Source organism: Chryseobacterium sp. RU33C (assembly GCF_900156015.1).
In the GTDB taxonomy this organism is placed as follows: domain Bacteria; phylum Bacteroidota; class Bacteroidia; order Flavobacteriales; family Weeksellaceae; genus Chryseobacterium; species Chryseobacterium candidae.
Genome location: NZ_FTMT01000032.1, coordinates 1 through 41,983 on the forward strand (window position 1 = coordinate 1; position 41,983 = coordinate 41,983).

General features: G+C 35.3%; 35 protein-coding genes and 1 pseudogene. 10 read left to right on the top strand and 26 right to left on the bottom strand.

The genetic code is table 11. From position 1 onward, the window contains the following. Positions 1–172: 172 nt before the first annotated feature. From BW946_RS19700 to BW946_RS19800, 21 genes are all read right to left on the bottom strand, one after another. Positions 173–1,759 (bottom strand): hypothetical protein, encoded by a 1,587-nt coding sequence (locus tag BW946_RS19700; RefSeq protein WP_076597798.1) that lies wholly within the window; start codon positions 1,757–1,759, stop codon positions 173–175. A gap of 501 nt (positions 1,760–2,260) precedes the next feature. Next, positions 2,261–3,931, bottom strand: coding sequence for an autotransporter outer membrane beta-barrel domain-containing protein (locus tag BW946_RS19705; RefSeq protein ID WP_139326048.1), 1,671 nt, complete (start codon positions 3,929–3,931; stop codon positions 2,261–2,263). A gap of 295 nt (positions 3,932–4,226) precedes the next feature. Continuing rightward, a complete protein-coding gene (locus tag BW946_RS19710; RefSeq protein ID WP_076597800.1) occupies positions 4,227–5,729 on the bottom strand; it encodes a hypothetical protein in 1,503 nt (500 codons plus the stop codon). A 27-nt stretch (positions 5,730–5,756) separates the two neighbouring features. Further along, positions 5,757–6,110 carry an MliC family protein gene (locus tag BW946_RS19715; protein WP_170872111.1) on the bottom strand — a complete coding sequence of 118 codons (354 nt, stop codon included), beginning with the start codon at positions 6,108–6,110 and terminating at the stop codon, positions 5,757–5,759. A gap of 297 nt (positions 6,111–6,407) precedes the next feature. After that, positions 6,408–6,926, bottom strand: coding sequence for a hypothetical protein (locus BW946_RS19720; protein ID WP_139326050.1), 519 nt, complete (start codon positions 6,924–6,926; stop codon positions 6,408–6,410). 643 nt (positions 6,927–7,569) lie between these two features. Next, entirely contained in the window at positions 7,570–9,093 is a 1,524-nt protein-coding gene (locus BW946_RS19725; protein WP_076597803.1) for a helix-turn-helix transcriptional regulator, read from the bottom strand. 79 nt (positions 9,094–9,172) lie between these two features. Then, positions 9,173–9,499: a transposase gene (locus BW946_RS19730; RefSeq protein ID WP_076597804.1), complete on the bottom strand. Its 327-nt coding sequence runs from the start codon at positions 9,497–9,499 to the stop codon at positions 9,173–9,175. 275 nt (positions 9,500–9,774) lie between these two features. Beyond that, a complete protein-coding gene (locus tag BW946_RS19735; protein WP_076597805.1) occupies positions 9,775–10,191 on the bottom strand; it encodes a transposase in 417 nt (138 codons plus the stop codon). A gap of 129 nt (positions 10,192–10,320) precedes the next feature. Then, positions 10,321–11,817 carry a tetratricopeptide repeat protein gene (locus BW946_RS19740; RefSeq protein WP_076597806.1) on the bottom strand — a complete coding sequence of 499 codons (1,497 nt, stop codon included), beginning with the start codon at positions 11,815–11,817 and terminating at the stop codon, positions 10,321–10,323. Positions 11,818–11,852: 35 nt separating this feature from the next. Next, complete coding sequence (locus BW946_RS19745) at positions 11,853–12,152, bottom strand: PDDEXK nuclease domain-containing protein (protein ID WP_076597807.1); 300 nt, start codon at positions 12,150–12,152, stop codon at positions 11,853–11,855. A gap of 65 nt (positions 12,153–12,217) precedes the next feature. After that, complete coding sequence (locus BW946_RS19750) at positions 12,218–12,865, bottom strand: response regulator (protein WP_228402655.1); 648 nt, start codon at positions 12,863–12,865, stop codon at positions 12,218–12,220. Further along, positions 12,862–13,596: a sensor histidine kinase gene (locus BW946_RS19755; RefSeq protein ID WP_076597809.1), complete on the bottom strand. Its 735-nt coding sequence runs from the start codon at positions 13,594–13,596 to the stop codon at positions 12,862–12,864. The genes BW946_RS19750 and BW946_RS19755 overlap by 4 nt, the downstream gene beginning before the upstream one ends. Before the next feature lie 645 nt (positions 13,597–14,241). Beyond that, complete coding sequence (locus tag BW946_RS19760; RefSeq protein ID WP_076597810.1) at positions 14,242–15,675, bottom strand: hypothetical protein; 1,434 nt, start codon at positions 15,673–15,675, stop codon at positions 14,242–14,244. 10 nt (positions 15,676–15,685) lie between these two features. Continuing rightward, positions 15,686–18,490: a collagen binding domain-containing protein gene (locus BW946_RS19765; RefSeq protein ID WP_228402657.1), complete on the bottom strand. Its 2,805-nt coding sequence runs from the start codon at positions 18,488–18,490 to the stop codon at positions 15,686–15,688. Between the two features lie 9 nt (positions 18,491–18,499). Then, positions 18,500–19,300: a fimbrial biogenesis chaperone gene (locus BW946_RS19770; protein WP_228402659.1), complete on the bottom strand. Its 801-nt coding sequence runs from the start codon at positions 19,298–19,300 to the stop codon at positions 18,500–18,502. Between the two features lie 80 nt (positions 19,301–19,380). Then, on the bottom strand, positions 19,381–19,926 hold the full coding sequence (locus BW946_RS19775) for a peptidoglycan-binding protein LysM (RefSeq protein ID WP_076597812.1): 546 nt from the start codon (positions 19,924–19,926) through the stop codon (positions 19,381–19,383). A gap of 201 nt (positions 19,927–20,127) precedes the next feature. After that, complete coding sequence (locus BW946_RS19780; RefSeq protein ID WP_076597813.1) at positions 20,128–20,673, bottom strand: peptidoglycan-binding protein LysM; 546 nt, start codon at positions 20,671–20,673, stop codon at positions 20,128–20,130. Between the two features lie 202 nt (positions 20,674–20,875). Beyond that, complete coding sequence (locus BW946_RS19785) at positions 20,876–21,418, bottom strand: peptidoglycan-binding protein LysM (protein ID WP_076597814.1); 543 nt, start codon at positions 21,416–21,418, stop codon at positions 20,876–20,878. A gap of 297 nt (positions 21,419–21,715) precedes the next feature. Then, positions 21,716–22,042: a hypothetical protein gene (locus BW946_RS19790; protein ID WP_076597815.1), complete on the bottom strand. Its 327-nt coding sequence runs from the start codon at positions 22,040–22,042 to the stop codon at positions 21,716–21,718. Positions 22,043–22,069: 27 nt separating this feature from the next. Continuing rightward, positions 22,070–22,510 (bottom strand): transposase, encoded by a 441-nt coding sequence (locus BW946_RS19795; RefSeq protein ID WP_076597816.1) that lies wholly within the window; start codon positions 22,508–22,510, stop codon positions 22,070–22,072. A 160-nt stretch (positions 22,511–22,670) separates the two neighbouring features. Further along, on the bottom strand, positions 22,671–24,176 hold the full coding sequence (locus BW946_RS19800; RefSeq protein WP_076597817.1) for an RCC1 domain-containing protein: 1,506 nt from the start codon (positions 24,174–24,176) through the stop codon (positions 22,671–22,673). Between the two features lie 395 nt (positions 24,177–24,571). Between BW946_RS19800 and BW946_RS21100 the strand changes: the two genes are divergently transcribed. From BW946_RS21100 to BW946_RS19845, 9 genes are all read left to right on the top strand, one after another. Continuing rightward, on the top strand, positions 24,572–25,537 hold the full coding sequence (locus BW946_RS21100; RefSeq protein ID WP_170872112.1) for a helix-turn-helix domain-containing protein: 966 nt from the start codon (positions 24,572–24,574) through the stop codon (positions 25,535–25,537). Positions 25,538–25,968: 431 nt separating this feature from the next. Further along, positions 25,969–26,628, top strand: coding sequence for a TetR family transcriptional regulator C-terminal domain-containing protein (locus BW946_RS19810; RefSeq protein WP_076597818.1), 660 nt, complete (start codon positions 25,969–25,971; stop codon positions 26,626–26,628). 227 nt (positions 26,629–26,855) lie between these two features. Continuing rightward, on the top strand, positions 26,856–28,172 hold the full coding sequence (locus tag BW946_RS19815) for an ABC1 kinase family protein (protein WP_076597819.1): 1,317 nt from the start codon (positions 26,856–26,858) through the stop codon (positions 28,170–28,172). Positions 28,173–28,324: 152 nt separating this feature from the next. After that, positions 28,325–28,480, top strand: a complete 156-nt coding sequence (locus tag BW946_RS19820; protein ID WP_076597833.1) for a DUF2256 domain-containing protein — start codon at positions 28,325–28,327, stop codon at positions 28,478–28,480. Then, complete coding sequence (locus BW946_RS19825; RefSeq protein ID WP_076597820.1) at positions 28,432–29,730, top strand: DASH family cryptochrome; 1,299 nt, start codon at positions 28,432–28,434, stop codon at positions 29,728–29,730. Before BW946_RS19820 ends, BW946_RS19825 begins: the two co-directional genes overlap by 49 nt. Next, positions 29,715–31,193: a cryptochrome/photolyase family protein gene (locus BW946_RS19830; RefSeq protein ID WP_076597821.1), complete on the top strand. Its 1,479-nt coding sequence runs from the start codon at positions 29,715–29,717 to the stop codon at positions 31,191–31,193. Before BW946_RS19825 ends, BW946_RS19830 begins: the two co-directional genes overlap by 16 nt. 141 nt (positions 31,194–31,334) lie before the next feature. Beyond that, on the top strand, positions 31,335–31,616 hold the full coding sequence (locus BW946_RS19835) for a TIGR03643 family protein (protein ID WP_076597822.1): 282 nt from the start codon (positions 31,335–31,337) through the stop codon (positions 31,614–31,616). Positions 31,617–31,909: 293 nt separating this feature from the next. Next, entirely contained in the window at positions 31,910–32,608 is a 699-nt protein-coding gene (locus BW946_RS19840; protein ID WP_076597823.1) for an SDR family NAD(P)-dependent oxidoreductase, read from the top strand. 33 nt (positions 32,609–32,641) lie between these two features. Next, a complete protein-coding gene (locus tag BW946_RS19845) occupies positions 32,642–33,292 on the top strand; it encodes a MarR family winged helix-turn-helix transcriptional regulator (RefSeq protein WP_076597824.1) in 651 nt (216 codons plus the stop codon). A 222-nt stretch (positions 33,293–33,514) separates the two neighbouring features. Here the strand turns inward: BW946_RS19845 and BW946_RS19850 are convergent, their stop codons facing one another. From BW946_RS19850 to BW946_RS19860, 3 genes are all read right to left on the bottom strand, one after another. Further along, complete coding sequence (locus BW946_RS19850; protein ID WP_076597825.1) at positions 33,515–34,033, bottom strand: DUF2911 domain-containing protein; 519 nt, start codon at positions 34,031–34,033, stop codon at positions 33,515–33,517. Between the two features lie 35 nt (positions 34,034–34,068). Continuing rightward, positions 34,069–35,760 (bottom strand): sodium:solute symporter family protein, encoded by a 1,692-nt coding sequence (locus BW946_RS19855; RefSeq protein ID WP_076597826.1) that lies wholly within the window; start codon positions 35,758–35,760, stop codon positions 34,069–34,071. A gap of 100 nt (positions 35,761–35,860) precedes the next feature. Next, a complete protein-coding gene (locus BW946_RS19860; RefSeq protein ID WP_076597827.1) occupies positions 35,861–38,365 on the bottom strand; it encodes a PIG-L family deacetylase in 2,505 nt (834 codons plus the stop codon). Positions 38,366–38,939: 574 nt separating this feature from the next. Here BW946_RS19860 and BW946_RS19865 point away from each other — a divergent pair. After that, positions 38,940–40,157, top strand: a complete 1,218-nt coding sequence (locus tag BW946_RS19865) for a hypothetical protein (protein ID WP_076597828.1) — start codon at positions 38,940–38,942, stop codon at positions 40,155–40,157. Between the two features lie 388 nt (positions 40,158–40,545). Here BW946_RS19865 and BW946_RS19870 read toward each other — a convergent pair whose 3' ends face one another. Next, positions 40,546–41,097 (bottom strand): hypothetical protein, encoded by a 552-nt coding sequence (locus BW946_RS19870; RefSeq protein ID WP_076597829.1) that lies wholly within the window; start codon positions 41,095–41,097, stop codon positions 40,546–40,548. Between the two features lie 748 nt (positions 41,098–41,845). Continuing rightward, positions 41,846–41,983: pseudogene (locus BW946_RS21730) on the bottom strand (IS256 family transposase); the annotation flags it as partial.

The following is a 41,983-nucleotide window of genomic DNA, read 5'->3' on the forward strand; positions in this document are numbered from 1 at the left end:
TAATAAAAAGTTATTTCCGTAAAATTTTTTGAGCTATGAGGGCTCAAAATTTTCCAGAATAACTTTTTAACTTACACAGTTAGTGAGACACTACCTTAGCAATTTTGGATTGCAATTTAAAAGACTAATAATCTGGAAACTCTTTCTTAAATAAGTTTAAACAAGTTCTATATTATTGACCTAAATAAACAAAAACATTAACGCTTAAATAACTATTTTCAGTATCAATTGATAGTGCAGATTGTGATGCCGCATTATTTAATTCTACTGAGATAGTATGGTTATGATCTCCAGAAGCATTAGTGCCATTAAATAAATTCCCTACTGGAACAGTGCTCGTGTGTCCATAAGAACTACTGAGACCTTGACGATCAAGTGCTACTCTTGATGATGTTCCTCTTGCTAGTAATCCAGTGGCATTTTGGTTAAGACTGTGACTATGATTACCATTATTTGATGTCGTTCCTGAAAGTGTTATTTTTGGTAAATTAGCTCGTGATAACCTTACAGAGGTGCTATTACTACCATCTGTGCTTGCTAAAGTGCCTTTCATTTTTAATACTCTTTGTCTTGAATCAGGCAAGTTATTTGTAGAAAAAATGCGCCTTGCATTGGCTTGGCTAGTAGAGGGCAATGAGTTTATACTTCGTCCATTCAAGAAAAACCAACCATCATGGTCAGTTTGTTGAAAACCATATTTTACGTCTCCTATTTTATTTAAGTCATTAATAGCAACTTTTTTTGCTATCCCATCGCTGTCTAAAATCATTACTCTATCTGTAGATCCCACAGATGAGCTTTCTGGAACACTTCTAAATCTTACATTTCCATCTACGTCTAGTTTCTGAGTAGGATTATCTGTACCGATTCCAACATTACCCTCATTAGTAATTGTTACTTTGCGATCTACTGCACTTCCGTTGATTCCTGTAAATGTAGCAATAGGTTCATTTGCATTTCTATTGGTTACATTGAACGCAGAGGCTTCAAACTCTGACCCTACAGTAAATTTATCTGCACGAGCTACCCCTCTTATGTCTAATCTTTTGGTAGGTGCGTTAGTTCCGATACCTATTCTGTCATTCTGTGCATCTACAGAGAAAGTGTTGTCATCAAAATTAATAGCATTAGTACTATTTCCTCGGATAAATAATCTGTTGGCATCATTAGTAGTAATAATGGTCTGCTTTAGCAACTCTCCTCCCAATTGTACAGTAGTTCCATCTTTTATAAGCCCGTTGTTGGCAGGGTTATCTACTCCATTGCTTGCAGCAGGTAAAGTAACTGCACTAGTAACGCCATTTACAGTGCTGGTAAGTGTACTTCCTGCAATAGTAAGCAAATTGGTAGTAGAACTACTTACTTGCTTCCAAGTACCACCATTGACAGTTGAAGATTTGTTTTCATAAAACCAAAAACCTGGTTTCAATGTACCATCAGTAGCACCTACCCCTGCAACACCACCATCTTTGGTGTTATAGACAATCATCCCATCGTAAAAAGTAGGGTAATTATTTAGTATACCAAATGGCGCACCACCAAAAGTAGTAAACGTAGACAAATCTGTTCTTGGAAAAATTAAACCTTTACCTAGGTTAGGATTGCCATTTATACTGGTGTTTGAACTAGCATCTATAAAAGCAGAGCTATTTGTCGCAATACCAACGGCATCCGAATTCACTGTTCTAATTTGTGCAAATGAAGAATTGGCTGCAGTAATCGCAAGAATTGCGGTAATATATATTTTTTTATTATTCATGTTTTAAATGATTTTTGTCATCATACTCTATTCAGTATTGTGATAACTTTTTTTATAATTTATTTTTGATTTGATTTTGTATTAAAGCTTTTTAATTTTTTTTACGACACAAAAGTTTTTGCTTTTTTTAACACTTTAGTATACTTTAAAAAGTATAAGAAAATGCTATATAATCAATTTCCAATAAGATGAAAATTTTTGATTTTCAATATTGCTTTAGTGTGTTTCTTATACACAAAGTTGATAACTTAAATAGTGTAAGCTTTGAAAAATTTTTTGTAACTTTTGTGGTTAGGTTTAGACAGACTCGTTGTTACAATTCTGACATATCAGAAGCTTCATAAAAAAGAAAAATAGGCATTTACTCAAAATAATTAAGAAGAGAATAAAAGAGTTTTATGCTTCATCCACAAAACCTTTCTATTTGTAGGGAATGAGTTATTGCCAAGTTTCAATTTTAATGAAATACCTTGCTTATTAATATTTTAATAAAACTATTAATTATGGAACGGGTGAAGCATTGTCACCTCCAGTAATTGAACTTCCTAAGTTGAAAGTTTCAGATCCCAAATCAGTTATTTGATCTTTCGATATAATAAGTAATTTCACCCCCCAAATCATACTCCCAACATTTGGGCGAGCATTGGGAACATCTATATTTAATCTCCATGTAGCTCCTTCTTTAAATGGAGTTATATTAGGGATTTGAAACTGAGCAGATGAACCTGATAGAAAATTGAATCCAGCTCCAGGTGCTTTCAAATTTGTATCGAAACCAGTAACTAAAACACTATACTTACTGTGGGGAATTTTTGTATCAAAATTCGAAACCCAGTCATCTCCATCACTCTTAGTAATCAAATAATACTTATAATACATTTTAGATACGGATTGCTGGAATTCTGTTACATCAATTTTTTTTGCCTCCCCATTTGCATTTAATACCATAATTTTATCGGTAGGCAACAAGGTAGTAGTATTGGTTACTCCTCTCAGTCTTACATTTCCGTCAACATCAAGTTTTTGGGTAGGAACTATATTTCCAATTCCCATATTACCATCATCCAATACAGTGACCCTTCTTTGCGAACCAGTACCCGAGAAAGCAACAATAGGCTCCGAAGCATTTTTATTATCCACAGCTAATGCTGCTCCTTGCAAAGTAGATCCCACACTCAACTTATCACTAATAATTGCAGCTCCAGCCACATCTAATTTTTGCGCAGGTGTATTGGTACCGATCCCTATTCTATTGTTTAGTGCATCTACAGATAAGGTATTTTCATCAAAATTAATAACATTTGTACCATCTCCTCTGATAAATAATTCTTTGCCCACAGAGACGTCAATCACCGTTTGCTTTGTAAGTGGACCTCCCAATTGTATAGTAGTATCGTTTTTGCTAAGACCGTTGTTAGACGCTACAGTTGTTGCCGCAGGTAAATCACCCCAACTTGCTACACCTGCTGCATCACTGGTTAATACTTTACCAGAGCCTTGTGTACCGTCCGTAATTTTTACTTTTCCTGCAACGTCTAATCTTTGAGTAGGTGTATTGGTACCGATCCCTATTCTATTGTTTAGTGCATCTACAGAGAAGGTGTTATCATCAAAATTAATGACATTTGTACCATCTCCTCGGATAAATAATTCTTTGCCCACATCGGTACTAATAATAGTTTGCTTCATAAGTGGCCCTCCCAGCTGAATGGTATTACCATCTTTGCTGAGACCGTTGTTGGCAGGGTTATCTACTCCTGTATTAGAAATAGTAACAGAGCTTGTTACGCCATTCACTATACTGGTTAGGATATCTCCTGTATAAGATAATGTATTGGTAGTAGGAGAGCTTATTTGTTTCCAGGTTCCTCCATTCACGCTTTTAGATTTGTTGTCATAATACCAGAATCCGGGTTTCAGTTCTCCCTGTGTAGCACCTACCCCTGCAACACCACCATCTTTGGTGTTATAGACAATCATCCCATCGTAAAAAGTAGGGTAATTATTTGGTATACCAAATGGCGCACCACCAAAAGTAGTAAACGTAGACAAATCTGTTCTTGGAAAAATTAAACCTTTACCTAGGTTAGGATTACCATTTATACTGGTATTTGAACTAGCATCTATAAAAGCAGAGCTATTTGTCGAAATACCAACGGCATCCGAATTCACTGTTCTAATTTGTGCAAATGAAGAATTGGCTGCAGTAATCGCAAGAATTGAGGTAATATATATTTTTTTATTATTCATGTTTTAAATGATTTTTGTCATCATACTCTATTCAGTATTGTGATAACTTTTTTTATAATTTATTTTTGATTTGATTTTGTATTAAAGCTTTTTAATTTTTTTTACGACACAAAAGTTTTTGCTTTTTTTAACACTTTAGTATAATTTAAAAAGTATAAGAAAATGCTATATAATCAATTTCCAATAAGATGAAAATTTTCTATGATTTACTTCTTATTTAGAAACCTGAAACCTGTGCCCATTTATTACCCCCGTTAGGGCCTAAAAATACAAAAGTTACTGAAGCTCCTCCACCTATATTAGGGCTAGGAGGAGCCGCTCTCATGATTGATGAAGGTACATCTATTGCTCCAAGCCCAACATTCGTTACATAAACTGTTTTGCCAGGCGCTACGCCAGTAACAGGCAAAGTTAAAACGGCATTAGCCCCAGCATCTTTATTATATAATATAACATCCCAGTCATCAGATGCAGTGAAGGTAAAGTTACCGGTTTGCTCCGGAGAAACTTTTTTAATGGTTGCTGGTAAAGGATATAGCTTAGCCGTACCGTCTGCATCTAAGACCATCATTTTATCGTCTGCTTTTATGTTAGTACCAGTTGCCAAAGGCACTTGTCTAAAACGTACGTTACCGTCTACGTCTAGTTTTTGGGTAGGGCTGTCTATACCAACACCTACATTACCCGAACTTAATACATTAAACAAATCAGTGTCTGTATTTGGGGAAATAGCTCTTACTACTCTGGTCTGCGTAGATGAAGCTTTAACCTCTAACCTAGCCTGTGGAGTGGAGGAGCTAATCCCTAGATTTCCATTACTTAATAAGGTAAGCATTTCTAAATTACTAGAGTTATTGATTTGCAATGCTTTATCCGCAGGAAGAGCAGTTTGAGAAACTATAGTTAAACTTGCCTCGGGAATAGTAGTTCCTATCCCAATTTTTCCATTTTCACTTATTCTCATTCTCTCTAGCATCGGAAGTGAAACTCCCTCTCGGGTACTGAAAAATAGTCCTGCCCCTCCAGATTCACGAATAGCACCTATATTTGCGAACGTACCCGAAGATAGATTAAACGCATTTAAACCGATTATATTCCCTGCTGCCGCAGTACTATTTTCAAACAGTACCCTTGGGAAATCTAATGCAGAATTCGAACTTAATGTAAGCCTTGGGAAGCTTCCTGATTGATTCTGAATAAGCTGCTGTCCTACAACATGTAGACTTTGTGTGGGTGTATCGGTTCCTATTCCTACACGACCAGTACCAGTAAAACTGGTATTAAAACCCTCAGTTACAATTTTTGTATTTTTAAGTAATGTACCTCCTAGTTGCACATTGTTTGCTGTTGACATATTAAGACCATTATCTGCAGTTACACTAGCTGTACCAGAACCAGAGCCTATTCTTACCCATTCTGTGCCATCAAAATAGTAATATCCTGCACCTGTTACCTTTGTGGTTTTGCCACTATTGGGTGCTGCACTTGTAGCATAAACTAATGCCCCTGTTTGGGCTGAGGTATAAACTGCATCTTTTGCACTTAATTCAGTACCTGTTAATCTTGGTGCGATGATACCATCTACATTTGATGCTACCGCAGGCTTCCCTACGATGTCTAAAGTAGCCTGAGGTGTTGTGGTATTGATACCTACTCTGCCTTCTTGGGCATAAATGATACCTGTTGCAAGAAGTGCTACTGCTAAAAAATTTTTTTTCATTGTGTTAAATTTTAAAAAGGGTTATGTTTATTGTTTTTTTGCGATGATTGTGCTGTCTTTTTTTAGTTCCAGGGCAGTTCCTCTGCCTAGTAATTCGTAACCGCTCCCTGTATATTTTATTCCAGAAGCTGTTTTTTGGGCTTCTAATTGTACCTGATTTCCTTCAAAAAGTACAATGGCAGATTGGGTAGAATTATCGAAAATAATATCGACTCTTTTCATTTCTTTGGTAAAAAGACTGTCTATTACCAAATCGTCTGCACTACTGTATTCTGATGCTGAATTTTCTGTACCTGCGGAATTATCCGCTAATTCCTTTTTCTCTTTTTGGGTGCAAGACATCAGAAGTAGGCTTGCCAAAAGAAATACTGTTTTTTTCACTTGTGTATGTTTTTTTAGAATGTTTATTTTATTCTCCAATTTTAATAATGAGGTCATCTTGACTTTTAAAATTTCTTGCAAGAAATTTTAAAGTATATTTTTTAGCTCATTTTTTCATTTAGGAACAAAACGATTCTGCTTTCAGCATATTTATATGCTAAAAAATGAAGGTTTTGCTAAAAAATTTTGAAAGAATATTTTTCAGAAAAGAAATTGATTATCTCAATTTATTTGTTCGGAACCATTTGTTTCGAAATAGCTCCAAATTGAGTAGCACTACTATTTTTCTGATTTTTTTTAAGAAAAAACAACCGGAGGTGGCCGTACAGAAAATGCCATATAGTAATCTCCTGAAAAAGAAGGCGATAAATTATAGCTGATTAATTTTTGATAAAAAGGATAAAAACGAAGCTGTTCTTGAAAAGAAATATCGGCAGAAACCACAAACCCTGAGGTCTCGTTATTCACTACACCCGAAACCGACGGATTGTCTTGTCTATTGAATTTAGAGTCCGACGTATCACGATTGCTGTATGCATAATGTTTTTTTTGTGGTTCTACGGTTTTAGTTTTTTGTATCTTCTTTTTCCAAACAGAAGATTTATTTTTTTTAACAACAGATTTAGCAATTGATTTTTTATCAAAAATTGCAATTTTCTCTTTAGCTAAGGCTTTTTTTTCTGTTTTTACAAATACTTCATTGCAAATATAGTCACCTCCTGTAACATCAATAGAAGCCTGACTATCCGAATAAAGAGTATCGTGATTGGCGTGTACAATAGCTTCACCTGTTTGCGATACAATAGTGTCTTTCAAAACGTACAATTGCGCATTTGCGATTACGCTGCAAAGGACAAAGAAAACAAGCATCTTCTTCTTGAAGAAAGAAGAAAAAGCTATTGTTTTGTATTTCTGTACTGTTTGCAACATTAATTGTGTTTTTTTGTTCTATAAAAAAAAGTTCAATTTATTTTTTAAAAAAATTGAGGTAACCAGCAGCATTGATCTTGTATTTTTTTTAAGAAATAGTAGTATCTGCCGAACTATATAAATCATCATTTGTGTTTTGAGCGATATTTAAATAGAGTAACCTCAATTATGAAAAAACAACTATGGTCAATATGTCTGAAAATAATTCCTTTTTTTTAATGATGCAAAAGAATGACAATCTGTTTTGAGAGCAAAATCCCCACCCCCTCTCGAAACCCTCTTTATTTTAAATTTCTATTAGTCAGGGGGTTGTTGAAGATGAAAGGAAAGAGGGCAAGGTAAATTTAGCTTCAACTGAAATCTCTACATGCTTATTAGGTAAGAAAAAGCATTGTTCTTTTAGTGTAAAACAATCGAATATAGATTCAACTAACAAATGTAGAGGAAATACAAAACGTGAAAAGGAGAAGGAGACAAATTCTTCATAAGTCTCTCTCTGGATTTTAAAATCTAAAATGTATAGGATTAATTAAACATCAATATAATCTTTCAGCCATGTTTCCAAGTGGATTTCTGGAATGATGTTCACTTTTTTGCGTACATTATAACGTTTGTTTTCTATAGTTTTTAGAGATTTGAAAGTACAATTTGCAATTTCTTTTGTAGAAAATCCCAAATAAAGATAAGCACAAAATTCAAGTTCTGCAGGTTTAAAATCTGGATTTAGGGTAATTAATTTGTTTAAAAAATGAGGGTAAACTTCTTTGAACCTTGTGAAAAAGTGTGGGCTATTGTTTTTTGCCATATCTACCAATTCTCCAAAGGATTCATTAACCTGATTCTTTAAAACTTCTACTTTTTGATTTGATTCTTGCAGGTGTACTTCCAATATTTTATTTCTTTTCTTTGCTCTACGAATGATTATATACAGTAATACAACTAAAACAAGAGTAACCAGTGTAGACATCATGATGATTTTACTTTTTTTATATACAAAATCCTCATTTTGCTTGTTCATTAGTATCGCGATGGCCTTATCTACGGCTTTTTTCTGTTCTACTTTTTGGGCTTCTACTTTTTGATTGTATAGTTCTAGATATTTTTCTTGATTTTCTTTGTCCCCCATATCTGCGTATATTTGCGCAATTCTATTGAAAACGGAGTTCATATCAGAAAGATTCAGCTTTAGAGAGTCTATCTTTTTTATTACTTTAAAATAGTGAGAAAGGGATTTTTGCGGGTCTTCTTTTTCGTAAAAAACCGCCAATCCTAAATCTCCTACTCCGTAAGACTTCTTATAGTTGATAGAATCCAGAAATTTGCATTTTTGAAACATATTCAACGCAGATGTTCTGTTGTTGGCATATAAATAGTCTTGTCCTGCATTAAAATAATAATGCAATAACAAATCGCTATCATTAGTTTCTGACAAATAGGGCAGAATTTGTACGGTTAATCCATTGTATTTATCCAAAGAGTCTAATCTTTTTTCATCAAAATAGATGGTACCTAAATTTTGGTACGTTTTATACAATTCTTTCTTTGCTAAATATTCATTTTTGTGTTTTTCTAGATTATGGATTACTTTGTAGTAATTGTCTTTTGCTTGCATTGTTAAATCTAAATTGGTAAAAATATACGCTTCTAGATTGTCTAATTCTGCATACAGCAGGTAATCTTCTTTATCACAATATTTACGTGCTTCTTCTATGTATTTCAGGGCAATATTATCTAATCCCAATCCCGAAACTGCTAATGCAATATCTAAAGAACTTTTTGCAACTTCAGTTCGGTACTCTTTGGGGGTGATTTTGGACAATTTGTACGCCTTTTTGGCATATTCTAGGGAACTTAAATTATCTTGTTTGATGTATAAGGTTTTCGAAATCTCTAGATTTTTTTCGATTTGCTTTCGGGTTTCATCCTTGTCAGGAGTACACGACAAAAGACTAACACTTACCCATAAACACGTTAAATAATTCCAAAAGAAAGGATTTTTTTCATATTTTCTCATTAGAAAAAAAAGGTCATATTTCAGTGGATTCTTGTTCATTATTCCCAACTAATTTGGAGTCGTTAAATTAATATTTAATTCTGAAAACTAAAACACCAATGTATTTTTGATTCTCCTCTTATACTCTAAAGATTTTCTTCCATTTAGTCAAAGTGTTTCTACTTAGTTTGAAATGATTAGCCACTTGGATATTATTGAGCTTATTTTTTTTTTGATAATCTAATATTTTAAGAATATCACTTTTTTTATAAGATCGACATCTTTGATTGGCTAAAGATTTCTCTTTTTCTGCTGTACCAAAAATTCTTTTATTAAGTTCAAGAACATCAAGAGAAGACAATCGTTCTTTCTGTAGAATTGGTAGACATTCATTGAGTTTCTCTGGAAATTTTTTCTTTAAAATATCATTATAAATCAGCCTATAGTTAGGAATCGACTCTCTCATATATCAAATTTTAAACATTTAATCACTTTACTTTATATTTAACAGGTTCATTTTCAAAGAAGAATATTATATTAAGTCAGTCCAAAGACACATTTAATAATACAAATATCAATATAATATCATCTTAAAAATGATAACTATCTTATCTTTGAAAATACCTCAATTGTTATAAGAATAAACCAATACTTATTGTTTGAAAAGCTTTTAAAAGGTTCTTTATAAGCTTCAAATATCTAATTCTTAGACTGATAAAGATAAGATCCTACTAATCTTTATCAGGTTTTGTATTTGCTTATCCATTTATACAGAGTTGTTTTTGGAATATTGTATTGTATAATTACTTCAGCTCTGGACATTTCTCCAGAATTAATCTGCTCTAAAATAAAATCAATTATATCCTTTGTATAAATATTCTTACGAAACTGAGGAAGACTTGTAGTTATTTTATTTTTCTTATTATTGTTAGGGGGTGCATACAAAATCAAATGCTGTGTATATAATCTGAAAAAATCATACTCCAAAAGTTTACTCCATTTTAACAAAAGTTCCGTGTCTATGCTATCAGCATTAAACATGTCATTAATCTCTTTTTCAGTACAATTAAAAAAATTACAAATACGAGTCATTTGTATTGCAAGTTCTAAAACCTTTTTTTTGATTAATTCTCCAATACTGATATTTTTGAAATTCATTTTCAATTATAATTTTTGAATTGCAATAATGGACATTCAAAAAACAATCTCATAAAATAAAGAGTACCATTGAGGTATTATTTTTTAAAAAAAGGTAGTATTGACTTGTAAAATAGCTTTAGAGAACCATTAGCCTCCTAAAGTTTTAATCCACATCTCAGTGGCATCATCTACAGGAATATTCAATTTTTTTCTTAGGCTATTTTTTCTACCTTTTACAGTATGAATGGATGTAAAGGTAATAGATGCAATGTCTTTGGTTGTAAATCCAAGAAAAATGAAGGCACAAAGTGTAAGCTCAGAAACCCGTAATTTGGGATATATTCCTATGAGTTTATCAACAACTTCGGGATAGACTTCGCGAAAACGGGTAAAAAATTCTGGACTGTTGGATCTAGCAAGTTCAATTACTTCTTCAAAAGCTTCATTTAATTTTTTTTGAAGTTTCTGTCTTTCAATTTCTTTTTGGTTAATTATAGTATCAGATTTGCTTATTAGCTGCTTTCTTTTCCGTTTCACAATAATAAACACTCCTATGAATAGAAAAACGTTTATAATAGTTATTGCTATATATGTATATTTTTTGTTTTGGTCATTTTCATGCTGCAATTTTTCTTTCTCGAATTTAATAGTTTCATCGATAACAAAACTTCGCTCTTTCTCTTTTGATTTATTCTGATTATATTTTGTCTCATTAAATAAATTCCTAAAAAAAGTTGCTTTTTCTGTGTTACCTAATTGAGTATATATATATTCAAGATTGGAATAAACTTCTGATAAATGCCATTGTAAACTATTTTTCTTATTTTCATTAAGGATAGTATGATAATATCTAAGTGCTTCATTATATTTCCCTTGAACCGTATTAAGCTTTGCCAACCCCATAAAAGCATCTATAAATTCTGGAGAATTTATTTTTTTTGAAATTACTATTGACTTTTCGTAATAATACTTAGCTGAATCAACTTTTTTCTCTGATAAATAATAATCCCCAAATGCTCTAAAAAAAACAGCTTTCTCAAAATAAATATCACTATTTTCAATCTTATCAAATATCTTTTTCTCCTGAATGAGATAATAATACATTGAATCTTTTTTGCCAACTTTTGCATAAATTTCACTCAAAAATCCATTTACAGATGCTTCTGAAACAATATGATCTTTAATTCTATTGGTATTCTGAATAAGTTTTAAAGATTTTTGAAGGCTTTTAATTGCTAAAGAATAAAGTTCGAGATCTTTGTAATTACCTGCCAGCAAAGCATAATTTCGATAACCTAATTCAGGATCTTGATCAAAAAGTTTACTATATGACATCGATTTTTTAATATATCTAATACTTTCACCATATTTTTCAACATCATACAACGTAGCAGCTATATAAAAATTACCTAGTATCAATCCTCTTTCATAATTTATTTTTTCTGATTTTAAAAGAATCTTATGAGAAACAAGTAATAATTTACGGATATCATAATTCAGATAAAACTGTTCTGCTACCTTGGCTAGGGAATCTACTTCTTTCTTTATTTTATGTTCCTGAGCAAAGAAAATTCCATAAAATAAAATAGCAAAAAGAAATGAAAATTTTGTTATAAAGATATAGTATTTTGACCTATTTAGCATTTTGATTAATTTTCATAAAGTTTAAAATTGTCTATTTAATCAGCAGAAAGAATTATACCAGTAGATGGATTTTCATTCTTACCTCTTTCCAATCTGTCAAGCAAAGAAAGATAAAGGTTCATTTTACCAACGTGTTCAGCTTTAAAACGTCCAATCTTTAATTCTACAGCCAACAATAATTGTAAGCCTCTATGAAAGAAAAGTAAATCTCCAAAGTATTCTTTATTATTATATTCTAAATGGTATTGATTACCAATGAAAGAAAAGCTTTTATCTAATTCCAATTCTTTTACTAGTTCTTTAATTCCTAAAAAAACCAGTTTTTTGGGGATCAAGAATAAAATCAGGGGAAACTAAATTGACTTATTTTTAAATCACAATCGTTTTTTTGATAGAATATTTACTGATTATACAACCTGAGAATCTCCACCAGTTCAGGTATAGATCGTATCTTCAGCTTCTCAAACAACCTGTTTTTGTAAGTACTGATCGTGGATGAATGAAGATTCAGCTGATTAGAAATTTCTTTGAGGGGAAGACCTTCTGCAAGTTTATTGGCAATTTGCAATTCGCGGTCTGATAACGCTTCAAAGGGAGATTTTTTTGCCGCGCCATTTAATGATTCTAAAAAGATAGCTTCTTTTATATTGTCACTTACATATCGGCCCTTACTGAGCATCGCCGTTAAGGCAGTCTCAATAACTTCAGTGGAGCTTAGCTTGCTGAGATAGCCACCAGCACCCATTTTCAGATAACGCATCCCATACAACTCTTCATCCTGCGAAGAAAATATTAAAATTTTTAATTCAGGCTGGTGAATTTTTATGTAATCTATTGCTTCCTGAACAGTACCATTAGGCATATTAACGTCCATAATGGCCAGATCAAATTCTTCTTTCAGAATTAATTTATACAGCGATTTATAATCCTCTACTTCTGAAATAATGGCATCGGGTCTGAATCGTTTGATTGTTTGTATCAAACCCATTCGGACGATACCATGATCATCTGCCACAACAATGCGAATGTTTACTTTTAAACCCATCATTCTATAAATTTACGTAAAAAAAGGGAAACCGTAGTGCCTTTATTTTCAGCGGAAATGATTTGGATGTTTCCATTAAGCAAGGATATAAAATTTTTTACAATTTTCAAACTTAATCCAACTCCTTTCTCGCCCGCAGTTCCCAGGAATATGGGATTATCATAAGTGTAGATCGCAGATAAATACTTTTCATTCATTCCTGTCCCGAAATCAATTATGGAAATCACAATCTGATCACTTTCCGTAATTACCTGTAAATAAATATCTTGATCCGGAAAGGAGTATTTTAGCGCATTGTTAAAAATTTTATCTAAAACATATTCGAGCAACAGGCGATCGCTTGCAAGCCATACATTCTGATCACCTTTAAAATAAAATTTAATGTTTTTTTCTTTTAATTTTGCAGCGTATTTTTCTTCTAAATAGTGAAAAAGATTCATCACCATCATTTTAACGGGTTTAATCTTAAATTCACCGTATTGTGTTTTTAGCCAGGCAATGCTGTCCTGGGTAGTTTGCAGATTCTTCCGGGCATCGCGTTTTATCTGCGGCAACAACTTAAAAAAATCTTCCTCACTTAAAGTTTTTTGCTCCAGCTCTTCTATAAGCCACAGAAAAGTTCCAAACAGTTCTTTTGAGTCATGAGACAATATCGAGATCAGTCCGTTCTTGAAATTGATTTCGTTTTCCAGTCTTTCGATTTTTAATTGGAGTTCGTTGATAAAATCATTCATAAATTAAGTATCACGGTTTTAGAAGCTGTTTGAATTATTTTTTGAAAGAAGGCAGAAAGGGTTATATTGCTTCAATGCAACTAAAAACATATAGTTCAGACCTTTCTTCCAGAAGGCAGCAAGTTAAAAAAAATATCATATTAGTTTAAAAAAAATCAAATGGGATTTACCTGAAATAATACATGTCCTTTTTTATCTCACAAAAATGACTGTGTCAGATTCCATGAGAATTTTGACTCTGGCAGACTGTTTACCGGTATTATCGAAAATAGAGAAAAGGTGAAATATAGAACAGTATCAACAGATTACTGATCACAAACAGCTGAATGATGCAAGATAAAAAATGGCAGCCTGAAGTAACAATCATTGATAGCCAGACTACCAAAATACATCTACAGGTATTGAAAATATAGGGGTTTGATGAAGGAAAAATCATCAAAGTAAGACAACGTATTTATGGCGATACTTCAGGAAATCTTTTGGGCAGTTTTGTATTTTCCGACAATTACATGATGAAACCACAGCCATAAAATGCTGTCACAAAATGCATTCAGAAAACGAATTATTGGAAGGCATTCACCTTATTTATACTGATGAAGGAATTTTTCATCAGCCAATAAGAGGATTCATTTTCAAAAAGTATTGTTAGATTGCCGTAAAGCTGTAATAAACATTGATAGAGTAAGTGGTATTTTCCTTACCAACCAAACTTTGTGCACCCGCAGGTGATATGGTGTATCTTACGTTCAGTCCGCGGTCCAAAACCGGTGTTCCGTTAAAGAGGAGTTTTTGAGGCGTTTTGGATAAGGGAACATTTACAGAACTTCCATCCACGCCAATTTGTAAAATATTTGAATTAATGCTGGTCTGCAGACCGCCTTTCTTGAAATAATTTTCGTCCGATTTAACATACAGCTCAAAATTTTCATTATTAGACAACATAATTTGGTTGGGAATCATTTGTGACTGACCGTCAGTGTAATGGGCTGCAGTATTAAAATTGAAGTTTACATTGCGTCCTGAACCGGGGATGGTGATCTCCGAAAGAGGAAGCACCTTTAGCTGAACAGCTGTATTTTGCAAACTGTTAATTGAGTTATCTGTACTTCTGGCATTGAAGTTCAATTCAAATGTGTAAGTTCCGGCTTCAAAAAAAAAGTTTTTAAAATCATCCGCAGATACATAAAGCTCCGGAATGAAGTTGCTTCTGTTTCCCGCTACAACACTGAAATTAGCAGCGGAAAAATTCTGAAAATCGGCAGACAAGGCTTTGGTTGTGAGTCCGGATCCGTTACTACCCAATTTAATGCTTGCTATATTTCTGGTTCCTGGAACACCTTTAGAAGAAGTAAACTGAATGTTTGTGGAAGCAGCTTTCGCCCAAAAATTAAAATCGACCGTATGCGCGATTTCCGTATTTCCCAAATCCCATACCCGAGTGCTGGTATTGCGGTAGTCATTCAAAGAAGATATTTCTATGTATTTTGTTAACGAGTTTGTGATCCATCGCATAGATGAAGGAATGACTAAAACTGTTTTAAAATTACGTGGTGTGAAATCATTATAATTCTGAGTGATATCCATGGAGTAATTCCCGGCCCGAAAGGCATTGGCAGTAAATTGTGAGGCAGGAATTTTAAATGTAAAATTGATATTTCCCCGGTTGAATCCTCCCGCCAGACTGATCGATGGTGGTTCAAACCATTTTATAGCACTTGTACTGAATGACTGAAAACCTGGCAAATAACCTGAAAATCCAGTAGATGGCAGCTGTCCGCCCATACTTTCTAATTGCCACAGAAGAGTGGAACTGGGTAAAGTAAGTGAGGAAGAAGAGTGAGTAAAATTTGGCCCGGAAACAGAGGTAAATGTAGGAGCTATGGGAAATAATCCCAAAAAAGCATAATCCCAGTTTGTTCTGTTGGCGTTCGTCATTACCCTTATAGGCACTGAGGTAAATTCGTTCCTGTTAAAAATAGTATTGTCAGGAACCGACAGGTACACATCCTGAGCTTTCATGACTGTAGCCCCACAGAACACGGTAAAAATTCCTATTAGAAAAGTCTTCATCTTTTTCATACTTTTAAATTTAAAACTTTTTCACCTTAATGTTGGTGTCTTTCTTCTTATATTCAAAAACCACGGTTTTTGAATACCCTTCTTTTGTCACCTGAATAGTTTGGGTAGGTTGTGTATAACTGTATTTGTCATTTTCAATATAAAGGCTGTATTTTCCATCTTTCAGGAAAAACTCAAACTCATTTTTTTGGTTAACCACGGCAGTATAAATCACTCCATCTTCACTTTTTGCATACACCACTATTCCGGTTACATCCGTTTCCAAAACATCATAGGCTTGTTTAATCTCTGTTAATTTCCCACTTACCCTGATGTTTTTCACCAAGCCCACTTTGCGGTTAATATTACTATGTACCATAATAGCAGGATCCATCATCAGTCGGGCACCTGCACTTTCGTTTACCTTCAGTGTGTAAGTACCTTCGGGTACATTCTGAAAAAATACTTTTCCGTTCTTATCCGTCATCGCTACATAATTCTCCAGTTTTACAATTTCATTAACAAGTACCGATTCGCCGGATTCCAGAAGTCCATTGAAATTTTTATCTTCAAAGAACTGAAACACCACTTTATGATTTCCGAGAGCCGTAGCTGTGGTAAAATATTTTTTAATCCCCACTCTGAACTGGTAATAGCTGCCACTGCTTGCATATTCAGCCGTAGATTTATAACCTGAAAGATTAAAATAACCTGTGGTGGACCAGGAAGGCGAAATCTTATATTCCAGATTACCGGTGATATTGCTGTTTAGATTTTTATAAAGTTCCGAATAGAAAGTCCCGGCTGAAAAAGATCCGGTGAGATTATGATTAAACATCTGGAAATTATATGAGGCATAAACATTATAGTTGGCGAAATTATGGGTTACATCATAATAAGAATTTAAATCAAAGACACTGGTTGCGTTCCATTGAGCTGTTCCGTTGAGGGAGAATGATTTATATCTGTAAGATAAAGTTGTTTTCAAACTGTTGAACCAATCCGGTTTATTATTCTCTTTTGAATAAGAATATTCCGCCGTCAGGTTCAATCCGTGAGCACCTAATGTAGTACTGATATTGGCTTCCAAACGGTAAGAAAAAAGTTCCTGCGATGTGTAAAAATTAGCTGTTTTTTGCTTTTCAACCTTTGGAGACAGTAGAAAATTCCACTTTCTTAAAGAAAACTGATACCCTAACCCCAAAGCTTCTGTACTGTTGAAATAATAACGCAAATTAGCAGTATTTCCAGGCTGAACTGGCTCATTCTGGAAACTCAGGAACTCAGGTTCTATCTGCGAATTCTGATATTGTATGAAAGCGCGCTGAGAAGCAGAAAATTGGCGGCCGATCCGCTGATTTGAAAAAAAGGATCCCCGTTTAATCCCTGCATAACTTTTAGTAGCAAAGGAATTAAAAGATTGTATATCCCATTTCCCTATTTTCCCTTCGTAATTGGCTCCCATTGAAGCTCCTGCGTTTTCATCTTTGTTCAAAAGGCCTTTTTCATGGCTCACACCCACTTCCGTACGGATTGAATGTTTATCGTTAATAAAAAATGATGTTAGTGCGTTCGCTACCTGCGTATCTACGTTAAGACGCGGATCATGGTCGAAAATATAGGACACTTTCCCATTGAAAGATTTAGCATTCCCAAAAGCATATTTTGCCCCCACCATGGTAGATCCTTCTGTTTGTTGGAAATAAGTACCATACAGATTATAATTATTTTCCAGCGCGAGAATTTCAATCTGATTATTTTTACCAAATTTGGTAGAAACCTTCCCTCCTCTTCCGAAAACCGGATAATCGTAATCGCTGCTATTAACATTTCCCACCCGTAATACCGTATTTTTTCTCTCCAGTTCCAGCCAGGTATCATACAGGTTGTAACGGCCGTCTTCAAGATAGTAATCTGCGCCAATATTGAAGTGTGATTTCAAATTCTCAGTCACCCGAAATGCTGTGTTTCCCCTCAATTGAAGAAAATTAAGACGTGAACTGTTTTCATTATAGCTCATTTCTGCAAAATTGTTTCCGCTCACCGCTTCGTTTCCCCGGGCAATTTGTCTGTTATGCGATAAAACAACTAAGTAAAGTGTGTTGCTTCCCACAATTTTATTGTCAAGCAGGTCTGTAACTATTGCATTAATATTAAATTCAGGATAAAGTGTATTCTGTTTTCTTACCGCAATTTTGATCTCAACCGTTTGTTTTTCTAAACCTTCCAGCGATACTGTTTGTTGTTTTGGTAAAATTTCCAAACCATCAGGAATAGATTGTAAATCAATCTTAACGGTTCGTTTACTATAACTTTGGTTTTCTACAGTCAGCAGAATTGTGGACTGCGGCAAAGCAGGATTAATGAAATTTTCGTATGTGGCGGTATAAACTGCGATGTTTTTGTTCTCGCCTTTAGCGACGAAGAACGAGGCATTTTCAGTTCTGGTGGCCGTTGGTGTGGTGTAAGAAATCTGGAATTGAATCTCATTGGATTTCAGCTTCATAAAATCCACATTGGCGATCAGTTTCACAGGAAGATTTTTAGACTGTCCCGCACCTAAGGTAAAGTCATTTTTGGGATAGAAAAGCAATCCCGGATAGTTTTCCTTAGGTAGGATATTCTGAATAATAATCTCTTCAGAACTTTTATTCTCAATGATTAGAAAATTAGTAAAAGTAGAACCCTTCTCAACCGCTACACTGTCATTTTCAAAATGGATTTGAATATCTTTCTTTTCCTGCGCAAAGGCCAACGAAAAGTTCAGAAGAACAAATACAAAAAATAAGATTGTTCTTCTTAGGATTGATAACGATATTCCATTCTGTGGTTTCAAAACGTAATTTTAAAATTTAAAGTTTTTTTCGCCTACGCGTAAGTCATTGGATTCTGCCATTTTGATAATAACCACGCCAAGGAAGTTCCCTGAAATGTTCTCTGGTAAAGAAAACTGAACAACCTGATTGGTATCCGGAAGCATGGAGATAGCAATTGAAGGCAATTTTATTTCCTTACCACTGTCTGTGTCTGTGAGTTCAAACTCAACGGTGGCATCATTGATGGTGTTTCCATCATTATGGATACTTACTGCGACTTTTCTGTTCCCTGTACTCTCATTATCTGCCTCTGAAATATTGGTAATATCCAAACTTTTTACATGGTTTCCCGGTGGAGTATAAAAAATGTGAAGTCCCACTTCAAATAAGGTGATAATACCAATACCATTCTGAACACGTGCTTTATCTGCCTGCTGAGGAAGTTGGGTGAAAAACAACATGCTGTTTGTGACGGCAGACTGTGATGCGTTTGCAGGAATCTGCATGGTTACTACAATCTCCTTTGTACTTTTCGCAGGAACTGTTACAGCGTTTTCTAAGGTGGATACCCAGGAAGCATTCGAAGTTTTTGAACTGCCTGCTTCAAGATAAACCTTATTACCGTCTTCTTCTCTAACCCAATCTTTATAGTTCAGGTTAAAAACATAATCCTTATCCGAACTGTTTTGAAGCGTGACTGTCTTTGTTACTTTTTGTCCCGGATTACCTGTGAAAAACAAGCGTGTAGGCGACATAGAGATACTTTGTGCCAGAAGTGAAGAAAAGCCTGTGAGGATACAGAAAATGAAAAGGTGAATAAGCTTGTACATGGTGTAAATAGTTTAATACAAAAGATTTCCAAAACTACTGAAAACATAGCAAAAGGAACCTTTACCAACTATAAATTTTATTATAAAGCAGTCGCGGTATAGATTACTGTTTGCGTATAAGTTCCGGCTGGTTTTCCTAAAATATCAGAAGATGAGGATTTTGCCGCTGGAATGGTGTAGTCCAGATTCAATGTTAAGGCACTTCCAAGAGGAGCATTGGCTACCAAGGTTCTTTCTCCTGGAGATAAAACCACATCGTTTTTTGTTCCGCCCATTGTTCCAGGAGCTGCTGCAGCTTTGATTGTCAAAACATCTACAGGGATTGATTTTAAACCATTAACGAAATTCGGACCACCTGCTTTTACCTTTACATTAAAGACTTTTGTTGAAGTGATTTTCAAAGCGGAGGCCTGGGCAACTGTTTTGTCCGAATTATAGTCCGCTGCAGTAACATAGTTAAAGGCAATTGCACCACCAATTGCTGTACTTCCTGCATCGATAGAGATTACATCTTTCAGGGTAATGTTTACAGTTGTGACTGCGGTTGTATTCTGAGCTTGAACATTCTTGGTTCCTAATATCATTACTCCAATAGTGAAGGCTGTGATTACAATTTGCTTTGTCATGGTAGTATTATTTAATTGTTATTCTTATTTAATTGTTCTCTTTTGAACATTACAAATCTACAGCGGTGATAAAAGTTTCTTTGTAGTGGAAAAAGGAAGTTAACGTAGTAAAATAACTACAGGATTACTCATTGGGTTTAAACAGAAAAACCCTCAATACTTAGAAAATACTGAGGGCATATATATTGATGTGTTTTTTTATTATAAAGCAGTCGCGGTATAAGTTACCGTTTGTGTATAAGTTCCGGCTGGCTTACCTAAAATATCAGAAGATGAGGATTTTGCTGCTGGAATGGTGTAGTCCAGATTCAATGTTAAGGCACTTCCAAGAGGAGCATTGGATACTAAGGTTTGATCCGTTGCAGATAAAACTACAGCACTTTTTGTTCCGCCCATTGTTCCGGCAGCTGTAGCTGCTTTGATAGTTAAAACATTGACAGGGATTAAGTTGGTTCCATTCATAAAATTAGCACCTCCTGCTTTTACTTTAACATTAAAGTTCTTCGTGGAAGTAACTTTTAAAGAGTTGGCTTTAGTAATTGTCTGATCAGAGTTATAGTCTGCTGCAGTAACATAGTTAAAATCAACCGTATTACCAATTGCTGTACTTCCTGCATCGATAGAGATTACATCATTCAGGGTAATGTTTACAGTTGTGGTTGCGGTTGTATTCTGAGCTTGAACATGGTTAGTTCCTAATATCATTGCTCCAATAGTGAAGGCAGTGATTACGATTTGTTTTGTCATGGTAATACTATTTAATTGTTATTCTTATTTAATTGTTCTCTTTTGAACATTACAAATCTACAGCGGTGATAAAAGTTTCTTTGTAGTTGAAAAAGGAAGTTCATGTAGTAAAATAACTACACGGTTTATTCATATGATAAATATGAAAGGCCTCAATACTTTTGTAGTATTGAGGCCTTTTTATTTAAAATTTGTTATTTGCTTACAATGCAGTGGCAGTATAAGTTATTTTTTGTGTGTAAGTTCCCTGTGGTTTTCCGAGAAGTACCCTAGATGCATTTTCCGCCGAAATGGAGTAGGCAATATTTAAAGACTGTTTGGTACCTAAACTTGCATTACTCACCAGCACCTGATCATGTGCAGATAAAGTAACCTCATTCAGAGTTCCCACCAAACTTCCGCCCGGTATTGCTTTTACCTGTATTATATCTACAGGAATTACGTTTGCACCACTTACAAAGTGTGTACCCTCAGATTTTACTTTTACATCAAAATTTTTGGAGGAAATAATGACTAAACTATTGGGAACGGTCACATTTTTTGCTGAATTATAGTCATTTGTATTCCCATAATTAAAATCTACAGCGCCTTCAGAAGCAACAGAACCAATGTCCACTGCAATAATGTCCGATAAAATAATATTTACTGATGTACTTACCTGCTCTGAATTTTGTGCCATAGCCTGTTGATTTCCTAAGGCTATTGCTACCAGAGACAGTGCAATGATAAAGATTTGTTTTTTCATGATTAATAAATTTAGAGAGGTGTATAAAATATTGTCATTCAGAACTAATTATAAATCTAATAACATTATCTAACATTACCAAAGCCTTTTTCATCATTGACTACATATTGTCATCATAAAGTATAAGGATATTTTGATCTGGGGTTAACTCTTATTATGATCTTTTACCGTTATCAGTACGATAGGTCCGAAAACTGATGTCATTATTCATGGATAAAAATTTTAAACTTTACATCATACATTCAAGTCATTTTTGTAGCTGGACCTATTGATATTTTACATGGTAATCATAAAATATTATTTTCGGAACAATCTTTTCCATTTCGTTATACTATTCCTACTTATATTAAAATGTTGTGCAGTCTGAGTGTTATTCAAACCATATACTTTCTGATAATTTAAAATTCTAAGGATAGCTTCCTTATTATATGACCGGTATTTTTGACTGGTCTGCTTACCGGATCTGTCTTCTTCACCAAACAACATTTTATTAACCTTTATTACACTGAGAATATCCAGGTTATTTTTTAATAAAGGCTTAAATTCTTCACTTCTTTGCGGAAACTTTTTTTTAATAAGATCCATGTAGATATAATTATAATTGGGGTAGTTGATCTTTTCCATTATAAAATTGATTTTCTTTGACCTAGACTATGGCCTGGCTTGTTTATTACTATACTTATATAACCATCTGTGCAGCGTTGTTTTAGGAATTTTATATTCATTAATCACATCACTCATACTCTTTTCACCCGTTTCGATGATTTCCAAAATAAAATCAATCAACTCTTTGGTATAGATACTTTTCCGGAACTCCGGCATTTTAGAATGGTCCGTATTCAGATGTAAAATATGATTTACATTTTGAGGAGCAAACAAAATAAGGTGTTGAGTGTAGATCCTGAAGAAATCATATTGTAATAATTTACTCCATTTAAGCAAAATATCCGTATTCATATTTTCCGACTGGTACATTTCTTCAATTTTTTCTTCATTACATTTAAAGAATTTACCTATGCGCTCCGGTTCTATACCGCATTCTTCCACTCTTTGCCGGATCAAAGATCCTATATTTATAGTCTTAAAATTCATGAATAAGATTAGTATTATAACTTCAATAATAATTTTTGAGAGCAATTCTGATCTACAAATTATATGAACAATCGAAATTAATGATTGTTCATATAATGCAGTATTTAGATATTGTGTTTTATAAATAAAGAACTAAAGGTAAAGGCTCTGATAATGGCAATTAATATCTACCATAAGTCGGAGTTAAAATATTGTCATTGTTTGTTGTTCCCAATTGACGATAGGCATTATATCCGCAGACTATTATTCTGTTGGAGTTTTCCAGACCTGTTCCTATAAGCAAACCTGAATAATCTAAATCAAGAGAAGTAAGTATAATGTCACCGTCATATATTTCACTGTTTAACTTAGCCCAGGTCATAATTTGCCCACCGGCATTTGAAAATCTGTAAGCTGTATCCACTCCGAACCTCCACACATAATGATTGGTTATAATTGCCCCGCCATTATCACTAAAGTCAAAATCAACAATTTTTTCACCTGCAGCCATTGTAATATAATTGGTAATATTCTGTAATTCTGATGAAGTTGAAGCTGAAGTTCCCAATCCAATATAAGATTTTGAAATTCCAACAGATTGCGCAGCCCATATGGTACCATTACTTAGCAACGCAAAACTTCCATTATTACCAATCATTACTTTTTTTACAACACCACCAGATGCAGTAGCAGCAGCAAAAGAAGATGTAATTTCTATAGGAGTTGATTTAACGCCATTAGTACCAAGACTTGAGCTTAATCCTGCATTACTGTAAATTCCCCAGGCATATATTTTATTATCATTGGTAATTGCAGTAAACATATCATTGGCATCAACATCATCCCCGCCCCAGATGGATTTTACATTACTTAAAGAAGGTATTTTTGTAAAACTTGTTGTATTTCCATTTACAGTTCCCAGACCTGTTTGTCCATAGACATTACCTCCTGCAGAGTATACATACCCTTTGTTGGTAAGAATAATGGACGCATAAGGTGACATTTGTACCTGTATTGCTTTCTCATCTGCGGTGGCGCCCGTTAATGTAACCTCCTGCCATGTATCAAGATTTGAAAGATTTCCTGTTCCCAATTTTCCATTACTGTTAACTCCCGTAACAAAAATCTTTCCATCCGTATTGATCATAATGCTGGATTGATAACTACCGCTTACTGTCAATATATTACTTTTATAGACTCTTTTAGCAGGAGATACAGCTACCGCGGGTCCGGGTACTCCCAAACCATATGCCGGATATCCTGCCCCTGTAGAGTAATCTTTATCCGCCGCATTACTGAATACCGTAGCATACTGAGTTCCGCTGAACTTTTTCTGCATTAGCGGCTCCGTTAATGTGGAAAAAGAACTTGCAACCCAAAAGGTACTTCCTAAAGCCGTAATACTCACATTAGACTGATCAATTAAACAGTTGGACCACCCGGTACCTGTTTTTACACGGATACACTGACCCGTCTGGTCGTATACCAAAGTACTTTCTGCAGCAGTGCTTCCTGATGGTGTAACAGTGTTATTAGCGTCATCAACGACTGGAAGAACCAATCCGTTTTTAATACCGCCCTTGTTCTTTATGTCTAACACTCCCTGAGGATTCTGTGTATTTATACCTACTTGCGCAGCATAAAAACTCGAAATAAAAATTAGAACTAGTAATGCATTTTTCTTCATTTTGTTGAATATTTTAAGGGTTAAATCTTGTTACTTTTCAGACAATACTTTTTAGAATTATTTCTTAAAAAGCTCTTATAGCAATGTAAAAACAGATGTATAAGATTGTACTTGCAAATTTATAGGATATCAAAAATCTTAATTACAAAACATTAAATCAAAGATTAAAAAAAACTAAAAAAAACAGCAACCAACTAAAAAACAATAATTAACAATTAAATACATATAAAAACAAAAACTATTTTTGTTTTATTGATTCAAACAAAAAAACAATAATTTATTAATTGATTGCTTATTTTTGTATTATTGTTTCAACTCATTTTCTTTTAAAAAAAATAGTAATAATTTTAGAAATGCAAACAAATAATCTTTTACTAGAAAAGGAAAAGGAGTTTATGAAAAATTTCATTTTATTTACGGCTCCGTTTCATTTATTTATGGGAGCCTTCTATTATATCGTAGACCCTGAAGGCATAGGACATATGCTCATCTTTATATTTTTTTTATGTGTAGTATTTGGAGGGATTGTAGGTTTAAAGAAAAATCTAAGTTTTAAATTCCTTTCAACCTTATATATATTCGCCTACTCAATCCTTCAGTATAGCTTTTATCTTCTATACAATTCAATTTTAATACAGGCTCTTTATTATATTCCTATTTTTTTACTTTTAAATTATCATTATAATATCAAAATCATGCTTTTATGGTCTATCTATATAGTTATTTCTTTTCTTAGTCCTTTCCTGATAAGTAAGTATTTTAACATTTCACATCCCCTTAAACTCAGCAAGACCGAAGATCTTATTCAAAGTATATCTACATTTGTTATTGTTCTATTCTGTGTATGCTTTAATCTTTATTACATTAAAATATTTCACAAAATAAAGGAAGATGGAGCCATAAAATCACAAAATGAAGATAAAAAGCCTTCTCTTATGCAGACATTCACGGTAAAAACAACAGACATTAATCATGAAAACCCTGATGCCCCTGAATCGGTAACTTCTGATAAATTCGAAGAACTTTATCAAAAGGCTATTTCCTGTCTCGAAGAAAAAAAACTGTGGCAGGACCCTAATTTTTCTCTTAATCAGTTTGCCGAGATCCTTTGTACCAACCGCACTTATCTTTCCAGAACATTAAAAGAAAAAGGAAATACAAACTTTTACAATCTGCTGAACAGCTATAGAATCAAACAGGTTCTTGATGATTTTGACCGTTTGGAACATAAAAATTTTACGATTGCATTCATTTACCAGAAAGCAGGATTTGCATATCAGGCAAGTTTTAACAGAGTATTTAAACAGGTTACCGGCTGTACAGCAACAGAATACTTACAGCAGGAGAAATACCAGGTTTGATTAAATACTATCCTTGAGATTTCCACTTTTTTGAATTAAACTTGATTTTTTCTTGTCCAGAATCTTAAGAATAACGTATCTGTTTTTGGATCTGCATCTTTGTCCTGCCCTGAAATAAATCACTGTTAATCACCTCATTTAACATTTTTTAGAATGAAAAATCTCTTCTGGGATATTTTCCGAATGAAAACTGACGTTCAATATTTTCCTGAAATCTTTTTTTCTACTACCCAAACCAAATTAGGATTCCAGCCATCTTCGTATTCTGAAAACGCATAAACAGTAAACATTCTATAATTTGCAGGCTTATTGGATTGTGCCTGTATTTTTAAATAATTCAAAAATCAAATCGCTTATATAGTATAAATTTATACTTTATTATAATTTAAAATAAAATTAATTACTAAATTTGTTGGTAAATAAATCCTATTATGCAAGAACAAGCCAACATCACGCAGGAAAAAATATTTGAATTATATGGAGATTATCTTTTGAATCACGGAGAAAAACCGAAAAACGTTTATCTCTTTGCTAAAGAAAACGACTTTGAAGAGAAAGAATTTTACCATTATTTTTCAGGTTTTGAGCAGATTGAAAGAGAAATGCTTAATCATCTTTTCACAAAATCGCTGGAACTCGCCTCGGAGGTTAATTCATCAAGTGAAATAACAGCCAAGGAAAAACTCCTGAATGTATATTATATTTTCTTTGAAAATCTGACGATGAATCGTTCCCTGGTGTTATCCATTCTGGGAAGCAGCAAAATCCAGAATATCAAAACGCTTCAGAAGCTTCGTGAAACCCACAAACAGTTTGTCAACACTTTGGATTTCAACGAATGGGAAATGATTGAAAAAGCAAAAGAAGACCTCCGAAAGTTCAACGAAAAATCAAGACAGGAAGCGCTTTGGCTGCATTTTATTTCATCAATTGATTTCTGGAAAAAAGATACTTCTCCCGATTTTGAAAAGACCGATATTTTTATCGAAAAAACCATAGACACTGGCTTTGAACTGATGGACAACGAACCCTTGAGAAAAGTTTTCGACCTCGGAAAATTCCTTTGGAAGGAAAAATTTAAAATGAGCTAAAGTAAAGATCTGGATTCGGTTTCAAAAAATGACTATTCATGATTGGGGCAGCTATTTCCGCCCTCCGTTCCCGCTTTTTTGTGCCGAAGCTTTTCCGAAAACGTACAAAAAGAGCTCCACTCAGGTCGGGCTGCAATAAAAATGACAGAAAAAAACTTCGATAAACCTTGCCAGACACTGAATATTTAAGCCTCTACGCTTAAAAACACAATAAACAAAATGTAAAAATGAAAACATTAGATAAAATCCCCACAGGAAAAATTGAACGGACGAGCAGTCTCTTGAAAGCTGGTGCAAAAGTAGGAGTCAATTATCTGAAATACTACGGAAACAAAATAACAAAAGACGAAGATGAAGCACGTAAAATATTAAATGAGGACAACGCAACAGATATTTACGATTCTCTGAAAGAGCTGAAAGGTTCCGCGCTCAAAGTTGCTCAAATGCTGAGTATGGAAAAAAATATCCTTCCGGTAGAATACGTAGAGAAATTTTCGCTTTCACAGTTTTCCGTTCCGCCTTTGTCGGGCGCATTGGTGAAGAAAACATTCAGAAAATATTTCGGGAAAAATCCGGAAGATATTTTTGATGAATTTTCCGCCGAATCAGTCAATGCAGCAAGTATCGGACAGGTTCATACCGCAAAAAAGGAAGGTCAGAAACTGGCAGTTAAAATCCAGTATCCAGGCGTAAGAGAAAGTATCTCTAGTGACCTTAAAATGGTAAAACCGATTGCCATGAAAATGTTCAATATCAAAAAAGAAGGGTCGGAATCTTATTTTCAGGAAGTGGAAGACAAATTGTTTGAAGAAACCGATTACAATCTGGAACTTAAAAGAAGTCAGCATTTTGCAGAAGCATGCAGTCATCTTCCGAATGTAAAATTTCCGCATTATTATCCCAAATATTCTTGTGAGAAAATCATTACTATGGATTGGATGTCGGGAATTCATTTTTCAGAATTTACCAAAAGACAGAATTCGCAGGAAGATCTGAACAAAATCGGACAGACCCTTTGGGATTTTTATATGTATCAGATGCATGTCCTGAAAAAAGTTCACGCAGATCCGCATCCGGGAAATTTCCTGATTTCGGAAAATAAGGAATTGTTGGTGATCGATTTTGGCTGTATCAAAGAGATTCCGGAAGATTTCTACATTCCGTATTTTGAATTGGCTAAAGAAGAAAATCTTAAAGATCCTGAAATTTTCCGTGAAAAATTATTCACACTGGAAATTCTCCGCGAAGAAGATTCTCCACAGGAAAAAGAGTTTTTTGCCAAACTTTTCTATGAATTGCTTGAATTATTTACAAGACCTTTTAACAAGGAAAAATTCGATTTTTCTGATGAATCTTTCTTTCAGGAAATCGCCGATCTGGGGCAAAAATATGCAAAAGCAAGTGATATGAAAGGAATGAACACCAACCGCGGTTCCAGACATTTCATTTACCTGAACCGAACGTTTTTCGGACTGTATAACATGATGCATGATTTGAAATCGAAAGACGTGGTAATTAATAATTTTAAAAACTCCTTAAAGTAATTTTTTAAAGAATAAATAAAGACTTCAACAAGCTCAGCCTGACAGTAGAGAAATAATGAAGCGAAAAGTATTAGAGTTGCCGCCCTGAGCTTATCAAAGTGTCTTTAGCAGAATCAGGAAAGAGCGAAGTCAAAAATAAAAACTATAGAAATATGCCTTCAGGATTACCGTCCAAAATCTGTGAAGTCTGCGGACTGCCTTTCAGCTGGCGGAAAAAGTGGAAGAAAAACTGGGACGATGTAAAATATTGCAGCGAAAGATGCCGGAAAAACAAAAAATCAACATCCTCTGGTTCACCAAAGATTTAAGAACGAGAGATTCAGAATCCTTATACAACGCGATGCAGGAAGATCTACCTTTTCTTGCCGTCTATGTTTTTGATTGTGAATTTTTTGCTCAAAAGCAGTCCGGCTGTAGAAGAATTGCTAAATTCAGAGCCAAATTCCTGCTAGAAACGGTTGAAAATTTAAAACAGAATTTAGCCAAACAAAAGATTTCTTTTTTAGTTAAATACGGAAAAACGGCAGATATTTTCAAAGACATTTCCAAAGAATTTGAAGTAGTTAAGATTTTCTGTCAGGAAGAATGGACAAAAGAGGAAGTTGAATTACAGGCTAAAATTGAAAAAGCTGTTCCGTCTGCAATTTGGGAAAAATCGTATTCTCAGTTTTTGGTACATCCGCTTTTTGCATTTAAAGCTTTGGATAACATTCCGTTGCTTTTCACAACGTTCAGACAGAAAATTGAAAAAAATCTCCTGATTCGTCCTGAATTTGCATCGGAAAATGACATGTATGACAAAGCAGATATTCACCTGAAAAGTGATGAAATTTCTTTGAAAATATTAGGTTTTGAAGCTTTTGAAACCGATAAAAGAACAGCCTTCCCTTTTTCCGGCGGAGAAAATGCAGCTTTGAAAAGATTACATTATTATTTCCCGGAAACACAGAATCTGAGCAGATATAAAGACACACGAAACGGTTTGGCGGGAACAGATTACAGTTCAAAATTTTCAGCATGGCTTTCGGACGGAAGTCTTTCTGCGGTAACGATTTATTATGAAATTAAAAAATATGAAAAAGAGTTCGGAGCTAATGATTCAACGTATTGGCTGGTTTTTGAACTGCTGTGGCGGGATTTTTTCAGGTATATTTCTTTACAGTACAAAGATTTAATTTTCCAAAAAAACGGAATCAATCATCAGAGTTATTTTGCCGAAAAAAATAAAATATTGATTCAAAAATGGAAAGATGGAGAAACTGATTCCGATTTTGTGAATGCGAATATGCTTGAACTGAAAAATACGGGCTGGATGAGCAATCGCGGTCGTCAGAATGCGGCTTCCTACTTCTGCAAAATCCTGAAACAGGACTGGAGAATTGGAGCGGCTTATTTTGAGGAAATGCTTATTGATTACGATGTTCACAGCAATTATGGCAACTGGATGTATCTCGCCGGAGTCGGAAATGATAACCGTAACAGAACTTTCAATCCCGAGAAACAGGCAGAAATGTATGATTCCCGCCAGGAATTCAGAAGATTATGGATCAAACAGTAAAACATACCGCTCAATTGATTTTTCCACATCAGCTTTTTGAGGATGTGGATTATCTGGATAAAAATCAGCCTGTATTTCTGGTAGAGGAATTTCTGTTTTTTAAACAATATTCTTTTCATAAACAGAAGATTGCGTTTCACCGGGCAACCATGAAATTTTATGAAAATGAGCTGAAAAAAGCAGGTTTTGAAGTTGAATATATCGAAAGCTCATCGAAATTTTCAGACCTCAGAAATTTAATTCAAAAGCTTGAAAAAGAAGATTTTAAAACCATAAAAACAACTGATGTCTGCGACAACTGGCTGGAAAAAAGGCTCGGAAAGACAAAACTGGAACTCGAAATGCTGGAAAGTCCGCTTTTCATCAATACCAAAGAAGATCTGAAAGATTATTTTGAAGACAAAAAAGCTTATCATCAGACCGATTTTTACAAACAGCAGAGAATCAAGCGAAATATTCTGATGAAAGCCGGAAAACCTTTGGGCGGAAAATGGACCTACGACACAGAAAACCGCAAAAAATATCCGAAGAACAAAAAAGCTCCTGCTATTTATTTCCCGCGAAACAATGACTTTTATGAAGAAGCGAAACAATATACTGAGAAACATTTCGCCAAAAATCACGGGACCCTGAGCGATGAGCAGCTCTACCCGACCACTTTTAAAGAAGCCGGGCAATGGCTGGAACAGTTTCTTGAGAACCGATTCCACGAGTTTGGTATTTATGAAGACAGCATTGTGGAAAAAGAACATTTTCTCCATCACAGCGTCCTTTCTCCGTTGATGAATATCGGACTTTTAACGCCTGAAAATGTTCTGGAAAAAGCAATATCATTTGCACAGGAGAATCATATTCCGGTGAATTCTCTGGAAGGTTTTGTGCGCCAGATTTTGGGTTGGCGGGAATTTGTACGGGGCGTTTATGTTTATCAGGGAACGTATCAGCGAAATAAAAATTACTGGAAACATCAGCAGAAACTTCCGGGATCTTTTTATACTGCCCAAACTGGAATCCGGCCGATTGACAGTACACTTCAGAAAATTCTGAAAACCGGCTATGCCCATCACATCGAAAGACTGATGATTTTTGCCAATTTCATGAATCTCTGTCAGTTCAGTGCCGATGAGGTTTATCAGTGGTTTATGGAAATGTTCATTGATTCTTACGATTGGGTGATGGTTCCGAATGTGTATGGAATGAGCAGCTATTCGGATGGCGGAAAAATGAGCACCAAACCTTACATCAGCGGAAGCAATTACATTAAAAAGATGAGTGATTACAGCAACGGAGACTGGGCGGAACAATGGGATGCCCTATTCTGGAATTTTATTAATGACCATCAGGATTTCTTTGCCCAAAATCCAAGACTGGGAATGATGCTGAGAACGCTGGAGAAGATGCCGGAAGAAAAGAGAAAGCAGCATGTTAAAACAGCAAAGAAGTTTATTGGGAATGTTAAATGATTCTTTTAGCCACGCAAGAAATGTTTGAATATAAATCCTGAAAAAGAAAAAAAGGCTTCGATAAGCTCAGCCTGACAAAGCAGAATAAAAGTTAGTATAAGAGATATCATCATGAACTATTTCAGTTAAAAAAACAAAAAAATGAATAAAAACCTCAACATACAACAAATCGACAGAATCATCGAAATGGCGTGGGAAGACAGAACGCCGTTTGAAGCCATACAATTTCAGTTTGGAATGAGCGAATCGGAAGTGATTGAACTGATGCGTTCGGAGCTGAAAGAATCCAGTTTTAAGCTGTGGAGAAAAAGAGTGAACTCCGGAGTGAGCCAGAAACATCTGAAAAAAAGAAGCGAAGAAATCAACCGCTTTAAATGCAGCAGACAACGGATGATCAGCAATAATAAAATATCCAAAAGGTAATTAATCCTACCATAAAAGAATAGTTTACAAATAAGTTAGTTGTTCAAAAGAGCATAAAAGTTTGATGTAAATGGCTTCGACAAGCTCAGCCTGACAGTAGAGAAATAATTAAGCAAAAAGTATAAGAGTTGTCACAATGAGCTTGTCGAAGTGTCTCAAATTAAAAAAGTCTACGCTCATAGCGTTAAAATATCAAAAATAAATCATTATGAAATCGCCATTATTAGCTTGCTCAAACACCAATGAAGATACAGCGATTCCATGTGATCTTAAAAAACAATAAATATCTGCATATGAAAAATATCGTCATCATCGGTTGTGGAAAAGGTATCGGACTGGCAACGGCAAACAACCTTGCACAAGAAAACAAAATCATCGGAATTTCCAGAACAGAAAATCCGGAACTGAATCATCCGAATATTGAATTCCATACCATGGACATTCTTTCGGGAAATTTAGATGAAATCAGCTTTCCGGATGTTATTGACGGATTGGTTTATGCGCCAGGCAGCATTAATTTGAAACCTTTCAACCGGCTTTCTTTGGATGATTTTAAAAATGATTTTGAAATCAATGTTTTAGGAGCAGTTAAAATTATTCAGAAGCTTTTGCCCCATCTTAAAAAATCTGAAAGTGCATCGGTTGTTCTTTTCAGTTCGGTCGCTGCAAAACTCGGAATGCCTTTTCACGCTTCTATTGCGGCAAGTAAAAATGCTGTGGAAGGTCTTACGAAAAGCTTAGCGGCAGAATTTTCGGGCCAGAAAATCAGGGTCAATGCCATTGCACCTTCTTTAACGGACACGAATCTGGCATCACAACTTTTATCAACCCCGGAAAAAAGAGAAGCTTCTGCGAAAAGACATCCGTTACAGAGAGTGGGAACTGCTGAAGAAATTGCGGAAATTACGGCTTTTTTGGTTTCGGACAGATCTTCCTGGATCACAGGGCAGGTTATTGGAATTGACGGCGGAATGGGAAGTGTAAAACTGTAATTACAGAAAAAATATTTAGCTTAAATTTGCGCTATGAATACTGACTTTTTCATTGATTTACTGCATCAGGTAAAAGAATTTGAAAGCTCCGAAGCCTATAAACCTCACTCCACTGTTGAGGATTTCCGCTTGTGGCTGAATGATAAAAAATACAGAACGGAAAGCCCGACAAAGCTTTTTAAAAATGAAAAGCATCAGGTTTCTTTTACAGAAAATGAAATCTGCAAACAGGTTTTACTTTTGGGACGGTATTCTAAACAATTGATCAGAAAAGGCCTTCATAATTTCCCTGAATTGGCCAATGAAGAATTCACCTATCTCTACCGGCTGAAAGACGAACCGAATCTCACTAAAATTCAGCTGATTGAAAGAAACGGACACGAAAAACAGACCGGAACGCAGATTATCAAACGTCTTCTGGAATATGACCTAATCGAGGAAAAGAACGATATTGAGGATAAAAGGAGTAAACGCCTCAACATCACCGAAAAAGGAGAAGATTATTTCCACCGTTCCGTTGAAAAAGTGAATATGACGTCCAGAATTCTTGCAGGCAAGCTTGAAAATAAAGAAAAAGCAGAACTTTTAGAATTGCTCAGAAAATTGAATGATTTTCATTCACATGTATATTCAGAATACAGAAGTTTAGATATTGACAAAATCTTTGAATTGTCTGGTTCTTAAAAGGCTTTATTGAGGATCCCTAATTCCTGTTTAATAAAGCTTAAAAGAATTAAATCATCTATAAAAGTGTTTGAAGATACGCCCGTTGACTCAATTAAAAAGACAAAATGTTTATTCTGTTTAAATAAACGAAATAGAACGGTCTCAATGGTAATCTTTGATACAATTCAAAACTTTAAACAAAAAAAATCCCGGATTAACCGGGATTTTCAGTTCTTCTATTTATTTTATCTCTACAGGAACTGAGATTTTATCCCAATCCATAGTAAATCCATTATTGTTTATTTTATACACCAGATTTTCCTGTGTGGCTGGTAAAGCTTTTGTTTTTACCTCTACACGTAAAGCATCTTTAGCTTGTTCGTATTTATAAGCGCCCCACTGTTTTGGTTCTTTATTAAAAATCGCAGTCCAGGTTCCGCTCTGTTTAGGGATTAAGAAAAAGCTGTATTTACCTGCAGGTAGTTTTTTACCCTGAACAGTAATATCTTTATCCGTTTCAAAAGTAGTTGCTTCATTAGCACCCGCACGCCAAACTTTATCATAAGCTTCTAAACCGCCCCATATTGTACGTCCTTTTACAGAAGGACTGCTATAGGCTATTGTAATAGTTGCATCTTTAATTTTTCCCGTAGCCGTAGCCGGAGGGCTGGCAGGTTTTTTAGCCTCCTGTGCAAAGGCATTCACTGAAAGTGTTACGGCAGCAAAAAGTACGGTAGCAGATTTAATCATTGTTTTCATACTATTTTTATTTGTTTATTTTTGTTATTGTTTGTTTACGAATTTACTACTTTCTGTTTATAAAACAGCATTATGATTGCCGAAAATATAATAACTGCCGCTGCACCAATTACATTAAGCCAAAGGAATGAAATGATATCAAACTGATAAACGGCAATAACTGTAATTTCTGATAAAACTGCAGAAATAAATACATTTGAGCCATTGATTTTTTTATAGTAAAATGCGACAAGAAAAATTCCCAATATCGGGCCGTAGAAAAGAGAACCCAATACATTAACCGCCTCAATGAGAGAACCCATCTGTGTGGCAAACATGGCTACTCCGATTGAGAAAATACCCCAGGCCAACGTATGCAGACGGCTGTACTTCAGTTCGGTTTTTTCATCAGGAATTTCTTTGCTGAATATCAAATGAACATCTTTTAATGAGCAGGCGGCAAGGGAGTTCAGTGCTGCCGAAATGGAACCCCAGCTGGCCAGAAAAATGACGGCAAACAGTAAACCGATCATCCCTACAGGCAGTGTATTTTTCACGAAATACAGGAAAATGTAATTCGTATCCGTTTTCTCCGCATTATAGTTTGATTTATTGATCGCTTCCTCTACCCTGCCGTGCAATGCTTTTACTTCTGTTTGTGTATTTTTAAAATCCTGAATTGTTTTTGTAAGCTGAGGAGAATGAGCTTCTTTAAGCCTTAAAATTTCTTTCGATTCTGCATTAAATTTTATTTGTAAATCCTGATGTTCTTTTTCAAAAACCGCAGCCTGTTCAGGTTTTGTTTCCTTTAAGTATTGATAGGAACGTTCGTTAAAATAAATCGGAGCCGGTTTAAGAGAAAAGAAAGCGAAAAGTAAAGCACCGATAAGAAGAATAGCAAACTGCATCGGAATTTTGACCAATCCGTTCAACAGCAGACCCATTTTCGCATTGGTATTGTCTTTCGCGGTAATATATCTCCCAACCTGGCTCTGGTCTGTACCGAAGTACGAAAGTGCCAGAAAAAAGCCACCAATTAAGCCGCTCCAAATATTGTATTTATCTTTCCAGTCGAATTCTGTAGTAATTACGTTCAGCTTTCCGGATTTCCCCGCAAGATAAAGTGCATCATTAAAGCCAATTCCATTCGGCATATTCTGAATGAGCAGATAGCCTGCAAAAGCCATTGTTCCCAGAATAATGAGAAACTGTAATTTTTGAGTGTGAGCGATCGCTTTTGCTCCGCCAACATAGGTATAAATCAGCAGAATACCCCCTGTTAAGACATTCGTTAAATAAATATTCCAGTTTAAAACGCTTGATAAGATGATACTTGGAGCGTAAATGCTGATTCCCGTTGATAAACCTCTGGAAAAAAGGAATAACAGTGAAGTGAGTACCCTTGTTTTTTTATCAAAACGATTTTCTAAATATTCATAGGCCGTATACACATTCAAGCGCTGAAAAATCGGGATGAAAGTAATACAGATCACAATCATCGCCAAAGGCAGACCAAAATAATACTGCACAAAACGCATTCCGTCTGTATAAGCCTGTCCCGGTGCTGAAAGAAATGTAATGGCACTTGCCTGCGTAGCCATAATACCGATAAGCACAATGTACCAGGGCATTTTATTATCTGCTTTCAGGTAGGATTCGTTGCTTTTCTGACCACGACCGATGAATACGCCGTAAACCACCACTGCAACAAGTGTAACAATAAGAACTGTCCAATCTATAGTACTCATGCCCAGAATTTAGTAAACCCATAATAAAATGTGATCTGCAATACTAATGCAACAACCATTAGTATATACCAGGTATTCCAATTTTTAAATTGCTTGTTCATCAGTTTTTCTGTGCAGATAAAAAGTTTAAAAATAAACGTGCCGCCCCAACATTTCCCGCAGGCAGTTGCCTGAAAAATGCCAGCGATGTATAAATAAAATTACCCTTTCCGTATCGGGCATATAAAGTTGATCCCTTCAGAGGCTCTTCACCAGTATCATTCATTTCAAAAAGCGGTTCATATGCGGCATCCCATTGAGCAGGAAAATAGGCGCCACGTTCCTGTACCCAGCTTGTAAAATCATCCATAGTAATTTTGTTCGGAAAGTTCAGTAATTTATGATTGGGATTTAAAAACGTAACGGCTGCATTCTCTTCAGTAACACGCTTATTGCCAACACTGAAACTGTACATTCCCAATTGGTTAACGGTTGTATCCTGATTGGTGTTATACTGCATCACCAGATTCCCCCCACCCTTTGCATAAGACCATAAAAAAGGCATCCAGCGGCCCAGTTTTTTTTCTGTGTTATTGGCACGAACACCCAGCACTATGGCATCATATTGCCATAGCTTGTTTGGACTGCCGTTTCCAGCAGACTCATCCAAGTTACCATAAAAATCTTCGTCTTTAAGGACATCTACCTGAACTCCTGCGATACGTAGAAACTCAGGAATGAAATCTCCAGCGCCTTCTATATAACCCACTTTTTTAACCTTAGCCTGAATATCTCCTTTCATTACAACGACGGTTGCAGGAGCAAAATATTGTAAGGAAGGCAGATGCGGGTATTGAATTAATATCTGTTTTTTATTATAAGTTACTCCATCCGCAAGAAAACCGGCATCCAATTGCAAACGAGATGAGTGTATAGAAGCCAGCTTAGCTTTTGGAATAACGTAATCCACGGTAAAATCTTTACCTTTTGCTGAATTTATGTCTGCGCTGCCCAACCGTTCTCCGTTATACATCAGATTCAGAGTACTTTTATTGTACTGTTTGTCAGAATTCACCTTAACATTTAAACTCAAGTGTAAATCTTCATTTTCTTTGACAAGATAAAGTGGTTGTGTAAATTTCAGTTCCAGGGCAGGAACTATACGCAAGGCTTCAACCACATCGCCACGAACCGGATCTAATTTCTTGAAAGATAAAGGAAGTTTAACCTGAAACTTTTCTGAACCGATTTTTAAACCAAGCAAAACATTCAGGGGTGATTCTGCCTCAGGCAAACCGATTAACGTATCATTGGGAACAGAAAAAGTGGCTGCGTCCGCAGGTGGTTTTGAAAGCCAGTAAGGTTCTGTGAGTGATGCATCAGCAGGAATCTGAATGGTATGCTGAATGGTAATTAAAGAATCTTTTGATAGCTCTCTATTAAAACTCTCTGATTGACTTATCCATTTTACATTCTCTAAAACAACAGGATTTGCAGTTCTTGAAATCAGATTTAACCTGAAATTGTAATGCTCGCCGGCAACAGCTTCAGCTTGGCTGGTAACTGCCTCACCCATAAATCCGGCACAGCTTACAATGATATTGTCGAGAGATTTCATTTTATCCCTTTTCAGATCTGCATCTTTGATTGCCATGACCTTTTTTCGCAAAGCAAGCAAAGCAGGTAAGCTAAGATCAGGATTATTGAAATTAAAAGCGGAAATAATTTTATCCAATGCCTGGTCAATATCAGCGTTTCCCTGTGAGGTCCACGTCTTTGTTACTCCATCAAATAGTGTTGCTTTTGCGTGCTCACCGATAACGTGGGAAAAATATTCAGTTCTGATGCCGGCCACAGACTGTGTTCCTGCACCCTGGCTTTTGTGTAAACTCCTGCTTAATCCTGCCAATTCACCATAGCCCATTCCCAGCTGAGCATCATATTGCCCAACGGTAACTTTCAGTTGATTTTCTGCGGTGGTATTAACCTCGCCAAACCGAAAAGTATTCCACAATACGCGTTTTGGCTGCCATGTATTAACATATTTCAGCTGATCCGGGAAAGCTGTTTTATCGCCTGCCAGCTTAAAAGCTTTTTCTGCAACCACCGCAGAAGCCGCATGTTGTCCGTGGCCCGCAGCAGCAGTAGGAGGAAAACGACAAATGATAACATCAGGACGGAATTGACGGATTACCCAAACTACATCCGCAGTAATGCTGTCTGCATCCCACTGTTTAAAAGTATCAGTAGTATTTTTAGAGAATCCGAAATCAATGGCACGGGTAAAAAACTGTTGGGCGCCATCTAACTTTCTTGCCTCCAAAAGCTCATGAGTTCTGATTAACCCCAATGCAGCTCCCTGCTCTGTACCTAATAAATTCTGACCTCCATCTCCTCTTGTTAAAGATAAATAGCCCGTTTCTACATTTTGATCGTTGATTAACCAGGAGAGCAATCCTGTATTCTCATCATCGGGATGAGCCGCAAGGTATAAAACTTTAGGAAGGTGTTTAAGGGTTTTGAGTTCGCGGTAAATTTCAGATGATTTGGAAGGCCGAACCTGCTGGGCCGAACAAAAAACCGAATAAAAGCTAAGGACACATACGGTAATTACTTTTTTGAACATTTGAATTTGCTTTGCAGAGCAAATATAAGTAAATCGTTTTTCTTTCAAACATAAAAGAATCAGACTGTAAATTTCACAAAAAAGCTGTTTTAACTTTTTTTAAACTACAAAAGCAACAAAAGCTTTTAAATATTTAAGTTATTTACTTTGTCTGTAAGAAGTACCCTGAAGCTTTGTTGATAATCAAAGATCTTCATCATATGTGAACGTAATGGTGTTGTATTTTCTTACACTTTCTAAAGCATTAACAATGATGTTGTTTAAACTTTAATAATAACTTTTGTGACTTAATAATGAAGCGGGATGCTTATACGTATGTTTCAACGAAGCAACTTCGTTAATTTTATCCTTTGTTCTTTTACAATCAACAGTTTCAAAAATGTAAGCTTTGCGTCAGAAAATAATGTGATGCAGATAAAAAACAGAATTTGATATAGACAACTTTAAACCAATATGAAACACAAAAATAAAACATAATATTACTAATTAATTAATTTTTATTAATTAAAGCGGTTTTTTATTAATTTTTCATAAAAAAAAGCTACATTTGACTTATACAAAATCACGCCTCCATATGAAAACAAAATTTATACAATTCAGTGCTATTTTTATTTCCGGAATCTCATTTGCCCAAGTAGGTATTAATACATCCTCACCCAAAACAACATTGGATGTATCTGCTACAAGAGATAATTCGGGACTGATTACGAATAACACACAAACATTCGGATTACAGGCTCCAAGGCTTACCAGAGCTGAGCTTACCGCCAATACGGCTACCTATGGCAGCGATCAAACAGGAGCATTAATTTATATTACCGATATCACTGGCGGAGATGCAGCAGGACAGCGTATCAATGTTACTGCTACTGGCTATTATTACTTTGATGGAACAGTATGGCAGAGACTGACACAGGCAACCAATGCCATCGCTCCCGCCATTTCTGCATTACAATGTACTACAGCTTACCTAAACCCTGCTACTTATACTGCCGGTACTCCTTACAGCGGAAACCTGAGAATTACTTATACCGGGGGAAACGGAGGTTCGTATAATTCCGGTACTCCTTTTACAGTAAACGGATTAACGTTTCAGCTAAGACCCGGAACGTTGGAATTTGGTGGTGGCGAACTGGTTTTCTCCGTGAGTGGAACTCCTACCACCAACAATGACATGAGTCTTCCTATAACCAGCACTGCAGTTCCTTTCTTAACAGCAGTACAAAACTGTACCGCTACAGTAGGAAATACCAGCCGTGCCGACATTTCATCTGTAGCTGTGATGGGATACCCTACCCTAACAACCGACCCCAATGGGAAACAAGCCTATACTTTACCTCTTGCCAGCCCGGATGGTAAATATTCTATCAGGGTAATATTTGATACTACAAGTGGTACAACCCTTGCCAATCCTAACGTACAATTATTTAATAATACAGGTTCCACCGTTAGTCTGTATTGGAATTATAATACCGAATATGGAGGCTATATTGGTTCAGCTGTAACCACAAACAATATTACTTCAGGTGTATGGGGTGGTATGGCAGACTCATCAACCAGCTGGTTCCCTCAGGGCACAGGGGCAATGGGGAACGCGTACTGGGGGAATATAGGGATTATAGATGGATCCGGCGGCGGACCTGAACATAGAAGATATACCTGGATAGACAGTAATGCTTCTTCAAAAACCGCTTATACCGCAACCATTATGGTAGGAGCTCCCACTTCAGGTAATGCCCAGCCCAACCTTTCTAAAATATTCATAAAGCTGGAGCAGGTAAAAGCACAATAATAAGACAGGCGCTATGAAACGGATGTTATTCATATCCTTTATCATAACCAATTGATACATCGACTGTTTACCAGCTCATTACAAATAAAACAAGGTCTATTTTATACAGAAACTTTGCGCTACCTTTCAGGAATTTATAAAATCATTTTTGAAAAGAGTAACGCAAAGTTTCTATTAATAATTCTGCTTTAATTAAGTGTAAAGCAATGCGACTTTGTCGCTGATGAAGTGGTACGCTTATCCATAAGCTTCAGCGAAGCAACGAAGTTGATTCTATACTTTGCTATCTTATCACCAACAGTTTCAAAAATAGAAATCTTTGCGTCAGAAAAATAGGTTATAGCAGATTAATCACCTGTATCCACAACTCCCTGCTTTTTATTTACACTCAACCTTGTTCTTCTGAACTGGTCTCAGCCATCTTCTTTTCTCTTCTTCTTTGAAGAATAAGATGTGCGGCATCCAGCATTTTCACGGTATGGATGTAAGGCATCACCATATTCCTTTCCGGCAAATTTTCATAGACGCCCATGGAGAAATAGACGATTCCGGACATAAAATAATCAAATTCTTTGATGGTGTATGCACTGAATGCTTTTTTGAAAACCAGCAGAGGATTCCGGTATTCCTTCTCCGAAAGCAGACCAAGAACCCACGGGGAAATCTTTTCCGATCCGGCATCAACCGTCCATTTTCTTTCCTTCAGCATCATGAGGTAACCTGCGCGGATTAACGACCTCATCGACTGGTGAAACTCAAAGATCACCGCCGGATCTTCATTGATCCAGCTATTTCTCTTTACGGCATAATTCATAATATTGCTGAGCCTTTCTTTGGAAACATCCAGCTCATTGAACTGAAAGAATGTTTCCATCAGCTGCAACCCGGAGTTTTTTTTATCTGCCCGAAACCGGGAATTAAAGTTTCTGCTTTTTTTCATGTGTTTTTATTTTTTTATAAATGTAGGAAAAAATTGCAAAAATTCGGATTTAAGTCCGAGATTTTTATAAGAATAAGTAATTTATTTGTTTCCATGACAAAAGCAAATAGAAAAATTGTTGAATTTATAAGGGATGAATGGGTTATCCCTATGAACAATAACAGCAAATTTGCAGTAGATCATAATATAGATGAAAAGACCGTCCGAAGAATAAAAGACGATAAAGATTATCAAATTGCTCTTCTCACGATAATGCGAATTTGCCATGCCAGAAATCTAACTCTAGCCAGCTTTTTTAAAATGGTTGGAATATAGTTTAAGAATACAATATAATTGATAAATCCCGACTAAAGTTGGGATTATTTTTGTGAGAAAATTTTCGAAATCTTTAAGAAGTTCTGTAAAAATACGGATTGAAAATTTTAGGACGGTTTTATTTTTGTGTTTTCCGGAAGCCGTAAGATAATATGAATTAGCATTGATAAATTTAACTTATGAAAAATATCTTTGTTATGATATATCTTGTGTTAGAACATTAACAGAGTTGGCGGCCAATCATACTTGGTATGAAAGGGTCTAAAAATGAGAAAACGATTTTTCATTTTATGCAAAGATAAATCCTCAAAGCTACAGCTTGGAAGATATAGAGATATGAATGTTTGATAAAAGTTCTTAACGAAATACTAAATGTAGGCTATTAAAGACACTATCCCACAAAGTGTGTAAGTTAAAAAGTTAAGGCTTGGATTTATAATCTGAGCCTTTGTTCAAAAATAAGCATAAACTGGTTAAGAACAATACCCCAATTTTGAATTGGCATTGTCCATTTTTTAGTAGCTTCTTTTAATGCGAGATACACTGATTTCATGACGGCATCATCTGTTGG

Coding starts and splice junctions, on each gene's coding strand:
- BW946_RS19770 (WP_228402659.1), bottom strand. CDS start 19,300: ATGTACAAGCTTATTCACCTTTTCATTTTCTGTATCCTCACAGGCTTT.
- BW946_RS19835 (WP_076597822.1), top strand. CDS start 31,335: ATGAATAAAAACCTCAACATACAACAAATCGACAGAATCATCGAAATG.
- BW946_RS19810 (WP_076597818.1), top strand. CDS start 25,969: ATGCAAGAACAAGCCAACATCACGCAGGAAAAAATATTTGAATTATAT.
- BW946_RS19840 (WP_076597823.1), top strand. CDS start 31,910: ATGAAAAATATCGTCATCATCGGTTGTGGAAAAGGTATCGGACTGGCA.
- BW946_RS19815 (WP_076597819.1), top strand. CDS start 26,856: ATGAAAACATTAGATAAAATCCCCACAGGAAAAATTGAACGGACGAGC.
- BW946_RS19740 (WP_076597806.1), bottom strand. CDS start 11,817: ATGCTAAATAGGTCAAAATACTATATCTTTATAACAAAATTTTCATTT.
- BW946_RS19790 (WP_076597815.1), bottom strand. CDS start 22,042: ATGGAAAAGATCAACTACCCCAATTATAATTATATCTACATGGATCTT.
- BW946_RS19730 (WP_076597804.1), bottom strand. CDS start 9,499: ATGAGAGAGTCGATTCCTAACTATAGGCTGATTTATAATGATATTTTA.
- BW946_RS19845 (WP_076597824.1), top strand. CDS start 32,642: ATGAATACTGACTTTTTCATTGATTTACTGCATCAGGTAAAAGAATTT.
- BW946_RS19870 (WP_076597829.1), bottom strand. CDS start 41,097: ATGAAAAAAAGCAGAAACTTTAATTCCCGGTTTCGGGCAGATAAAAAA.
- BW946_RS19830 (WP_076597821.1), top strand. CDS start 29,715: ATGGATCAAACAGTAAAACATACCGCTCAATTGATTTTTCCACATCAG.
- BW946_RS19860 (WP_076597827.1), bottom strand. CDS start 38,365: ATGTTCAAAAAAGTAATTACCGTATGTGTCCTTAGCTTTTATTCGGTT.
- BW946_RS19700 (WP_076597798.1), bottom strand. CDS start 1,759: ATGAATAATAAAAAAATATATATTACCGCAATTCTTGCGATTACTGCA.
- BW946_RS19850 (WP_076597825.1), bottom strand. CDS start 34,033: ATGAAAACAATGATTAAATCTGCTACCGTACTTTTTGCTGCCGTAACA.
- BW946_RS19735 (WP_076597805.1), bottom strand. CDS start 10,191: ATGAATTTCAAAAATATCAGTATTGGAGAATTAATCAAAAAAAAGGTT.
- BW946_RS19820 (WP_076597833.1), top strand. CDS start 28,325: ATGCCTTCAGGATTACCGTCCAAAATCTGTGAAGTCTGCGGACTGCCT.
- BW946_RS19785 (WP_076597814.1), bottom strand. CDS start 21,418: ATGAAAAAACAAATCTTTATCATTGCACTGTCTCTGGTAGCAATAGCC.
- BW946_RS19855 (WP_076597826.1), bottom strand. CDS start 35,760: ATGAGTACTATAGATTGGACAGTTCTTATTGTTACACTTGTTGCAGTG.
- BW946_RS19760 (WP_076597810.1), bottom strand. CDS start 15,675: ATGAAAAAGATGAAGACTTTTCTAATAGGAATTTTTACCGTGTTCTGT.
- BW946_RS19750 (WP_228402655.1), bottom strand. CDS start 12,865: ATGATGGGTTTAAAAGTAAACATTCGCATTGTTGTGGCAGATGATCAT.
- BW946_RS19710 (WP_076597800.1), bottom strand. CDS start 5,729: ATGAAAAAAAATTTTTTAGCAGTAGCACTTCTTGCAACAGGTATCATT.
- BW946_RS19775 (WP_076597812.1), bottom strand. CDS start 19,926: ATGACAAAGCAAATTGTAATCACAGCCTTCACTATTGGAGTAATGATA.
- BW946_RS21100 (WP_170872112.1), top strand. CDS start 24,572: ATGAAAAATTTCATTTTATTTACGGCTCCGTTTCATTTATTTATGGGA.
- BW946_RS19755 (WP_076597809.1), bottom strand. CDS start 13,596: ATGAATGATTTTATCAACGAACTCCAATTAAAAATCGAAAGACTGGAA.
- BW946_RS19825 (WP_076597820.1), top strand. CDS start 28,432: ATGCCGGAAAAACAAAAAATCAACATCCTCTGGTTCACCAAAGATTTA.
- BW946_RS19795 (WP_076597816.1), bottom strand. CDS start 22,510: ATGAATTTTAAGACTATAAATATAGGATCTTTGATCCGGCAAAGAGTG.
- BW946_RS19780 (WP_076597813.1), bottom strand. CDS start 20,673: ATGACAAAACAAATCGTAATCACTGCCTTCACTATTGGAGCAATGATA.
- BW946_RS19865 (WP_076597828.1), top strand. CDS start 38,940: ATGAAAACAAAATTTATACAATTCAGTGCTATTTTTATTTCCGGAATC.
- BW946_RS19725 (WP_076597803.1), bottom strand. CDS start 9,093: ATGAACAAGAATCCACTGAAATATGACCTTTTTTTTCTAATGAGAAAA.
- BW946_RS19800 (WP_076597817.1), bottom strand. CDS start 24,176: ATGAAGAAAAATGCATTACTAGTTCTAATTTTTATTTCGAGTTTTTAT.